At 52.6% G+C, this 57,671-nt stretch carries 48 protein-coding genes, 1 rRNA gene and 1 pseudogene (1 of these 50 running past the window's edge); 28 read left to right on the forward strand and 22 right to left on the reverse strand.

What is annotated here, in order from left to right:
- The 4 genes from rrf to R3196_RS05745 all read left to right on the forward strand — a co-directional run.
- Positions 1–93, forward strand: a 5S ribosomal RNA gene (gene rrf / locus R3196_RS05730); the annotation flags it as partial.
- 103 nt (positions 94–196) lie between these two features.
- Complete coding sequence (gene murB, locus R3196_RS05735; RefSeq protein WP_318935725.1) at positions 197–1,201, forward strand: UDP-N-acetylmuramate dehydrogenase; 1,005 nt, start codon at positions 197–199, stop codon at positions 1,199–1,201.
- Entirely contained in the window at positions 1,198–2,190 is a 993-nt protein-coding gene (gene birA, locus R3196_RS05740; protein ID WP_318935727.1) for a bifunctional biotin--[acetyl-CoA-carboxylase] ligase/biotin operon repressor BirA, read from the forward strand. The genes murB and birA overlap by 4 nt, the downstream gene beginning before the upstream one ends.
- Positions 2,183–2,926 carry a type III pantothenate kinase gene (locus R3196_RS05745; protein ID WP_318935728.1) on the forward strand — a complete coding sequence of 248 codons (744 nt, stop codon included), beginning with the start codon at positions 2,183–2,185 and terminating at the stop codon, positions 2,924–2,926. The genes birA and R3196_RS05745 overlap by 8 nt, the downstream gene beginning before the upstream one ends.
- Positions 2,927–2,983: 57 nt before the next feature.
- On the opposite strand, the gene nspC is transcribed toward R3196_RS05745, so the two are convergent.
- From nspC to R3196_RS05765, 4 genes are all read right to left on the reverse strand, one after another.
- The gene (gene nspC, locus R3196_RS05750) at positions 2,984–4,120 is read right to left on the reverse strand and encodes a carboxynorspermidine decarboxylase (protein ID WP_318935729.1); all 1,137 of its coding nucleotides are present in this window, start codon (positions 4,118–4,120) and stop codon (positions 2,984–2,986) included.
- Between the two features lie 3 nt (positions 4,121–4,123).
- On the reverse strand, positions 4,124–5,323 hold the full coding sequence (locus tag R3196_RS05755) for a saccharopine dehydrogenase family protein (RefSeq protein WP_318935730.1): 1,200 nt from the start codon (positions 5,321–5,323) through the stop codon (positions 4,124–4,126).
- Between the two features lie 103 nt (positions 5,324–5,426).
- Positions 5,427–7,328, reverse strand: a complete 1,902-nt coding sequence (locus R3196_RS05760) for a GNAT family N-acetyltransferase (RefSeq protein ID WP_318935731.1) — start codon at positions 7,326–7,328, stop codon at positions 5,427–5,429.
- Between the two features lie 11 nt (positions 7,329–7,339).
- Positions 7,340–8,758: a sodium-dependent transporter gene (locus R3196_RS05765; protein ID WP_318935732.1), complete on the reverse strand. Its 1,419-nt coding sequence runs from the start codon at positions 8,756–8,758 to the stop codon at positions 7,340–7,342.
- Between the two features lie 152 nt (positions 8,759–8,910).
- Between R3196_RS05765 and R3196_RS05770 the strand changes: the two genes are divergently transcribed.
- Positions 8,911–10,248 carry a flavin-containing monooxygenase gene (locus R3196_RS05770; protein WP_318935733.1) on the forward strand — a complete coding sequence of 446 codons (1,338 nt, stop codon included), beginning with the start codon at positions 8,911–8,913 and terminating at the stop codon, positions 10,246–10,248.
- On the forward strand, positions 10,245–11,255 hold the full coding sequence (locus R3196_RS05775) for a glycosyltransferase (RefSeq protein WP_318935735.1): 1,011 nt from the start codon (positions 10,245–10,247) through the stop codon (positions 11,253–11,255). The genes R3196_RS05770 and R3196_RS05775 overlap by 4 nt, the downstream gene beginning before the upstream one ends.
- Here R3196_RS05775 and trxA read toward each other — a convergent pair.
- The 3 genes from trxA to R3196_RS05790 are packed head-to-tail and all read right to left on the reverse strand — an operon-like array spanning position 11,252 to position 14,977.
- Positions 11,252–12,103, reverse strand: a complete 852-nt coding sequence (gene trxA, locus R3196_RS05780; RefSeq protein ID WP_318935736.1) for a thioredoxin — start codon at positions 12,101–12,103, stop codon at positions 11,252–11,254. The genes R3196_RS05775 and trxA overlap by 4 nt on opposite strands.
- A gap of 58 nt (positions 12,104–12,161) precedes the next feature.
- On the reverse strand, positions 12,162–13,523 hold the full coding sequence (locus R3196_RS05785; protein WP_318935737.1) for an aldehyde dehydrogenase family protein: 1,362 nt from the start codon (positions 13,521–13,523) through the stop codon (positions 12,162–12,164).
- Positions 13,520–14,977, reverse strand: a complete 1,458-nt coding sequence (locus tag R3196_RS05790; RefSeq protein WP_318935739.1) for an NAD-dependent succinate-semialdehyde dehydrogenase — start codon at positions 14,975–14,977, stop codon at positions 13,520–13,522. Before R3196_RS05790 ends, R3196_RS05785 begins: the two co-directional genes overlap by 4 nt.
- A gap of 261 nt (positions 14,978–15,238) precedes the next feature.
- Between R3196_RS05790 and R3196_RS05795 the strand changes: the two genes are divergently transcribed.
- The 3 genes from R3196_RS05795 (at position 15,239) to waaA (ending at position 19,979) form a co-directional block, all read left to right on the forward strand.
- Positions 15,239–17,062, forward strand: coding sequence for a DEAD/DEAH box helicase (locus tag R3196_RS05795; RefSeq protein ID WP_318935740.1), 1,824 nt, complete (start codon positions 15,239–15,241; stop codon positions 17,060–17,062).
- 139 nt (positions 17,063–17,201) lie between these two features.
- Positions 17,202–17,942, forward strand: coding sequence for a glycosyltransferase (locus R3196_RS05800; RefSeq protein WP_318935742.1), 741 nt, complete (start codon positions 17,202–17,204; stop codon positions 17,940–17,942).
- 6 nt (positions 17,943–17,948) lie between these two features.
- Positions 17,949–19,979: a lipid IV(A) 3-deoxy-D-manno-octulosonic acid transferase gene (gene waaA, locus R3196_RS05805; protein WP_318935743.1), complete on the forward strand. Its 2,031-nt coding sequence runs from the start codon at positions 17,949–17,951 to the stop codon at positions 19,977–19,979.
- Here the strand turns inward: waaA and R3196_RS05810 are convergent.
- The 4 genes from R3196_RS05810 to mutY form a co-directional block, all read right to left on the reverse strand.
- Positions 19,976–21,226, reverse strand: coding sequence for a glutamate-5-semialdehyde dehydrogenase (locus tag R3196_RS05810; RefSeq protein WP_318935745.1), 1,251 nt, complete (start codon positions 21,224–21,226; stop codon positions 19,976–19,978). The two genes, waaA and R3196_RS05810, sit on opposite strands and share 4 nt — an antisense overlap.
- Positions 21,223–22,335 (reverse strand): glutamate 5-kinase, encoded by a 1,113-nt coding sequence (gene proB / locus R3196_RS05815; RefSeq protein ID WP_318935748.1) that lies wholly within the window; start codon positions 22,333–22,335, stop codon positions 21,223–21,225. Before proB ends, R3196_RS05810 begins: the two co-directional genes overlap by 4 nt.
- Positions 22,336–22,457: 122 nt before the next feature.
- Positions 22,458–22,730 (reverse strand): oxidative damage protection protein, encoded by a 273-nt coding sequence (locus R3196_RS05820; protein WP_318935749.1) that lies wholly within the window; start codon positions 22,728–22,730, stop codon positions 22,458–22,460.
- Between the two features lie 32 nt (positions 22,731–22,762).
- Complete coding sequence (mutY, locus tag R3196_RS05825) at positions 22,763–23,836, reverse strand: A/G-specific adenine glycosylase (RefSeq protein ID WP_318935750.1); 1,074 nt, start codon at positions 23,834–23,836, stop codon at positions 22,763–22,765.
- Positions 23,837–24,011: 175 nt separating this feature from the next.
- On the opposite strand from mutY, the gene R3196_RS05830 reads away from it, so the two are divergent.
- Positions 24,012–25,076 (forward strand): OmpA family protein, encoded by a 1,065-nt coding sequence (locus tag R3196_RS05830; protein WP_318935751.1) that lies wholly within the window; start codon positions 24,012–24,014, stop codon positions 25,074–25,076.
- 147 nt (positions 25,077–25,223) lie between these two features.
- A complete protein-coding gene (gene trmB / locus R3196_RS05835; protein ID WP_318935752.1) occupies positions 25,224–25,970 on the forward strand; it encodes a tRNA (guanosine(46)-N7)-methyltransferase TrmB in 747 nt (248 codons plus the stop codon).
- Here the strand turns inward: trmB and hemW are convergent.
- Positions 25,967–27,103 (reverse strand): radical SAM family heme chaperone HemW, encoded by a 1,137-nt coding sequence (hemW, locus tag R3196_RS05840; RefSeq protein ID WP_318935754.1) that lies wholly within the window; start codon positions 27,101–27,103, stop codon positions 25,967–25,969. The genes trmB and hemW overlap by 4 nt on opposite strands.
- Positions 27,103–27,696 carry an RdgB/HAM1 family non-canonical purine NTP pyrophosphatase gene (rdgB, locus tag R3196_RS05845; protein ID WP_318935756.1) on the reverse strand — a complete coding sequence of 198 codons (594 nt, stop codon included), beginning with the start codon at positions 27,694–27,696 and terminating at the stop codon, positions 27,103–27,105. The genes hemW and rdgB overlap by 1 nt, the downstream gene beginning before the upstream one ends.
- A 74-nt stretch (positions 27,697–27,770) precedes the next feature.
- Here rdgB and R3196_RS05850 point away from each other — a divergent pair, with 74 nt between their 5' ends.
- Positions 27,771–29,498, forward strand: coding sequence for a potassium/proton antiporter (locus tag R3196_RS05850; protein ID WP_318935757.1), 1,728 nt, complete (start codon positions 27,771–27,773; stop codon positions 29,496–29,498).
- 22 nt (positions 29,499–29,520) lie between these two features.
- On the opposite strand, the gene R3196_RS05855 is transcribed toward R3196_RS05850, so the two are convergent.
- Genes R3196_RS05855 through R3196_RS05870 form a run of 4 tightly spaced genes read right to left on the reverse strand, consistent with a single transcriptional unit; the run spans position 29,521 to position 32,128 of the window.
- Positions 29,521–29,982: a DUF4426 domain-containing protein gene (locus R3196_RS05855; protein ID WP_318935758.1), complete on the reverse strand. Its 462-nt coding sequence runs from the start codon at positions 29,980–29,982 to the stop codon at positions 29,521–29,523.
- 16 nt (positions 29,983–29,998) lie between these two features.
- Positions 29,999–30,553: a YggT family protein gene (locus tag R3196_RS05860; protein ID WP_318935759.1), complete on the reverse strand. Its 555-nt coding sequence runs from the start codon at positions 30,551–30,553 to the stop codon at positions 29,999–30,001.
- Between the two features lie 35 nt (positions 30,554–30,588).
- Positions 30,589–31,416, reverse strand: a complete 828-nt coding sequence (gene proC / locus R3196_RS05865) for a pyrroline-5-carboxylate reductase (RefSeq protein ID WP_318935761.1) — start codon at positions 31,414–31,416, stop codon at positions 30,589–30,591.
- A gap of 10 nt (positions 31,417–31,426) precedes the next feature.
- Positions 31,427–32,128, reverse strand: coding sequence for a YggS family pyridoxal phosphate-dependent enzyme (locus R3196_RS05870; RefSeq protein WP_413242904.1), 702 nt, complete (start codon positions 32,126–32,128; stop codon positions 31,427–31,429).
- Positions 32,129–32,179: 51 nt separating this feature from the next.
- On the opposite strand from R3196_RS05870, the gene R3196_RS05875 reads away from it, so the two are divergent.
- From R3196_RS05875 to tsaD, 3 genes are read left to right on the forward strand one after another with little or no spacing between them, the layout of a single operon-like run.
- Positions 32,180–33,220 carry a type IV pilus twitching motility protein PilT gene (locus R3196_RS05875; protein ID WP_318935764.1) on the forward strand — a complete coding sequence of 347 codons (1,041 nt, stop codon included), beginning with the start codon at positions 32,180–32,182 and terminating at the stop codon, positions 33,218–33,220.
- 19 nt (positions 33,221–33,239) lie between these two features.
- A complete protein-coding gene (locus R3196_RS05880) occupies positions 33,240–34,352 on the forward strand; it encodes a PilT/PilU family type 4a pilus ATPase (protein ID WP_413242905.1) in 1,113 nt (370 codons plus the stop codon).
- A gap of 51 nt (positions 34,353–34,403) precedes the next feature.
- Positions 34,404–35,417 carry a tRNA (adenosine(37)-N6)-threonylcarbamoyltransferase complex transferase subunit TsaD gene (gene tsaD, locus R3196_RS05885; protein WP_318935766.1) on the forward strand — a complete coding sequence of 338 codons (1,014 nt, stop codon included), beginning with the start codon at positions 34,404–34,406 and terminating at the stop codon, positions 35,415–35,417.
- Here tsaD and plsY read toward each other — a convergent pair.
- The gene (plsY, locus tag R3196_RS05890) at positions 35,404–35,991 is read right to left on the reverse strand and encodes a glycerol-3-phosphate 1-O-acyltransferase PlsY (RefSeq protein WP_318935767.1); all 588 of its coding nucleotides are present in this window, start codon (positions 35,989–35,991) and stop codon (positions 35,404–35,406) included. The two genes, tsaD and plsY, sit on opposite strands and share 14 nt — an antisense overlap.
- A gap of 98 nt (positions 35,992–36,089) precedes the next feature.
- Here plsY and folB point away from each other — a divergent pair, with 98 nt between their 5' ends.
- Genes folB through R3196_RS05905 form a run of 3 tightly spaced genes read left to right on the forward strand, consistent with a single transcriptional unit; the run spans position 36,090 to position 37,798 of the window.
- Complete coding sequence (gene folB / locus R3196_RS05895; RefSeq protein WP_318935768.1) at positions 36,090–36,449, forward strand: dihydroneopterin aldolase; 360 nt, start codon at positions 36,090–36,092, stop codon at positions 36,447–36,449.
- A 3-nt stretch (positions 36,450–36,452) separates the two neighbouring features.
- Positions 36,453–36,998 carry a 2-amino-4-hydroxy-6-hydroxymethyldihydropteridine diphosphokinase gene (gene folK, locus R3196_RS05900; protein ID WP_318935769.1) on the forward strand — a complete coding sequence of 182 codons (546 nt, stop codon included), beginning with the start codon at positions 36,453–36,455 and terminating at the stop codon, positions 36,996–36,998.
- Between the two features lie 2 nt (positions 36,999–37,000).
- Positions 37,001–37,798, forward strand: coding sequence for an undecaprenyl-diphosphate phosphatase (locus tag R3196_RS05905; RefSeq protein WP_318935770.1), 798 nt, complete (start codon positions 37,001–37,003; stop codon positions 37,796–37,798).
- A 3-nt stretch (positions 37,799–37,801) separates the two neighbouring features.
- Here the strand turns inward: R3196_RS05905 and R3196_RS05910 are convergent, their stop codons facing one another.
- Positions 37,802–38,911 carry a CCA tRNA nucleotidyltransferase gene (locus tag R3196_RS05910; protein WP_318935771.1) on the reverse strand — a complete coding sequence of 370 codons (1,110 nt, stop codon included), beginning with the start codon at positions 38,909–38,911 and terminating at the stop codon, positions 37,802–37,804.
- Between the two features lie 173 nt (positions 38,912–39,084).
- On the opposite strand from R3196_RS05910, the gene R3196_RS05915 reads away from it, so the two are divergent.
- From R3196_RS05915 to R3196_RS05925, 3 genes are read left to right on the forward strand one after another with little or no spacing between them, the layout of a single operon-like run.
- Complete coding sequence (locus tag R3196_RS05915) at positions 39,085–40,467, forward strand: ExeA family protein (RefSeq protein WP_413242903.1); 1,383 nt, start codon at positions 39,085–39,087, stop codon at positions 40,465–40,467.
- Entirely contained in the window at positions 40,467–41,150 is a 684-nt protein-coding gene (locus R3196_RS05920; protein WP_318935775.1) for a general secretion pathway protein GspB, read from the forward strand. Before R3196_RS05915 ends, R3196_RS05920 begins: the two co-directional genes overlap by 1 nt.
- A gap of 60 nt (positions 41,151–41,210) precedes the next feature.
- Positions 41,211–42,986, forward strand: coding sequence for an acyl-CoA dehydrogenase C-terminal domain-containing protein (locus tag R3196_RS05925; protein ID WP_318935776.1), 1,776 nt, complete (start codon positions 41,211–41,213; stop codon positions 42,984–42,986).
- 28 nt (positions 42,987–43,014) lie between these two features.
- Here R3196_RS05925 and putA read toward each other — a convergent pair whose 3' ends face one another.
- Entirely contained in the window at positions 43,015–46,182 is a 3,168-nt protein-coding gene (gene putA / locus R3196_RS05930; protein WP_318935778.1) for a bifunctional proline dehydrogenase/L-glutamate gamma-semialdehyde dehydrogenase PutA, read from the reverse strand.
- A 227-nt stretch (positions 46,183–46,409) separates the two neighbouring features.
- Between putA and R3196_RS05935 the strand changes: the two genes are divergently transcribed.
- Positions 46,410–47,900 carry an inorganic triphosphatase gene (locus R3196_RS05935; protein WP_318935779.1) on the forward strand — a complete coding sequence of 497 codons (1,491 nt, stop codon included), beginning with the start codon at positions 46,410–46,412 and terminating at the stop codon, positions 47,898–47,900.
- A 27-nt stretch (positions 47,901–47,927) separates the two neighbouring features.
- A pseudogene (glnE, locus tag R3196_RS05940) lies at positions 47,928–50,693 on the forward strand (bifunctional [glutamate--ammonia ligase]-adenylyl-L-tyrosine phosphorylase/[glutamate--ammonia-ligase] adenylyltransferase); the annotation flags it as partial.
- Here the strand turns inward: glnE and lpxL are convergent.
- Together lpxL and tolC are read right to left on the reverse strand one after the other, a co-directional pair.
- Positions 50,647–51,582 (reverse strand): LpxL/LpxP family Kdo(2)-lipid IV(A) lauroyl/palmitoleoyl acyltransferase, encoded by a 936-nt coding sequence (gene lpxL / locus R3196_RS05945; RefSeq protein ID WP_318935782.1) that lies wholly within the window; start codon positions 51,580–51,582, stop codon positions 50,647–50,649. The pseudogene glnE and the gene lpxL sit on opposite strands and share 47 nt — an antisense overlap.
- Positions 51,569–52,924, reverse strand: a complete 1,356-nt coding sequence (tolC, locus tag R3196_RS05950) for an outer membrane channel protein TolC (protein ID WP_318935784.1) — start codon at positions 52,922–52,924, stop codon at positions 51,569–51,571. The genes lpxL and tolC overlap by 14 nt, the downstream gene beginning before the upstream one ends.
- Positions 52,925–53,173: 249 nt before the next feature.
- Here tolC and R3196_RS05955 point away from each other — a divergent pair, with 249 nt between their 5' ends.
- The 5 genes in view from R3196_RS05955 to parC are tightly spaced (at most 46 nt apart) and all read left to right on the forward strand, a layout consistent with a single transcriptional unit that may run on beyond the window.
- Entirely contained in the window at positions 53,174–53,782 is a 609-nt protein-coding gene (locus R3196_RS05955; protein ID WP_318935785.1) for an NUDIX domain-containing protein, read from the forward strand.
- Complete coding sequence (locus R3196_RS05960) at positions 53,779–54,219, forward strand: DUF1249 domain-containing protein (protein ID WP_318935786.1); 441 nt, start codon at positions 53,779–53,781, stop codon at positions 54,217–54,219. Before R3196_RS05955 ends, R3196_RS05960 begins: the two co-directional genes overlap by 4 nt.
- A gap of 3 nt (positions 54,220–54,222) precedes the next feature.
- Positions 54,223–54,798: a YqiA/YcfP family alpha/beta fold hydrolase gene (locus tag R3196_RS05965; protein WP_318935787.1), complete on the forward strand. Its 576-nt coding sequence runs from the start codon at positions 54,223–54,225 to the stop codon at positions 54,796–54,798.
- A 46-nt stretch (positions 54,799–54,844) separates the two neighbouring features.
- Positions 54,845–56,737: a DNA topoisomerase IV subunit B gene (parE, locus tag R3196_RS05970; protein ID WP_318935789.1), complete on the forward strand. Its 1,893-nt coding sequence runs from the start codon at positions 54,845–54,847 to the stop codon at positions 56,735–56,737.
- Positions 56,738–56,751: 14 nt separating this feature from the next.
- A protein-coding gene (gene parC, locus R3196_RS05975) for a DNA topoisomerase IV subunit A (protein ID WP_318935791.1) crosses the window boundary here: on the forward strand, positions 56,752–57,671 show its beginning. 1,321 nt of this gene lie beyond the right edge of the window; the window shows 920 of its 2,241 coding nt (coding positions 1–920); it begins with the start codon at positions 56,752–56,754; its stop codon lies beyond the right edge, outside the window.

Genomic DNA, 57,671 nt, shown 5'->3' on the forward strand with positions numbered 1-57,671 from the left:
AACCACCTGATCCATTCCGAACTCAGTAGTGAAACGCTTCAGCGCCGATGGTAGTGTGGGGTCTCCCCATGTGAGAGTAGGACACCGCCAGGCTTCAAATAACGAAAGCCCCTGTCAGATGACAGGGGCTTTTTTTATGTCCAACCGTCCGGCAGAGCCGTAGCAGAGCCAGTCAATTCAGTTTACAATCATCGCTATGCTAAATATCCAAACTAATATTCCTCTGGCTCCTTTGCACACCTTTCGTCTGCCAGCTTGTGCTGATTCCTTGCTGTGTCTTAGAAGTGCTGATGATTGCCAGCAACTACCCGACACTGATTACCATGTACTCGGTGGCGGCAGCAATACAATTTTTACCACGGATTTTAAGCTGCCACTGGTGAAGGTGGAAATTAAGGGAATCGTCTACCAGGAAACGGATAGCAGCTGGGAAGTAACCGCCGGTGCCGGTGAAAACTGGCACCAGCTGGTGTGCAGCTTGCTGGATAAGGGCATCTTCGGATTTGAAAACCTCGCCTTGATTCCCGGTACTGTCGGCGCCGCCCCGGTACAAAATATTGGGGCTTATGGCGTCGAGATATCTGACTTTGTTGCTTCTGTTCAGGCCTGGGATCGGCAAGACAAGAACCACTGCACACTATCCGGGGATAGCTGCAATTTTGCCTATCGGGATAGCACCTTTAAAAGACATCCGGGGCGCTGGTTGATTACGTCGGTGACTTTCAGGCTGCCTAAACAGTGGCAGCCGGTCACCAGCTATGGCGAGTTACAAGAGCTTGGTTCTGAAGCAACAGCGCTTCAGGTATTCCAGCGTGTTATTGAGGTGCGTCAGGGTAAGCTACCTGATCCTGCGGTACAACCAAATGCGGGCAGTTTCTTTAAGAACCCGGTAGTATCAGTAGATGTGCTTAATGAACTTCAGCAAAAATACGCTGGCATACCGTTTTACCCGGTCAGCCAGCAAAGTGTAAAGTTAGCCGCCGGCTGGCTGATTGAACAGGCCGGGTGGAAAGGAAAAGCGCTGGACGGAGTCGCTGTGCATAGCAGACAGGCCCTTGTTTTAGTTAATCAGGACGCTGTAGATGGAAAGGCAGTTATCCTACTGGCACGTTCGATTAAGGCAAGTATAGCGGAGCTTTTCGGCGTCGAGCTGGAAGCAGAAGTACGTATTCTTGGCAAAAGGAATTTGATCCAATTATGAAGCAACGTGAGCTTAATATTAATCGAATAATTGAATTACTCGCTGATGGGCAATTCCATTCTGGCTCTGATGTGGGCGAGCTGTTAGGCGTTAGCCGCACCTCCATCGGCCAATATATTGATGCCATAGAAAAGTTGGGGATCGACGTATTCCGGGTCTCTGGTAAAGGGTATCGCTTAGCCGAGCCTTTGCAATTACTGAAAGAAGATCTTGTGGTTGCAGCGCTTGCTCAAGTCGCCGATAGTGACGGCAAAGCAGCTGATGTGGTACTGGAACGTGTCGTTGGCTCCAGCAATGATCATCTGCGCCAGTTACGTGATCGCTCCACGCCGGCCGGTTTTGCCGTATTAGCAGAAGCGCAAACCCACGGCAGGGGGCGCCGCGGAAAAGTCTGGCATTCGCCCTTTGGCAGTAACCTCTATATGAGCATGCACTGGCCTCTTACGCAGGGAATGGCTGGGGCCATGGGGCTGAGTATCGCGGTTGGCACCGTTATCGCTGAGATGTTGCATAACCTCGGCGTATTTGGTGTTGAACTTAAATGGCCGAACGACGTATTAATTGACGGGCGCAAGATCGCCGGCATTCTGGTCGAGCTTGAAGGCCAGGCGAGTGGGGCTGCGAACGCGGTCATTGGGGTAGGTATCAATCTGGCGATGCCATTGTCGGTAGAGCAAAGCATTGACCAGCCATGGACCGATTTGCGTCAGGTTTTGCAGGCCGGGTTTGATCGTAACCTGTTGGCGGCGGACTTAATCCACCGATGCCGTAAGGGTTTGCACACCTTTGAACAAGAAGGGCTCAAACCTTTTATTAAAAGCTGGTTACACTATGATCGACTGGCTATGCAGCCAGTAAAGATAATGATGGGCGATCAGGTTATTCACGGCATCGCCGAAGGCATTGATGAGCAGGGAGCATTGCTCCTGAGCAGAAACGGCAAGATCGAACGCTATCACGCAGGGGAAGTCAGTTTACGTTATGAATAAAAAACTATTAATTGATGCTGGCAATACGCGGGTAAAGACCGCCGTAATGGATGCTGAGGGCCATCTTGAGCCACTGTTTAATGTGGCCTATCACGAACTTAGCCAAACCGGGCTGCCGGCTGAACTCACCTCGGTATGGCTTGCTAGCGTGAGCAATTCGCAAAAACGGCAGCAGTTGCTTGACTGGTTACAGGACGCTAACGCCGAAATCCATGACATACATAGTCAGGCCAACGCTTTTGGTGTGACAAATGCCTATAGCACACCCGGTGATCTTGGTGTTGATCGCTGGTTGGCCATTATCGGAGCCTTTAATGAGCAACCTAAACCAACCCTTATCATTGATGCTGGCACCGCCATTACTGTGGACTGGGTCGATGGGGAAGGTAATCATTTAGGTGGTTGGATTAGCCCGGGCGTCGATTTGATGCAGGATTCTGTGGTGCAACGCGCGCCACGGGTATTCTCGGACCCACAGTCTGGCTGGGGTAAACCCAACCAACTTGGCCGCAATACCCCCGATGGCCTAGCCAATGGTTGCGTTAATGCGTTCGCGGGTTTAGTTCGACAGGCACTTATGGTGACTGAAACTGAACTAGACTGGTTCCAGTTCCGGCTGTTATTCAGCGGCGGCTCAGTGCCCTTGCTGCCGCCTGAGATAAAGCGGCGCGGCGAACTTCGCAGTGAACTGGTATTACAGGGGCTTGCTCATTATGCGCGGGCGCAAACGGCCTGACGAGTAGATCCAACAACAGCGCTCTGAAGGCGCTGTTGTTGGTTTAGCAGGTCAGCTTCAGGATAACCGATCGCGAAAATCCTCATAAACGAATTTTCGAACCAGTTCAAATTCGCCATCTTCTCGCAAGATACCTATTGAGGGATGCTCGACACCATTAAAGAAGCTGGTTTTCACCATGGTGTAGTGCATCATATCCTCAAATATAATCCGGCTACCCGGCTGCAAAGGTTCGTTGAAACTATAAAGCCCGATAACGTCTCCTGCCAGGCAGGAGTTACCACCGAGTTTATAGGTATGAGTCAGCACGCCAGGTTTATCGGCACCGGTGACAGTTGGGCGATAAGGCATTTCCAGCACGTCGGGCATATGCGCGGTAGCGGAAATGTCCAGAATGGCGATCTGTCCGTCATTATCAACGATATCAACGACCTCAGCGACCAGCGGTCCGGTTTGCCAGGCCACTGCCGAGCCCGGCTCGAGGATAACCTCAAGGTCGTAGGTTTCACGTAATCGTTTAAGCTGTTTGATTAAGTGGTCCACATCGTAACCAGTGCGCGTCATCAGATGCCCGCCGCCGAGGTTCAGCCATTTGAGCTTGTGCAGGTACTGGCCAAACTTGCTTTCCACAGCGTTTAGGGTTCGTTCCAGGGCAAAGGAATCGCATTCGCACAGGTTATGTACATGGAAGCCTTCAATGCCGTTTAAATCGGCACCCTCAAGTTCGGCCAGGCGTACGCCCAGCCGCGAACCCGGGGCACTGGGATCATAAAGCTCAGTTTCAGCTTCCTGATGTTCAGGATTAATACGCAGCCCGGCGGAAACACCACTGGCCAGGGTTTGGTCGCGATATCGACGCCACTGGCTCATACTATTGAATGAGATGTGCTGCACGATGGGCAACAACACCTCAAGCTCTTCAGCTTTATAGCCTGGGGCGTAGGCATGAACCTCACGGCCGAACTTATCTTGCGCCAGCCGCGCTTCCCAAACCGAGCTGGCGGTACAGCCAACCAGATACTTACGGATCAGAGGAAAGGTGCTCCACATAGAGAAACCTTTCAACGCCAGAATAATCTGCGCGCCGCTTTCGTCCTGTACCCGCTGCATGAGTTCCAGGTTGCGCTTGAGCAAACGCTCGTTGCATACGTAAGAAGGCGACGGAATCGCCTTATTCAAATAAGGATTTGTCATGTGTTAGCGCTTAAAAGGTGAATCGCATTCAATAACCTGCCATGGCAGGCCATATTTATTCAGGCGCTCCATGAATTCATCGGGATCAAACTGCTCCATGTTCCATACACCAGGTTTTTTCCATTTATCCTGCAGCATCATAGATGCTGCAATCATAGCCGGAACGCCAGTGGTATAGGATACAGCCTGGGCCCCGACTTCTTCGTTGCACTTGGCGTGATCGCAGTTGTTGAAGATGAAGATGGTTTTTTCTTCGCCGTCCTTGATACCTGTTACATAGGTACCGATACAAGTCAGGCCGGTATAACCTTCAGCCAGTGAGCCAGGGTTTGGCAGTACGGCTTTAAGGAATTCGAGAGGGATTATTTTCTGGCCCTGGAAATCAATTGGCGCGATGGCGGTCATGCCGACATTCTCCAGTACCCGCAGGTGAGTGAGATAGGCATCGCCAAAAGTCATCCAGAAACGCGCGCGCTTCAGGGTAGGGAAATGCTTAACCAGCGACTCCAGCTCTTCGTGGAACAGCAGATAAGATGGCCGTACACCAACGTTCGGATAGTCCAGGTCTTCCCGCACGCTAATAGGATCAGTCTCGTGCCATTCACCGTTTTCCCAGTATTTACCGCGTTGCGTAATCTCGCGGATATTGATTTCCGGGTTGAAGTTGGTGGCAAAGGCCTGACCGTGGTCGCCACCGTTACAATCGACGATATCCAGGTAGTGGATTTCATCAAAGTAATGTTTCGCAGCATAGGCGGTAAAGACATTAGTAACGCCCGGGTCAAAGCCCGCGCCCAGCAATGCCATGATGCCTTTCTCTTTAAATTTATCGTGATATGCCCACTGCCAGGAGTACTCAAATTTCGCTTCGTCTTTAGGCTCGTAGTTAGCCGTATCAAGATAATCAACGCCGGTCTCCAGACAAGCATCCATAATGGGCAGATCCTGATAAGGCAGGGCAACGTTAATGACCAGTGCCGGGTCGACTTTGCGGATCAGCTCTGCAACTTCAGAAGCTTGATCGGCATCAACTTTATACACACCAACTACGCGGTCTTTGCCCGCTTCCTGCTGGAGCTTTTCGCACTTGGAAAGCGTGCGGCTGGCCAGATGGATTTCAGAAAAATACTCCGGCAGCATGGCACATTTTTTTACGACTACGCCAGCGACACCGCCGGCACCAATAATTAATACTCGAGACATGAAGACTACCCTTTTTATCAATCAGTAGAGGGGCGAACATTAAGGTTGAAAGATAGCATATTTTTGTACAAACAGCATGAATCACAGCAGAAATTCAGAGACTCTAGCGGTATAACTGCTCTAAATAATGGCGGGCCATCTGTCGAAGTTGTTGCTGCATAGAAAGTTGGTCACTGTAACCGAACTGCTGGGCAAGTTCGGCAGAGGTTGCTGCTTTATCCAGAATTTGCGCGGGTAAACTGACACCCAGCTGTTGAGCGGAATGCATGCGATTACAGACAAACCAGGCAAACTGGGCTTCGGTAAAGGGTAAATTGCCATAGGCGAAACCGCGCAGCACTGCTTCGGCTATCCCCCACAGCGAGCGGGGCAATACATCCAGACGTTGCTGTTGCCAGGCAACCTCCATCTGGCAGTAACGCTGCCATTGCTGAATGTGCAATTTTGCTTCCGCACTCAGTCCTTTACCCATGAGGGCATTTGGGAAGCCGCTAGCCATATTCAGGCGCCGGCCCATACGGACTAACTGATAATCATTGCTAAGCCAGAACTTAACCACGTCAGTGCTGGCACCGAAGCTGGAACCTAGTGCGTCGACGCCAGCTTTGACAGCCGCCTGCATCAACTGACTTAACAGTAGCGAACCAACACCTGCTCGCCGTATGTCAGCAGCCACGGCGATGCGGGTTATGCGCCACCAACGCCAACCAAGTGCTGCGGGCTGCTGTAAATAAAAGCTGAGCGCTTGCGGTAAAATTTGTCCGGGTAAACGCCGCTGTCCCTGCAAAATTTCATTATGGAGACTAGTATCAACCGGGCCTTCAATAACATACCAGATCACTCCGAGTAGCTGGCCTTGTTGCTGGCACAGCAGCAATCGCTGATCGCTGCCGTCCAGCAGCAGCCGCAAATCGTTCGGGCTGCTTTGGTAATGTGCCTCAAGCAATAAGCTCATCACCTCGGCTAATTGTTGCTCGGCCAGCTCACTGGCATGACAACCCTCAAATACGGGCTTGTCGGGCTCCGGGCTAGGCTTCTGGATTGTACTTGACTTCATTAGTAAGGCCTGGTTGAGCCAGGCTTCACAGGTATCCTCAGACGACCAGCGCACCGGTTTGATCAGTTGTTGCGCTTTGCAGGTTTTGTGCTCACTCAGCCATTCGACAAAACGTACCGCGAAGCCCCGCCCGCAGCCTTCGTAGCCATCAACAGTGGTAGCCACTGCCCATACTGAAAAGGTGCTCGTAAGTTGTTTCAGGACATGCATTGGCAATGCCGCAGCTTCATCAATTATCAGTCTGACGGTGCTGGGGTCGTAGTGGCTTAGCAGTCGGTCCCAAGCCACGAATTGTACCGATTCGCCGGCGTGTTCAAGTAACGTAGCTACGGCCGCGGGCCGCGGTCCGGTAACGATTAATTTGCGACCTTTGTAAGCCTGCGCAAACGCCTGGCAGGCGAGCCCGAGCGCAGTACTCTTGCCCCGGCCCCGATCAGCAAGCAGCAAATGGCAGGTGCCGGGCAGTTTGACCATGCTGTTAATAACGGCAGTCTGGTCGGCGTTCGGCAATCCTGACACTGGCGCTGGCTGGAATTCGTTTTGCAACAGCTTTGCCACGGCTTGTTCAAGCGAAAATCCGGGGGTAACGGTTTTGATAAAACCAAAGGCGGTGCTGGTGCGAAGTAGTCTCTGGCGAAACGGACTGTCGCGCCAAGGCAGCATGATAAAGAGCACACCGCCGCCGACTATAGTGCCGGCTAATGCAGCTATTGCATCGGCATGTAACTGACCGGAGCAGTCGAGTAGCACGGCTGACTGGGAGGTCCCCAGGTAGTCGCGGTAGCGATTCAGGTTAGTATGGTCATCGTGCTGGCCAGACAGATGCAATAAACGCGGGAACTGATCTGAGATTAACTGCTGCTGTGTGGTAAGCCACTCACCCGGGCCATCAAACAAAAAGACAGCACGAAATTGTGCTGTCTTCAGTTTAGCCAGGAGTTCCTGCATTCAGTCCGCCGCTACAGGAACGAATAACCAAAGAACTTGGTTAGTACGGTATTGGCAAAAACAATGGCAAGGATTACCGGAATAAAGGTTCCGATAGAGAAGCTGACATATTTTGCTAACCACGAAGTCGGGTAGGCTGCATTGCCCTCTGCCAGCTCTGCGGTTAGTTGTGAGCGTTTCCAGCGATAGCGCACAAACAAACAAATCAGTAAGCCGTTAAGTGGCAAAATGGTGTCGTAAAACACATCATAAATAACATCGAATACGGATTTGTCCAGGTTCGCATAGACGACAAACTTTGTGAACCAGGGCACCATGCCGAAAGACGTGGCGGCTATTAAAGTCAGCACGGTAATCGCACCGCCCATTATCAGCAGCGCCTTTTTGCGGCTGACATTACGCTGTTCCATAAACGAAGATGTCGGAACCTCGATGATAGATACCAGCGAGGTAATGGCGGCAACAAAAGCCAGTAAAAAGAATATGGTCGCGGCGATACTTGCAGCTACATATCCAACACTGTCAGACAGCGCCAGAAATATATTAGGGAAAAACGAAAAAATCATGCTTACTGACGAATCGCTGAGAGTTTCAGGGTCAGTGTTCGGGTAGATTGCGAAAATCGCCGGTAAGGTCATCAGGCCTGCAATGAAAGCAACAGAAGTATCCGTTATGGCAACCAGTTTGCCCGAGGTGACTATATCGTCATTGCGGCGGAAATAGGAGCCATAAGTAATCAGGATACCCATACCCAGTGACAGCGAAAAAAATGCCTGGGCCAGGGCGCCATTAATAACAGTGCCAGTTATCTGGCTGAAATCAGGTATCAGATAGAATCTGACACCGGCCATAGCGTTATCCAGGGTCAGAACAAAGATAACCAACAGGATAAGCATCAGAAACAAGGTTGGCATCAGTATTTTTGAAGCGCGCTCAATACCCTTGCGGACACCGCCGATCAGGATGACATTAACAATAATAGTGACCGCGATCAGGTAGCCAACAAAGTGGTAGCTGTTCACGAATTGGCGGAAGTAGCCTTCGCTGGCAAGTAGATCCAGATTACCGAGTATCGACTGGTACAGATAACCAAAAATCCAGACCGTAATGACCATGTAAAAAACGGCAATCATAAAAGGGGTAATAGTGGCCAGCCAACCAGCTAAACGCCAGATACCTTTGCCTTCGCCGATCTCATTGTAGGCTGAGTAAGGGCTGTGCTGAGACTTTCTTCCGAGCCCCATTTCTGCCAGCATGACGGGCAGACAGATAAAGGCAACAAAGAGTGCATACAAAATTAAGAAGGCACCGCCACCATTTTTGGTTGCAGCAACGGGAAAGCCAACCAGGTTGCCGATACCAACGGCGGAACCAGCAGCTGCCAGTATAAAACCTATTTTGGAACTAAAATGCTCGCGAGGTGCGCTCATAAGAAATCCTGCTTTTCGTTATTATTGTGGAAGGACCAAATTGCCCCAATCCTAGCGCATGCGCATGGTGGCGGCAAGCTGGCCGTGGTTATTGTTTTGCATCGCACTTCATGCGATCGTTATCTGCGCAAAAAAAACAAGGATAAAGAACTATGGCTGCTGCCATCCACGTTGCTGTTATTGGCGCCGGGCCCTCAGGGCTGGCCGCAGCAAAGAATTGCATTCAGCAGGGGCTGAAAGTCACGCTGTTTGAAAAAAATGATCAGGTTGGCGGTAACTGGGTTTTTAACAGTAAAACCGGGCACTCAAGCGTATATAATAATACGCATATTATCAGTTCGCGATATTGGTCTGAATACGAAGATTTCCCGATGCCGGAGGACTATCCGGATTACCCGAACCATCGCCAGTTGCAAGCTTATTTTCACCGGTATGCTGAGCATTTTTCGGTACTACCTGTTATTCAGTTTAATAGCGACGTACTGCGCGCCACTCCGGGACCAGATGGGCACTGGAAGTTAACTGTAAAGAACGAGCAGGGCGATGAGGAGCAACAGGTTTTTACTCATTTGATGGTGGCGAACGGCCATCACTGGAATCCTAAATACCCCGAATACCCCGGTGAATTTAACGGCCGAATCATGCACTCCCATGACTTTAAAGGAGTAGACGATAGCTGGCGTGATAAGCGGGTGCTGGTTATCGGCGCTGGCAACTCGGCCTGTGATGTTGCGGTCGAATCCGCACGGGTGGCAGGAACAGTCGCGCTGAGCATGCGCAGTCCACAGTGGTTTTTGCCAAAGTTCATGTTTGGAGTACCAACCGACGAGCTGGGTTCGCGCATGCCCCTTTGGGTACCGGTCTGGTTACGCCAACGCTTGCTAACCTGGCTGGTCCGGTTGCTACAGGGCGATTATAAAAAGCGCTATAACCTACCTAGGCCCGAAAAACCGCTACTGAGCCAGCATCCGACAGTTAATTCGGATTTATTGGATTACATCCGCCATGGGCGGATAACGCCGCGACCGGCAATTTCCCGTTACCACGCGAGCGGAGTCGAGTTTGTGGACGGAACAAAAGCCGATTTTGATATCATAGTGGCTTGCACGGGCTTTCGTATCAGCTTTCCGTTTTTTGACGCAGACTTGATTGATTTTGAACAACACCAGCGCACCCCGCTATACTTAAAAATGATACCGCAGAAATTTGATAACCTTTATTTTATTGGTTTGTTTCAACCGCTTGGTTGTATCTGGCCGTTAGCCGACCACCAGGCCCGGCTGGCAGTTGCGGAAATTCAGCAGCAATACCGACGGCCGCAGGATCTCGCTGCCGCTATTAAGTATGAAATGGAGCATCCGCATCTGCCTTTCGAGGCAGGTGGACGCCATTCAACTGAAGTCGATTATCAGTGCTTCCGCCGTGATCTGGCGACGCAACTGCAATCTGCAGGTATAGATATTGGTCCGCCCCCAAAGGCTTTTAAATGAAGATAGTTCACTTAGTCCTTACGCATAGTTTCGCTGGTAGTGAGCGCTATGCCGCAGAACTGGCCAACTTGCATGCTCAGCATCACGAGGTCGCCATGATTCTGCACCGGCGTGGCGCGGAAGAGCGCGCCAACGCTATTGTTCAGCATCTGGATCCTAAAGTCCGTATCCATCTGGTCAGCGGTCCCAAATGGCTGGCGAGTTGGCGCGCCCGGCGGCTCATACGGCAATTAGAGCCCGATGTAGCCCACGCGCATCTGAGCGCAGCCTGCAAAGCTCTTAAAGGGATAGGCAAGCATATTTTATGTGTCGCCTCTTTGCATCTTCGCTACAAACCCGGGCAGCATGCTCATATGGATGCGCTGGTGGCCGTAGCTCCCTGGCAGCTCGCCGAGATCCCGCCGCTGCTGCGTCAGCGCAGCCGGCAGATAGATAACTGGACCATCGCAGCGGCGCCTGCTGTTGACGCCAGAGCTAAATTACGGGAGCAATGGGGTGTGAGCGACGCCGACTTCGTCGTCGGAACCCTGGGCCGCGTAGAAGCCAATAAAGGCCATGAGGTTTTAATTGAAGCCTTTCGGGCAGCCGCGATCCCAGACACACGGCTGGTCATTGTCGGTAAGGGAAAAGCGCTGGAACAGTTGCAGCAAAGTGCCGCTGCCGATGTGGTTCTGGCGGGCTTCAGTTCCCGCCCCCAGGATTGCTATGCGGCATTCGATGGTTTTGCCAGTTCGGCCCGGGCTGAGTCTTTTGGTCTGGTATTTCTCGAAGCCATGAACGCGGGCTTACCCATGGTTGCAACGGCGACCGAAGGCGCTTGTTATCTGCGGGAATACTTTGTCGAACCACCGGTGCCGGTTGACGACGTGGACGCGCTGGCTGCGGCCATAAAGACACTGGTTGCCCAGGGCAAGCAGCGCATTGATTATCCGATGCAGCGTTTTTCTCCAGCGGATCGAGCGCAGGAAATCATCGACTTTTACCGGCAACAGCTCAGCGGCAATTAATAGAGCATACTGTACAGAATACGCCGGTACCTGGCGGCCAGTGGATCGCCTTTAGGCAAACCATTCAGCATGTCCAGTGCCTGTTTACGGGCGTCGGCGAATGACAGATCGCGGCGTAATACAAAGAATACATGTTCCAAAGCCTCTTCGGTCCGTTGGGCCTGATAGAGCTTAGCCGCTAACTCCAGCCGTTTCTCCAAATCCTCAGGAGCTTCCTCGACCGCGGCCAGCAGGGCCCGCAGTTCGGGGGAGTCTGCTGCTTGTTCAGCCAGGTTTAACTTGCTGAGAACATGCTGATAGTAGCTATCCCGGTCTGCCATCTTAATGCTTTCGAGCAATTCCTTGCCGTGTTCAAGCCGGGCGACACTGCAGGCAGCGTCGGCAAGGGTTAAGCGAACGGTGGCATCCGTGGGGTTGATGTCGTAAGCCTGTTTGGCTTTGGTATAGGCGTCCTGATACTGCTCTTGTTGCAACAGATCTTGTGCTTCTTTGAGCAAGTCATCGGCGGGACCGGGAATATATTGCTCAATACGGGAACGAATGGCGGCTTCTGATTCAACCCCGGCAAAACCATCGACTGGCTGGCCATCTTTAAAGAAGGCGACGGTCGGCAGGCTGCGAACGCCAAACTGAGCGGCCAGTTCTTGCTGCGCGTCACAATCGATTTTAGCAAGGATTACGCGGTCACTGTAGTCGCGTGCGAGTTTCTCCAATACCGGCATGAGTTGCTTACAGGGCTCGCACCAGTCAGCCCAAAAGTCGACCAGCACCAGTTTTTCCTGGGAACCCTGCAGGATCACCTGCTGAAAGTTTTCAATGGTTACATTAATGATGTTATCGGTTTGCACGAGTTGCCCCATCTAATCGTTACTGATGGATTTAAACATGGGGCTTAATTAAGCTGGTTCAAGTGAACCAGCGCATCAATTTCTGTTTGAAAGAAGTGTAGGGAGGGTAGCGAAAAGAAGGATCCAGCCAGAACGGCCGGCTCATCACTGCTTTTTGATGGCTGAAGGTATCAAACCCATAGCGTCCGTGATAGCGCCCCATGCCGCTGGGACCGACTCCACCAAAAGGTAGTTCCGGATTTAGCATAAACATCAGGGTGTCATTATTACACTGGTTACCGGCATGGGTTTGCTCTGTAAGCTGTTTTAAAGCGCGATCCGAGCGGCTGAAGCCGTATAGAGCCAGCGGCTTGTCACGCTCACGGATAAACTGAATTGCCTCGGTAAGATTACGCACCGGCAGCACCGGCAGCAGGGGGCCGAAAATTTCTTCCTGCATTACCGGGCTATCTGCATCGACGTTGGTGAGGATGGTGGGTTCAATGTAGAGCAATGCAGCATCATAATTACCGCCATGAGCGATGGTGCCCTGATCGAGGTATTTGATCAGGCGCTGGCAATGGTCCTCATTGACAATGCGGCCATAATCGTCGGCCAGTTCGGCATCCTCGCCAAAAAAGCTCTCGATCGCTTTTTTGAGTTCACCGATAAATTCATCCTGCACCCGCTCATCAACCAATACATAATCCGGCGCGATACAGGTTTGTCCGGCATTTAACCATTTGCCCCAGGCTATGCGGCGCGCGCTCACTGTAAGATCGGCGTCGCTTAATACGACGGCCGGGCTTTTCCCGCCCAGTTCCAGGGTTACCGGGGTCAAGTGTTCGGCGGCGGCTTTCATTACGATGCGACCCACACGCCCGCCACCCGTATACAGAATGTGGTCAAACCGCTGCTGCAGTAACTGCTCGGCGACATCGGCGCCGCCGGTGACAACAGTGACCGCTTCCGGAGATAAATAGTCGGGGATCAGTCGGGCCAGCACGTCGGCTGTCGCCGGCGCATGCTCGGACGGCTTAAGGACTGCACAGTTACCCGCGGCCAGGGCGGCGACCAGCGGACTAAGCAGCAACTGTACGGGATAGTTCCAGGCGCCAATAATTAGTACCACGCCGAGGGGCTCCGGGTAGACCTGACTGCGGCCCGGCCAGGCCAGTAACGGCTGTGAAACGGTTCGCGGTCGCATCCACTTTTTCAGCTGCTTACTGGTGTAGCCAATATCTGATTTCAGAAAGCCCAGCTCGGTAAGCCAGCCTTCAGCGGCTGACTTACCTAAATCGCTTTCAAGGGCTTCCAGTAGTTCAGACTCATGCTTTTCGAGCATCAGGGCTAACTGTTGCAGTTGCTGCAGCCGCCACTCGCGCGGGCGGGTCATACCGCTCGCGTAAGTTACCCGTAAGTCCGTTATGACTGAGTTCATTCAATGTCGCCTAAGGTAATGTTTTTTGTTTCCTGGTATTCAGCCAGCCCGTAACGTGAGCCTTCGCGGCCAATACCGGACTGTTTTACTCCGCCGAAGGCATTGTAGGCATGCGATATAGCACCAGCATTTACACCTAGCATACCGCATTCGAGTTGTTCGCTAACGCGATAAATACGTTTTATATTCGTCGCACAAAAATAACCAGCCAGCCCAAATGGCGTATCGTTAGCATGCCGGATACCTTCAGCTTCGTCACTGAACGTTTGTACGGCAACCACAGGACCAAAGATCTCTTCTTTGCTGATATCCATTTCCGGCGTGACTCCGGTGATCAGAGTAGGCGCATAGAAAAGCGGGCCGAGTTCATCGAGCACCTTACCGCCGGATACCAGTTCAGCGCCATTATCCAGTGCCGACTGCTGTAAGCGCTGCACTTTATCAATGGCATCCTGGTCAATCAGGGGACCATAATCGACTTCATCCGCATCACCCCGGTCTACCTTGAGCTTATTGATGGCAGCTTTTAACTTGTCGATAAATTCGTCGTGCACGGCCTCCTGAACCAGCACCCGGTTAGCGGCGATACAGGTTTGTCCGGCATTACGGAACTTAGCTGCCAGTAGCTGCTCAACAGCGATATCCAGATCCGCATCATCAAACACGATAAAAGGAGCGTTACCGCCAAGTTCAAGTGACAGCTTCAGCACCGAGTCGGCGCACTGCTTCATCAACTGCTTACCGACTTCAGTTGAACCGGTGAACGAAAATTTGCGCAGACGAGGGTGGGTGGTCAGAATCTCACCTACACCTTTAGAGTCAGTAGTCGGCACAATATTGAGCACGCCGTCGGGGATGCCGACTTCATTGGCGAGTTGCGCAATTGCCAGGGCTGACAATGGCGTCAGTTGTGGTGGTTTAACTACTATGGTGCAGCCTGCCGCTAATGCCGGGGCAACTTTTCGCGTGATCATGGCATTGGGGAAGTTCCATGGCGTAATAGCGCTGCAGACTCCCACCGGTTGCTTGATAATCCAGCTACGCTTGTCACTGTCCGTCAGCGGCAGAATATCGCCGTAGGCGCGCTCGGCCTCACCGGCAAACCATTCGACAAAGCTGGCGCCATATTCAATTTCGCCGGCTGCTTCGGCAATCGGCTTGCCTTGTTCGGCGCTCATAATCTCGGCCAGCGCTTGTTTATTCTCTAACATTGCGTGATGCCATTTACGCAAAAGGTCGGCACGGTATTTCGCCGGTTTGCTGCGCCAGCCTTCCAGCGCATTGTAAGCTGCCTCAACAGCCCGCTCGGCAAGGACGGTATCGCCGTCGGTAACTTCGGCAATGACGTCTCCCGTTGCCGGGTTAGTAACTTCAAAGCGCCGATCAGCGGGCACCCAGTGACCATCGATGAAAGCATTCGTTTTGGTCAGAGACTTCATACTATGTGCAGACATCCGATACTCCTTTTGCATAAATAGATGACCCTAAGTATTGAGCCTAACTCATGATAGTTCAACGTTAGTTTTGCTTGAGTTTTGGTGGGGTTTCAGGTATATTGCGCGTCCTCAGGGTCATTACCGCTATTGATGGGAGCGGACTTACCCCTGAATCGCTGGGGTAAACAGCGCCGAAATCCTGCCAGAGTGTTCATCGTGTTCTGTCGTCAGGCGTACGAATTCCCCCCTTATGATGTACAGAACTGATGTGAGAAAAATATGACTGAAGTAATAACTGGCCAATCGTTCGCCGATTTGGGCCTGCCTCCTGTTGTGCTTAAACAACTGGAAAAAATGAATTTCACCATTCCGACCCCTATTCAGAAACAAGCTATTCCGGCCCTCATGGCTGGTAAGAATGTGCTCGGTGAAGCGCAGACTGGTACCGGTAAAACCGCCGCCTTTGGCTTGCCAGGTTTAAGCTTGCTTGATCCAAAGCTGCGTAAAACGCAGATGCTGGTGGTTGCTCCGACTCGTGAATTGGCTATGCAGGTTGCTGAAGCAATCGCTGAGTTTGGTCAGCAGGCGCGTGGTGTAGAAGTGGCTACCGTTTATGGTGGTTCACCTTTCCCGCCACAGATTAAAGCCCTGCGTGGCGGCGCCCAGATCGTAGTCGGTACCCCGGGTCGTTTACTCGACCTACTGAAGAAAGGTGTCTTGGATTTATCTGCTTTGCGTCTGGCCGTGCTTGATGAAGCTGATGAAATGCTCAACATGGGCTTCATTGAAGACATCGAAACCATCATGAGTTCAGTGCCTGCGTCTTCCATGCGCGCACTGTTTTCAGCGACTATGCCGCCGGCAATCCGCAAGTTGGCTAAAACCTTCCTGGTTAATGAAGCGGGTGAGCAACCCGTGAATATCCAGATTGCAGCACAACCGCAGACGAAAGCAAGTATTCGCCAGCGAGCCTGGCAGGTACGTGGGCTGAGCAAATTAGCTGCCTTAACCCGGTTACTGGAAACGATGGAGTATCAGCGTGTGCTGATTTTCGTCCGCACCCGTTCAGATACCATGGAAGTGACTGAACAACTGCAAGCGGCTGGTTTTAAAGCATCGCCGTTAAGTGGCGATTTGAATCAGACTCAGCGCGAGCAAACGGTCAGCCAGTTGCGTAGCGGTAAAATTGAGATCCTGGTGGCAACTGACGTGGTTGCCCGTGGCCTTGACGTGCCTGAGATCACCCACGTGGTGAACTATGATCTGCCGAGTGACACTGAGTCATACGTTCACCGTATCGGTCGGACAGGTCGTGCTGGTCGTAGCGGCGAGGCAATTTTGTTCTATCGCGCCAAAGAAAAACATTTGCTGCGTCATTATGAGCGTTTAACCAGTGGCTCTATCGAGTTTTTTGAAGTGCCCAATGCCCGCGAGTTAAGTATTCATCGTCAGACCAAGCTGCAGGAGCAGATCCAGCAGTATGTTGCTGACCAGGACCTGACCACGCTGACGTCAATCATTGAACGTATTCAGACGCAAACCGAATTGAGTCCGTTGCAAATCGCCGCCGCTTTACTGGCTCAACAAAACAGTGTGCGGCCGTTGATTGTCAGTGACGATCCGGTACCACGTAAGTTCGCTGAGCGTGCCGAGCGCCCTGAGCGTAACGATCGTTCAGCTCGTGCTAACCGTACCGAGCGGGCGCCGCGTGACAGCCGCGACGCCAAGGTCGACTTTGATACTTACCGTATCCAGGTTGGTCGTGAGCACGGTGCCCGGCCACAGGATATCGTTGGCGCAATTGCTAACGAAGGTGAAATTGACAGCCGCTATATCGGTCAGATTCAGTTGTTCGACAGCCATAGCCTGGTCGAATTGCCGAAAGGTCTGCCAACCGCGGTGCTGAAAATTTTACAGCGCGCCCGGGTTCGTCAGACCCAGATGGAAATTACTCTGGCTGATGAAGCGATCACCCGTCGTCCGCGCGGCGACAAGCCTGCTCGGGGTGAGCGTCCTGCTTTTAAAGGCGCACCGCGCTCTGCTGGTGGCCCGCGTAGCAAAGAAGGCCGCCCTGACAAAGGTCGTAGCCGTCGCTTTCAGTAACTGACAGATAGTTCCTGATTGATTAGCCCGCCCTGTGGTCTTCGCAGCGGCGGGCTAACTTTTTGTATAGCCGCAACCGGCAAAATTTGGCATCATGCGCAGCATAGTAGGTTTTCCGGATAACAAGGCGGGGATCATCATGCAACCAGTAAATGTCATTTGTATCAAATGGGGAACCAAGTATGGTTCCGACTACGTCAATACACTCTATTCAATGGTCAGCCGTAACTTATCCCGGCCGTTTCGCTTTGTCTGTCTTAGCGACGATCCTGAAGGCATTCGTGAAGAAGTCGAAGTTAAACCGATTCCTGAGGTTGGCTTTGAAGACTTTGATAAGCGTAAGGCCTGGACCTTCGCCCACGGCTGGCTTAAGCTAACTTGTTTCGCCAAGCCCCTATATGATCTGGAAGGGCAGACGCTGTTTCTTGATTTGGACATTGTGATTGTCGATAGCCTGGACGAGTTTTTCGAACCAGAAGGCGATTTCATGGTGATCAAAGAGTGGGATAAATCCGATGCGACCGGCAATACGTCGGTTTTTCGTTATGAAATCGGGGCCCATGTGGACGCCCTTGAGCATCTGAAGAACGATCCTGTCGGCGCCCGTAAAGACGTTCGTAATGAACAGGAATATATTACTCAGTTTGTTGCCCGTCAGGGCAAGCTGAAGTATTGGCCGGCGCAGTGGTGTCGCAGCTTTAAACGGCATTGTCTGCGGCCGTTCCCGCTGAGCTTTTTTCAGCAGCCGCGCATCCCTGAAGGCGCTAAGGTTATCATCTTTCATGGCCGGCCCCACCCGGATGACGCCGTCGCCGGACGCAGCGGTAAGTGGTACCGCAAAGTTCTGCCAACGACCTGGATTAAAGAATACTGGCGTTAAGCCGTTATGACTTTTAGCTACCGTCTGCTTATCCGGTTCGCGTTGCCACTGGTCTTTATTTACCTGTGGCTGCGCGGCCGTAAAGCACCGGCCTACCGGAAGCGCTGGCGCGAGCGGCTGGCATTGCAGAACGTAACACCTACAGCGCGGGATGGCCTGCTCGTTCACTGCGTGTCAGTAGGCGAAACGGTTGCTGCACGCGGTTTTATTGAGGGCCTGCTCGAAACATATCCGCAATTGCCGATAACCCTCACTTCAATGACTCCGACAGCTGCGGAGCTGGCTTACAAATTATTTGCTGATCGGGTCCATCACTATTATCTGCCGCTGGATACCCCGGGAGCCATGCGACGTTTCTTTGCAAAACTGGCGCCGCGGGCGGTGTTGATTCTGGAAACGGAGCTCTGGCCTTGTCTGCTCAAAGAGGCTGAATCCCGCAATATTCCTGTCGTTGTTTTAAATGCCCGTATGTCTGAGCGTTCAGCTCGTTCTTACCGTAAATACGCCTGGTTGATCGGTCCAATCTGGCCGGCAATCAACTGGATTGCAGCGCAAACTCAGGCCAGCGCTCAGCGTTTTCTCGATCTAGGAATGCAGCCAGCGCAGGTAGCAGTGCGGGGCAACCTGAAATTCGACTTTCAGTTACCTGACCAGTTGCTTTATGAAGCACAGTTGTGGCGCGAGCAGCATCAAAGACAAGTAGTAGTGGCAGCCAGCACCCACCAGGGCGAAGATGAACAGATTATCAGCGCATTCAGGCAGCTACAGAAGAGTCACCCGGATACTTTACTGATTTTGGTGCCACGGCATCCGGAGCGCTTTACTGCAGTTGGCCGTCTGCTCGAGAGCAGCGGGTTACGATGTGTCAACAGGAGTTCCGGCTTACCCGTTACTCGCACTACCGAGGTATTGCTTGGCGATACTATGGGTGAATTATTGTTCTGGTACGCGGTCGCAGACGCGGCATTCGTCGGCGGTAGTCTGATTGAACGGGGCGGGCATAATCCACTGGAGCCGATCGCAACCAACACGCCGGTCATTGCGGGGCCGGCGATTTTCAATTTCCAGGAAATTTACGACCGGCTGAGTAATTGTGAGGCGATGCTCTGGGCCGATAGCCCGGACGAGTTAGCGAATCAGTGGCAGCGGCTGCTGGATAATCAGCAATTGCAGGCACAACTATGCGCCACAGCGCGGGCTGAGTTTGCGACTGACCAGGGCGCCACGCAGCAAATGCTGGCAGATGTTAAACACCTTATTCCGCCACCACCCGCCGAGGTAAGGACGCTGAAAATGATAACGGTTAAAAATCCTGATAAAAACAGTGAGATCTGGTTCGACGCGAAGCAGGCACCTGATCTTACCGATGCGTTTTTCTCGCCGGCGTACTGGCGTGCGGCGAACAAAATAAAGGGCTCAGCAACAGGTAGAAGTACTGCCTGGTTTATTGCTGAAGGGCAGCAGGGGCTATTACTGAGACATTATTACCGCGGCGGCCTGGTTGGTAAATTCAATAAAGACCGGTTTAAGCGTGAAGCTGTGGCGCGTAGCCGGGCTATGGCTGAGTTTAGCCTGTTACTACAATTGCGGGAATTAGGCTTAGCGGTGCCACGGGCAGTGGCGGCAAGATATCAGCGAGCCCCGCTATGGGGATATCGCGCTGATATTCTGGTTGAAACCATTCCAGCTGCTAAAGATATTTTCCATTTACTGCAAGTGCGGCAACTGAGCAATGACGAGTGGCGTGTGGTAGGGCAGGAGATCCGCAAAATGCACGAACTCGGCGTCTATCACTCCGATCTCAACTGTCACAATCTGATGCTGGATACAGATGGTAAGGCGTGGTTGGTTGATTTTGATAAGTGTGGCTTCAAAAATCCCGGCGACTGGCGTCAGGCCAACCTGGACCGCCTGCTGCGCTCGTTTACTAAAGAAGCGAATAAAGCAAAAGAGGCCAGTACGCAATTCTTCTGGATGGAAGAACGCGACTGGCCTCTGTTACTGGCAGGATACCAGCAGACCGGTTCCGCCGGTTAGCGGATGTGGCCGGTGCCGGTAACGACAAACTTCTCGGTAGTCAGTGCTTCTAAGCCCATCGGGCCATAAGCATGGAGTTTGCTGGTTGAGATCCCAATTTCGGCACCTAAGCCAAGCTGGCCGCCGTCACTAAAACGCGATGACGCATTCGCCATAGTCACTGCTGAGTCCACTTCACGGATAAAACGTGTTGCGGTCAGTTTGTTCTCGGTAACAATAACTTCAGTATGACCACTGCCGAAACGGTTTATGTGATCCAGGGCTGCGTCAAAATCGTCAACGGTGCGCACGGCAATCTCAAGCGCCAGGTACTCTTCGCCAAATTCGTCATCACCAATGACATCGCCGTTTTCAAAATACTTGGCAGAGCGGTTGTCGCTATGAACCACAACATCTTTGGCGGCAAGTTTGGCGGCTGCTTTGGGTAGGAAGTCGTCAGCGATATCCTTATGTACCAGCAGGCCTTCAAGGGCGTTACAAACGCCTGTGCGTTGGGTTTTACCGTTGATCAGGATGTCTAATGCTTTGTCCTGATCGGCTTCTTTGTCAACGTACAGATGGCAAACGCCTTTATAATGCTGAATAACAGGAATTTTGCTGTTGTCGCTAACAAAGTGAATCAGGCCTTCGCCGCCACGCGGGATAACTAAATCAATATATTTATCCTGCTTCAGCAACTCCAGCATGAGGTCACGATCCGGATCAGGAACCACGGTAATGACATCTTCCGGCAGGTTGCTGTCGCGCAATGCCTGATGCAGAGCAGCGGCAATGGCTTTACTGGTTTCAATGGCTTCGCGGCCGCAACGAAGAATTACCGCGTTACCGGATTTAAAGCACAAAGCGCCGGCATCGGCAGTCACGTTCGGGCGGGCCTCATAAATCATGCAGATCACACCCAGCGGAATACGCATTTTTTCAACTACCAGGCCATTTGGGCGAACATTGAAAGGCTTGCGCTGGCCAACCGGGTCGTCCAGTTCAATAATTTCTTCGATTGCAGTGGCCATGCCTTCAATACGCTCAGGATCCAGCTGCAGGCGATCCAGCATAGCTTCTGACAAGCCTTTTTCTTTACCGGCATCGACGTCTTTTTTGTTTACTTGCAGAATATCGTCCTGCGCTTTGCGAATGGCATCAGCCATGAGCTGCAGAACGGCATTTTTTTCTTTCTCATCAAGCTTGGCAACAGCACGTGCTGCTGCTGCAGCACGCTTGGAAATTTCAGTTGCTACGGAGTTACTCATACTTCCTCCAGAATCGTTAAATCGTTACTGTGGATGACTTCAGTTATCGGGCTATAACCATACTGCTCAGCAATATGACTGACTTCCTGGCCCTTTAAATGCATTAACTCATGTGAGCTGTACTGACATATTCCTTTGGCGATGGCTTCGGCATCGTCACCACTGCGGATGACCACTGCGTCACCGCGATTAAAATCACCCTGGATATCAATAATACCCGTGGTAACCAGAGGCTCGCCGTTCGCCAGCGAATTGGCGGTGGCTGCGTCAACAACAATTTCGCCCTGTGAAATCAGAGTGTGTCGCAACCAGTGCTTCTTGTTGCTCATCGGATCTTGCTGACGCTTAAACAGCGTTCCCGGATTTTCACCGCGCAACAGCAGTTCAAAAGTATTGCCCTTACGGCCATTGACAATATAAGTATCAACACCGTGCGAGGTAGCTTTTTCCGCGGCTTCAATTTTTGTCCGCATACCACCGGTGGCGATCTTGTTAGTGGTGCCGCCTGCTAAGGCATAAATTTCTTCGGTAATGGTTTCAACCACCGGAATTTTCTTAGCATCAGGCTTAACCCGTGGGTCGGCGTCAAACAGGCCGTCAATGTCGGAGCATATAAACAACGCATCAGCGTCAACCAGAGTCGCTACCATAGCGGCCAGGTTGTCATTGTCACCGACTTTCATTTCGTCAGTCGCCAATGCATCGTTCTCATTTACTATAGGTAAAATGTCATGCTCTAACAAAGTACGCAGGGTGTTGCGGATACTGACGTAACGGGCCCGATCACGGAGATCGCCGTGGGTCATAAGTACCTGCGCACAGGGGAAATCGAAGAAGCGGGTCCAGCTGGCCATCATTTCATTCTGGCCGACAGCTGCCATCGCTTTTTTGACAGTAACCGGAATAGTGTCACTGTCATATTTGATATATTTACGGCCTGCCGCTGCGCTGCCGGAGGAAACTAAAACAATCTCCTGACCGCGCTCATGGCATTCGATAATAAATCGGGCAATTGCCAGTAAGTATTTACTGCTCGTTCCTGTCTCGTCTGGCGCTATTAACGCGCTGCCTACTTTAATCACAGCACGCTGCCAGGAAGGCATATTCATAGGGGTTCCCTCTTGAAAAAACGAGCACGTAGTTTAACAGATTTGGGGGGGTATCTCTAGCCGCACAGGCAAGAACTGGCTGGGGCGACAAGCTCCGCAGTTTTACGGAGCTTGCACAGGCGTTATTCAGACGGAGGCTTATAGCCTTCGATGTCGATATCTTTACCTTCAAATAAGAAGGCGCGCATATGCCCCTCAAGCAGTTCTCTGGACTTAGGATCCATAAGGTTGAGGCGTTTTTCGTTAATCAGCATGGTTTGTTTTTTCTGCCATTCTGCCCAAGCTTCTTTGGAGATGTTTGCGAATATTTTTTCGCCGAGTTCACCGGGGTAGAGCTGAAAATCCAAGCCTTCAGCTTCTTTTTTTAAGCGTTGGCAATACACGGTACGACTCATAGCAACCTCTGGTTTTTAAGTTTGAATTAATTTTAAGTCTCGTTGCCTGCGTTTTGCAAATGGGTTGGCAGACAGGTTTGTAAATAAGCGGCGATCGGCGCTGGAAGGCCGTAGTTAACGAGCTCCTCAAGTGCAATACGCCGGCTATCCACCGTCGGGTAATCAGACCCGGTTTCAATGTCGCTGACAGACCAGACGCGGGCGAGCAATTTATAATGTGAAAATGTATGTTTGAATTCACCATGCAGCATAGCACTATTGGCCGGGTTGCCGATGATTTCCGGCAGACAATATAAGCGCGGCCAGATACCTTTTGCGGGCCGTTGTTCCAAAAGTATGCCGCGATCAGTAATACTCAGTAAAAAGTCGGCCTCGCGATTTGGTAGCGTGGCGCGTGGTTTTTTCAGGGGCAAATCTGTTGTGCGGTTGGTCTGGTAGGCAACACACTGTGGCTGTAACGGACAGATCTGACAGTCAGGGGTTCTGGGTTTACAGACAGTAGCTCCAAGATCAAGCAATCCCTGTGCATAAATCCGGTTGTCGCTTTCCGGCGTATAATAGTCCGCCAGAGCCCAGAGTAAGTTCTTGGTTGCGGCGGCTGTTAAGGGTTCGGCAATGCCGAACAGGCGGCAGAATAAGCGTGCCACATTACCGTCTACTATTGCTGCAGGTTTATCAAAAGCGAACGCGGTAATAGCTCCTGCTGTATAAGGACCAATACCGGGAATCGCTCTGAGCTCGGCAGGGGTGTCTGGTATTTTACCGTTGTAACTGGCGCATACTTCGCGGGCCGCGCGGTGTAGATTGCGGGCACGGGAATAATATCCCAGCCCCTGCCAGAGCGCCATTACCTCGTCCTCGCTGGCGTCGGCTAAGTCCGAAACCTTCGGTAGCTTAGAAAGCCAGCGTTCGAAGTAGGGGATAACAGTGGCGACCTGAGTTTGTTGCAACATGATTTCGCTGACCAGCACATGGTACGGGTCTTGCTGCAACTGCCATGGCAGGTTATGACGCCCGTGCTGCTGATGCCAGCCAATAACTATCGCACTTAGCTGAGTACGGTTGATTATTTCTTCTGCGTGGTTAAGCGAATCAGCGGGTGTCATATAAACTCAAGTTACTCTTGGTTGGGGTAATAGTTGGGCTTGGTGATTGGTTGGGACTTTGCAAAGTTAAGGTAAAGTCAGGGTGAAATCTAGTGCGACCATGAAATCTTTACAATTATGGTGTATATTAGAAGCAATAATTTTGGGAAAAATGAGAACTAAAAAGGAGCATCTCATGAAACAGTTAACAGCTTTATCCGTTGCAGTATTAGCAGCATGTTCTGCCGTTCCTGCAATGGCACAGGACAATGCCAGCGAAGTCGGCCAGGTTTTTGTCGGTCCACGCATTGGTTTGTTTGGTACTGACTCTGACCGTCTGACCCTAAAAGACGGCCAGATTTATAAATTTGAAGGCGGCTTTGATTCTGTCTATGGCGGCATCGAAGCAGGTTTCCTCTTTACTCCTAAGTGGGGCTACCGGATTTATTATGATTACCTGCGCGGTAGTATGGAAGGCGGTGATACTGCCAGCGGCGATGCGTTTGGTGTTGACGTGCTTTATAATTTTACAGAAAACTTTTACGGTGGCCTGGGTATTAGTTCGACCGAGCTGGGCAGCCAGACTAACCGCTTCCTTCGTGTGACCGGTGGTTATAAGCAGTATGTAACTAATAATATGGCCCTTACTATTGAAGGTGGTCTCCAGCAAAGCGATGAAGATCTGACCGAGTTCTTACTTCAGACCGGTGTGCGCTGGTACTTTGATACCCCGGCAAAATATACTCCGGCGCCAGCGCCAGTTGAGCCGCAGCAGCAGCCTGTTCAGCCTCCGGTCGATAGCGACGGTGACGGCGTTTTGGATAGCAACGACAAGTGTCCTGATACCCAGGCTGGTTACAAAGTCGATGCTGATGGTTGCGTAATGTTTCGTGATGAAACTATCACTAAGACACTGATGGTTACCTTTGGCTTTGATTCAGCTCAGATCCCTGCCGGACAGGATTCTGATATTCGCTCAACTGCGAACTTCCTGAAAGATTATCCACAGTTGAATGTGGTGATTGAAGGTCATACTGATGACCTGGGTCCAGAGAGCTACAACCTGAAGCTGTCTCAGGAACGTGCCAAAGCAGTTGGCGACAGTCTGGTAGATTTTGGTATTGATAAGTCGCGGGTAAGCACCGTAGGTTATGGTGAAACGCAGCCACTGGTACCAAATACGACTAAAGCTAACCGCGCAGAGAACCGTCGCGTTGAAGCGAAAATGTCAGTCACTAAGAAAACAGCAATTAAAGACTAATAAAGGCTTTAACTGACTGTTGCTGAGAAAACAGCAAAAACAAAGGCGTGCCGGAACTTGCGTTCGGCGCGCCTTTTTGCATAATGAGCGCGGCAAACTGTGCCGCCACAGTATTTTCCCTTTTCGCAACGGACCAAAGTGATCGCCATGTCTGACAAATCTCAGGATCAAACTCATACCACACATCAGAATCTGGAACAGGCTGAAGCTGAGGGTAAATATATCCGGCGCATCCGCAGTTTTGTAAAGCGCGAGGGGCGTCTGACCAAAGGACAAGCCGGAGCGCTGGAGCGTAACTGGCCGACTATGGGACTCGAATATTCTGAGCAACAACTGGATTTAGCGGCGGAGTTCGGGCGCGACGCGGCCCGGGTGCTGGAAATTGGTTTTGGCATGGGCAAGTCTTTGGTAGCAATGGCAGCAGCGGCGCCGGAAAAAGACTTCATCGGTATAGAAGTACACCGGCCTGGAGTAGGTGCCTGCTTATTAGAGGCCGAAGCAGCCGGCGTGACCAACTTGCGGGTATATGAACATGATGCGGTCGAAATTCTGCGAGATTGTATCGCCCCTGATACGCTGGATACTGTACAGGTCTTTTTTCCTGATCCCTGGCATAAAAAGCGTCACCACAAGCGTCGTCTTATCCAGCCGGAACTGGTCGAGCTTATTCGTAGCCGTTTAGCTGTGGGCGGGGTACTGCACCTGGCCACCGACTGGCAGAATTATGCGGAGCATATGCTTGACGTTATGCAGGACGCACCGGGCTGGCGCAACCTGGCAACCGATAACGGCTACATACCACGACCTGAAGATCGTCCGCTGACGAAATTCGAGCAACGCGGCGAACGCCTGGGTCATGGCGTCTGGGATCTGAAGTTTGAACGGATAAGCTAAACCATCTCATCCAGAATGCTATTCAGGTAGCGCCGCCCCAGTGCGGTGGTCAGCCAGTGGTCCTGCCGGCTCTCAAGCAGCTTGCGGCGAACCGCAGGCGCCAGAGCCTGTTCGGCTATATTGTCGGGTAAGCCGGTGCGTTCGGCAAAAAGCTGCCGGGGAACGGGCTCCATCAGGCGTAAGTAATTCATAAAAAACTCAAAAGGCCGTTCATCCGCTGAGACCTGCCATTCCTTGTAGCGCAGTGGCCGGGTAAGGTCGAGATAACCCTGAGGATGCTTTATTTTCTCACAGCGGACGATTTGGTTCTGTTGAGGCAGGGTGATCTTGCTGTGGGCGCCACAACCTATCCCCAGATAATCACCGAAAGTCCAGTAATTACGATTGTGTCGGCTCTGGTGGCCAGGCCGGGCATAGGCGCTCACTTCATATTGTTCGTAGCCTGCCGCCAGCAGCCGGGCGTGGCCCTGTTCCTGAATATCCCAGAGTTCTTCGTCTTCCGGCAGCCGCGGCGGACGGCTGGCAAAAGCGGTATTGGGCTCAATTGTCAGCTGATACCAGGAGATGTGTGGTGGTTGCAGGGCGATTATGCCGTCCAGATCGGCCATAGCGGCCTCCCGGCTCTGGCCCGGCAATCCATGCATAAGATCCAGATTAAAACTCCGTAGTGGCAGGCTGGCTGCGTGCCTAGCTGCTTCCTCTGCCTGTTGTGGGTCGTGAATCCGGCCCAGAGCTTTTAATTGCTCTTGATGTAAAGTTTGCACGCCTATGGATAATCGGTTTACGCCAGCCTCAAGGTAACCACTGAAGCGCTCTTTTTCGAAAGTGCCCGGATTAGCTTCGAGGGTGACTTCACAGTCAGGAGTAAGCGGTACCAGAGAGCGCACACCATTGAGCAGGCGAGCTATACCTGCGGCCGAAAACAGGCTTGGGGTGCCGCCGCCGATAAAAATACTCGTCAGTGGTCGCTGCTGCACCCAGCCGAGGTCCGCTCGCAGGTCGTCAAGCAGGCGGCTGATATATTCCGACTCAGGCATTTCCTGCTTTACTGCGTGGGAATTAAAATCGCAGTAGGGACATTTCTGAATACACCAGGGAATGTGGATGTAAAGTGATAACGGCGGAAGCTGCATCAGCGCTGCTCAAGTTGTTGAATAAGCTGCCGTAGGGCCTGACCGCGGTGGCTTAACTGGTGTTTTTTGGTGCGGCTAAGCTCAGCCGAGGTACAGCCCTCTGCCGGCACCCAGAATACCGGATCATAGCCAAAGCCCTCCGAGCCCTGTGGCTGCTCGGCGATCATGCCGTCCCAGCGGCCATGACAAATAACCGGGGTGGGATCTTCAGCATGCTCGAGCAACACCAGTACACAGTGAAAGCTTGCCTGGCGCTGTGCTGGCGGGACCTCAGCAAGAGCCTGCAAGAGTTTATCGATGTTATCGCTGTCAGTGGCGTTAGCGCCGGCGTAGCGCGCTGAATAAATACCCGGCGCGCCGCGCAGGGCATCTACCGCCAGCCCGGAATCGTCAGCAAGTGCAGGCAGCCCCGTATGCGCTGCGGCATGTCGCGCTTTAATCAGGGCATTCTCGACAAAAGTCAGTCCGGTTTCTTCGGCTTCAGCAAAAGACCATTTTGATTGCGGAAACACCTGCCACTGCAATGGCGTAAGAAGATCCTGCAACTCCTTTACTTTGCCCTGATTGCCGGTAGCCAGCACAATTTCCCGCATAATGAATTCCCCGATACGCTAATTTGGCTGTTATTATACGGGTTAAGGGGCGTCATCACCAAGGGAGATAGCGAGTGACCGAGATTACCGGAATCATGCTGTTGATAGGGTCATTATTGCTGGTCAGTATATTGGCGGCGGTAGTGTCTAACCGGCTGGGCGCGCCACTATTGTTGACATTTCTGGTGGTCGGCATGCTCGCTGGCGAAGAAGGCTTGCTGGGAATTGAGTTCGATAATCCGCAGCTGGCATTTTTTATTGGTTCGCTGGCGCTGGTGATCATTCTTTTCGACGGCGGTATGCGCACCCATAAAGAGCGTTTCCGGGTGGCGTTATGGCCAGCCATCAGCCTCGCAACTGTCGGGGTAGCGCTCACTTGCTCAATAACTGCTGCAGCAGTGGTCTGGTTATTCAATTTGCCCTGGGCCACCGCTTTGCTCATTGGCGCAATTCTAAGTTCTACCGACGCCGCGGCGGTATTCAGCATTTTCCAGTCGAAAAACCTGCGTATTAAACAGCGGGTAGCCGCAACCCTAGAAATTGAGTCAGGTACCAATGATCCTATGGCGGTCATCCTGACCATGACCATGACGACAGTTATTGTCTCCAGTCAGGCATTCTCGTACACCGCTATGGCACTGGATGTATTGCAACAGCTGGTATTAGGTTATGCGGTCGGTTGGCTTGGCGGACGCTTGTTCGTGATTATGGCGCGGCGGATAACGGTTCAGTTTACTTTCTTTCCGCTGCTGGCTGCGGCCTCGGCGGTGGTCATTTTCGCGGTCACCTCCGGTATCGGCGGTAGCGGATTCCTCGCAGTCTACCTGATGGGGTATCTCATCGGTGGAGCCCGGCTGCCACAGTTAATGCATATTCTGCAAGTGCAGGATGGGCTGGCCTGGCTCAGCCAGATCATGATGTTTTTGATTCTCGGTCTGCTGGTTACGCCGTCGCATCTGCTCGAATACCTGCCGCTGTCGCTCAGCGTTGCCATGCTGATGATTTTTATTGCCCGGCCGCTGGCTGTGGTTATCAGCTTGTTACCTTTTTCGTTTCCCTGGCGCGAACAAATGTTTGTCAGTTGGGTCGGGTTACGGGGCGCGGTGCCGATTATTCTGGCTCTTTATCCCTGGTTAAGCGGCGTAGAAGACCAGCAGTTATTCTTCGATATCGCCTTCGTGGTGGTATTGGTATCGCTGGTGCTGCAGGGTTGGACTTTAGTGCCGATGGCGCGCTGGTTAGGCCTGGAGGTACCCGCTGAGGCGGCGCCGGATCGGCGTATGCCGCTGGATAGCGTGGGCAGTAAGGATCCCATGGAACTTTGGGCTTATCTGGTCAGTGATCGCTCACCAGCCTGTGATCATTACTGGGATGAACTGCGCTGGTCGGTGCCGGTGGAATTTGTCGGCGTTATTCGTGATGGCGAATGGTTATTGCCGGTGCAGGAGCCGCAATTTGAAGAAGGTGATATCGCCCTGGTGGTGGCAAAAGTTCAGCATAAAGATGAGATCAGCAGGGTGCTGGCCGCCGGTGGTAAAGCGCGTGAGCTCAGCAGCAGTGATTTCTTCGGTGACTTCAGCCTGCGCGGTGATCTGACTCTGGCTGATGTAGCCGGGTTCTATCCGCTGGGCGATTTGCCTGACGGTATAGCGGGTAAAACGCTGAATGATTATTTCGCAGAAAAGTTTCACCGACGGGTGGTGGTTGGTGACCAGTTGCGTTTGGGTCAGGTGCAGCTTACGGTACGTGAATTGCGGGATGATGGTGAAATTGCCAGCGTGGGCGTTAAGTTACTGACCTAACGCCCAGTGCCGGTAAATCGAATTAATGCCGCATAAAGGTTTCGCTGAAGGTCAGCTGCTCTTGTATGCCGTCTTGTTCAATAGTGATAAAAAAGCGCAGGGTTTCGGCATTAGTAAAGCGCGTCTGGGCCAGATAATAGACTGCTTCCCCTTCAATAACTTCCTGAAAATTCAAGGGTTGTTGCTGACTTAGCGGGTTCATTGCATAACCGCTGATGTCAACCTGCTGGGCCGGCTTACCCGGCTTATTGGCAGCGAATATGACTATGTTCAGGGTGGCGAGATACTCGCTACGCTGCAGGTTATACTGGGAGGCCATCTCCGGCCGCAGCAGAGTCGAGTTAAATGCGTTGTAACGTACTTCCCACGGCCCTAACCGGGTAACCCCTTCAGCCACCACTGGGGCGCTAACCATAAGGACCAGGAGCAATCCAGTTAAAATGGTCGCGAAGTATTTCATAGAACTCGTCATAGAACTCGTCATAGAATTCTCCCTGATATCAAAAACCAAGAATTGCGCGGCGTAACATTCCGAGCAGAATTTGCACTGCCTGAATACCGATGATGGCAACCAGCACCGATAAATCCAGTCCACCAATGGGCGGAATGATACGCCGGATAGGGCTGAGAATAGGTTCAGTTAGCTGAATCAGTAACACTTCCATAGGGTTGCGGCCTGGCCCCTGACTGAACCAGCTCAGTAAAGCCCGGATAATCACCACCCAAAACAGCAGTTCAAGGAACTGATGAAGGACGTTAAATGACCCGACCACGATAGACTCAAACCATAACACGCCAATTCCGGCGATTGCGATAAGCACCATTGATTTGGCGATACTGATAATCAGTGCCAATACTATGGTCGCGATATCCCAGTTTCCGGCCATCGGAAACAGGTGTCGCAACGGCAAAACCAGCGGATTGGTTACTTTTACCACAAACTGGCTGAGGGGATTATAAAAGTCAGCCCGGACGACCTGCAGCCATATTCGCAAAATCACCACCGTCAGATATAAATCAAACGCAATAGTGATAAGAAAAGTCATCAAATCCATAAGTATCCTGTCAGTTCAATCGAACCTGCGGTAAATTAAAATAAATCAGCCATTTCCTGATTACGCTTCACTGCGGCTTTTACTGCTTGCTCAGAAATATCGTTAATATCAGCGCCTTGATAGACTTCGACACCTTTAGCGGTCGAGCCACCTTTGCTGGTTACCTGCTTACGTAAATCTTCCAGCTCAAGCTCACTGTTAATAGCCATCTCCGCGGCGCCTAAGGCGGTTTGCTGAACCATCTGTCGGGCTTTATCGCGGTCGAAACCTAAAATCACAGCGGCCTTTTGCAGGCTCGCCATAAATTCGAAGAAATAAGCCGGCCCGCTTCCGGCGACAGCGCCAAGTATGTCCAGTTCATCCTCGTTATTAACCCAAAGTGTAGCACCTACGCCGTCAAATGCAGAGGTGATAAATTCACGATCGCTCTCGTCGGCGCGGTCATCAGCGACTAAACCAGACATGCCTTTACCCACCAGCGACGGCGTATTAGGCATGACCCGTATAATACGGATGTCATCGCCCAGATAGGTGCGGTATTTCGGCATCCGGATGCCGGCAGCTATTGTTACTATCAGCTTTTCGCTGATCTCTGGCACCGCCTCACGAAGGGCTGCACAGACGTCCGCCATTAACTGGGGCTTTACTGCCAGCACCACAACATCGGCGGCGCTTGCTACTTCAGCGTTATCCTGACTGGTATGCACGCCGAGTTGGTCGGCAATAGTTTCTAATTTTCCAGGGCTTGGATTACTGACGTAAATAAGATCTCTCGGATAACCGCTGCGCACCATTCCACCGACGATACTCTGGGTCATATTGCCCGCCCCGATAAAAGCTATTTTGCGTGGCTCGGCTGTCATGAAATACTCCTTAGTTGTTTTTATCAGAGGGGCGGCTGCCAAATATGGCGGTGCCGACGCGAACGGTAGTCGCGCCATATTTAATGGCGGCGAAGAGATCGTCGCTCATGCCCATAGAAAGTGTATCAATATGATCATATTGGGCTTGTAACTCTAAATACAAGCTTTGCATGCTGGCGAAGCTACGCTCCCGTTCGGTGTCATCAGCTGTAGCGGCCGGAATTGCCATCAGTCCGCGCAGCCGCAGCCGCGGTAGCGAACTGATTTGTTCAGCAAGTGACCTGATTTCGGCCGGCAGTACCCCAGCTTTCGTTTCTTCCTGATCAATATTAACCTGAATTAACACGTTAATTGGTGGCAGTGAGTCATCGCGCTGTTCACTCAGCCGCCGGGCGATTTTGCTGCGATCGATACTATGAACCCACGCGAATGAACCGGCGATATCGCGAGTTTTGTTTGACTGAATAGGGCCAATGAAATGCCAGACAAGTTCTTTGTGCTCGGCTAAATCGGTAATCTTGCTGATGCCTTCCTGTACATAGTTTTCGCCGAACTCGGTCTGGCCGGCCTGGCGGGCCTCGAGAATTTCCGCCACCGGTCGGGTCTTACTGACCGCCAGTAACTGCACGTCAGCAGGGTCACGGCTGGCCTCTTTGCAAGCCGCAGCGATTTGATTGCGGACTTCTTTTAAGCGTTGAGCTATGGTATTCATCATGTTCACGTTTTAGTTAAATGATCTTCAGACCAAACAAGAGGCCGTCGCATGGACATTACTGAGTTACTCAGCTTCGCCGTGAAGCACAATGCATCGGATTTGCACTTATCGGCAGACTCACCCCCTATGATACGGGTTGATGGCGATGTTCGTAAAATTAATATTCCGGCTCTTAACCATAAACAGGTTCAGGAATTGGTCTATGACATCATGAATGACCGCCAGCGCAAAGAGTATGAACAGAATCTGGAGGCCGACTTTTCTTTCGAGGTGCCGGATCTGGCGCGGTTCCGGGTTAATATATTCGTTCAGAATCGTGGCGCGGCCGCAGTGCTGCGTACGATTCCCAGCGAAGTGCTTACGCTGGATCAGCTGGGTTGTCCCGAAATTTTCCGCTCAATAGCTGACGCTCCACGTGGGCTGGTACTGGTTACCGGACCGACTGGCTCGGGTAAGTCGACAACCCTGGCGGCGATGGTCGACTATATTAATGAGAAAAAACATCACCACATTCTGACTATTGAAGACCCGATTGAGTTTGTCCATAAGAATAAACTAAGCTTGGTGAACCAGCGGGAAGTGCATCGTGATACCCATAATTTTGCCGCTGCGCTGCGTTCAGCTTTACGGGAAGATCCAGATGTTATCCTGGTTGGTGAAATGCGTGATCTGGAAACCATCAGGCTGGCAATGACGGCGGCCGAAACCGGCCATTTGGTATTTGGGACCTTACACACCACTTCAGCACCAAAAACCATTGACCGTATTGTTGATGTCTTTCCGGGTGATGAAAAACCTATGGTGCGTTCGATGCTTTCAGAGTCACTGCGCGCGGTTATTTCGCAGGTGCTACTCAAGAAAGTCGGTGGCGGCAGGGTAGCGGCGCATGAAATTATGATTGCGACGTCCGCGATTAAGAACCTGATTCGGGAAGACAAAGTCGCGCAGATGTATTCCTCAATTCAGACTGGCGCGGCGCATGGCATGCAGACGCTGGATCAATGTCTCGTTAACCTGGTGAATGACGGGCTCATTTCGCGCGCGGATGCTAAAGCAAAAGCGAGCAGTAAAGATGCGTTTAATAACTAGCAGAATATGAGAGGCCATGATGGTACTGGATAAACTACTTAATGCCATGATCGAGCGCGATGGGTCAGATCTCTTTATTTCTGCCGGGTTACCGCCAAGCGCTAAAATAAATGGCGAGCTGACCCCGCTCACCGAGAAAAGTCTGGGAAATAATGGCGCTCTGGCGTTGGTGAAAGAAGCTCTGGGTGAGCAACACCTGCAGGAATATATGGAGCAAAAAGAGGCTAATTTCGCGATTTTCCGCGAAGGTATCGGCCGGTTCCGCGTCAGTGCGTTCTGGCAGCGCCAGCAAGCGGGTATGGTGATCCGCCGGATTGTCACTGAAATACCGAGCGCGGAAGATCTGAAGCTACCTGAAATTCTAACCAAGCTGATCATGAGCAAGCGTGGTCTGATGTTGGTTGTCGGGGGCACAGGTACGGGTAAGTCAACCACCCTGGCGGCTTTGATTGGACACCGGAATCAAAATTCGCGCGGGCATATCCTCACTATTGAAGACCCTGTTGAGTTTGTTCATGACCATGCCAAGTCGATGATTACGCAACGCGAAGTTGGAACCGATACGGAATCGTTCGAAGCGGCGTTAAAAAGCTCACTGCGGCAAGCTCCCGACGTCATTCTGGTTGGTGAGATCCGCTCTCAGGAAACCATGGAGTACGCGCTGACTTTTGCCGAAACGGGGCACCTCTGTGTCGCAACATTGCATGCGAATAACGCTAATCAGGCGATTGAGCGGATCATGCATATGGTGCCAAAAGAAAAAATCGGCAAGCTGATGTTTGATTTATCACTGAATCTGCGAGGTATTGTTGCTCAACAGCTGATTCCAACCATTGAAGGCGGCCGCGTGGCAGCTATTGAGATCTTGTTGAACAGCCCTATAGTGGCTGAAAAAATTGCTTCAAACGATATGGGCGAGATTAAAGAGATTATGGCCAAATCAAGAGAGCTGGGAATGCAGACCTTCGACCAGGCGCTTTACGATCTCTATAAGGCCAAGCGGATATCCTACGAGGATGCGCTCCGTCATGCCGATGCACCGAATGACCTGCGACTGAAAATTAAGCTAAGCGGCGACGACAAAGGGGACGGCGAAAGTGCCTTGTCCGGAGCAACTGTTGATTTGGAGTAATTTCTATTAGAATAGCCGCCCTGGTGATAAGTCGCTGAATGAGGTGAGTGCATGCGGGTTTTGGGTATTGAAACATCCTGTGATGAAACAGGTATTGCTATTTATGACACCGATAATGGCCTGCTTGCTCATAAACTGTACTCGCAGGTCAAGCTGCATGCTGACTACGGTGGCGTGGTGCCCGAATTGGCTTCCCGGGATCATGTCCGTAAAACCCTTCCGCTGATAGAAGCTGCACTGCAAGAAGCCGGGCTAACCGCTGCCGACCTTGATGGTGTGGCTTACACCGCCGGCCCTGGCCTTATCGGCGCTTTGCTGGTCGGTGCCAGTATTGGCAGAAGTCTGGCTTATGGCTGGCAAATTCCCGCGGTGGCTGTTCATCATATGGAAGGCCACTTGCTGGCGCCGATGCTGGAAGATGATGTGCCTGCTTTTCCGTTCATTGCGTTGCTGGTGTCCGGCGGCCATACGCAATTAGTGCGTGTTAATGGAATTGGCCAATATCAACTGCTGGGTGAATCGGTGGATGATGCGGCCGGAGAAGCTTTTGACAAAACGGCTAAGTTACTGGGGCTGGATTACCCGGGCGGGCCACGGCTGGCGGCACTGGCAGAGCAGGGACGGGCTGATTGTTATAAGTTCCCGCGGCCCATGACTGACCGGCCGGGACTGGACTTTTCCTTTAGCGGACTGAAAACTCATGCGGCAAATACCATAGCTGCTGCCGACGATTTACCGCAGACCCATGCAGATATTGCCCGCGCGTTTCAGGATGCGGTCGTTGATACCCTGGTTATTAAATGCCGTCGGGCACTGGAAGAAACGGGGCTGAAGCGACTGGTCGTAGCCGGAGGTGTTAGTGCCAATAAGCATTTGCGTGAGAAGCTGCAGCAGTTTGCCGGTAAAATCGGTGGCCAGGTATTTTTTCCCCGTAATGAATTCTGCACCGACAACGGCGCTATGATTGCTTTTGCTGGTGCGCAACGCTTGCTGGCTGGTGAGCAGGAAAGTCTGGCAATCAAAACCCGGCCGCGCTGGCCGCTGACGGAACTTACTTCCGTTTGATGCGGTGCTCGTCGCCGCTGCGCAGGCGCATGATGTTGGACTGATGCCGCCAGAGAATAAGTAGCGAAATCATAATAGTAGGCACTGTGTACTGGGGCTTAATCCAGAACGCGTAGAAGGGGGCCAGTGAGACCGTGATAATAGCGGCCAGCGAAGACACTTTGCTGATCCGGAATACCAGCACCCAGGTTGCTATCAGCAACAGCGCCATTTCCCAGGCTACCGGAAACATGGCCCCAAGCGCCGTAGCTACAGCTTTACCGCCACGAAAACGAAAGTACAGCGGGAAAATATGCCCCAGGCAGGCAGCCACAGCGATAATGCCCAGATAAAACGGCTCGATACCAAGAAAATATGATCCCCATACCGGGATCATGCCTTTTAAGACATCAAAAAAGAGCGTAAGGGCAGCTGGTATTTTGCCGCCCAGCCGATAAACATTGGTCGCACCGGGATTGCCTGAGCCAGCCCCGCGGGGATCAGGCAGCCCGAAAAGCCGGCAAATAACGACCGCGCTGCTGATTGACCCGAATAAATACGAGGTCAGTACGGCTAGTATAATCAAGGCACCCATAGGATTTTGCTTCCGGCTAGCTTTCCGTTACTATGCAAAGCCCATAGCATAAGCGGTTTATCGCAGAATTTCTATTGTTAACCAAGTGAGCGTAGCGAATGGACAAGGTATTAGTAGAAGGGTTGCAGGTTAACGCCTTCATTGGCGTGCATGACTGGGAGCACGAACGCGAACAGCCCCTGGTTATTGACCTTGAAATGGACTGGGACAACGCCCGCGCAGCCAGGACTAATGACTTAGCCGATGCCCTGGATTACAGCACCTTGAGTGAGGCCGTGGTTAAACTGGTACAGTCGCAGCCATGGCAGCTGATTGAAACGCTGGCAGAAGCTATTGCAGAGCGTATTTTGCAGGACTTTAACTTGCCGCGGCTGCAAGTCAAAATTGGCAAGCCCCAGGCCATTGTCGCTGCGCGTCAGGCTGCGGTCGTCATCGTCCGACAGCAAACTACGGCCTGACTTATGGCTCGGGTTTTTGTTGGGATTGGCAGCAACCGGCAGCGGAATTATCATATTCACGCAGGCATTAAAGCCCTGCACACTGCTTTCGCCAGCGCCGACAATCCACTACGTTTATCGCGGGTATTTGAAAGCGCCGCAGTTGGATTTGCCGGCAAACCGTTTTACAACCTGGTAGCGGAACTACATACATCGTTGTCACCGGTCGAACTAAATGCGCACTGTAAACAGATTGAACAGCAGTTTGGTCATTCGCAACCCAGCCCCAAATTCAGCCCGCGCACGCTTGATATCGATATATTGCTGTATGACGAGGTAGTGAGCCGGAGCCCGGTGCAGTTGCCACGGGATGAGATCCTCGCCAATGCTTTTGTGCTCTGGCCGCTAGCCGAACTGGCACCGGATCTGCGGCATCCGGTCACCGCCCAGACTTTTGCGGAAATCTGGCAGGATTATCATAGCGCGCAGCAATTAGAGCCTATATCATTTGCTTTTGAGGATTTGCCTCATCTGCGTCATTCTATTCAACAATTACCAGGGACGATTTAAGCGTGAGCACATTTGAAGCTATTATTCTGGCATTAATTCAGGGGATTACCGAATTTCTTCCGATTTCAAGTTCCGCCCATCTGATTTTGCCTTCGCAGGTATTGGGCTGGGAAGATCAAGGCTTAGCTTTTGATGTCGCGGTACACGTGGGTACCTTGCTGGCGGTCATTACCTATTACCGTAAGGATGTCGGCGAACTGATTGCCGGCTGGTTTGGATCATGGTGTGGTCAGCATAGTGAATATAGCCGGCTGGCCTGGCTACTTATCTGGGCAACAGTGCCCGCCGGGCTTGCAGGTCTGTTCGGCGCCGGCTTAATTGAAGATTATGCGCGCTCGGCATTGGTCATTGCGATAACAACTATCGTTTTTGGTTTGGTGCTCTGGTATGCGGATGTGCGCGCCAGTGATCGGGCCGGAATCCACTCGTTGACGCTGACTCAGGCGATACTGGTGGGGCTGGCTCAGGCGGTGGCATTGATTCCGGGGGTGTCGCGCTCAGGTATCACCATGACCGCCGGGCTGTTAATAGGTCTGAAGCGGGTTGATGCCGCACGTTTTTCTTTTTTATTATCGATTCCGGTTATTATTATGGCCGGCGGCTATCAGGGCGTGAAACTTGCCCAGCAGCCTGAGCCGGTAGCCTGGCTCGCTGTTATTTCCGGAATGGTTGTATCTTTTGTGGCGGCGTACCTGTGCATTCACTATTTTTTAAAGGTAATTGCGCGGATGGGTATGCTGCCATTTGTGATTTATCGCCTGATTCTGGGCGTTGCTCTACTCTGGCTGGTCTTCGGATAAGGCTCAGGAACCCTCCAGTACGTCCTGGATCCGCTGCAGTCTGGCTTGTTCGACGGCTTCGCCAACGGCCGGGCCGCGTAAAGCTTCTCCGCGACTCTCCGCCGCAGCCAATAAGGGGCCTGCTTCAACTTTCGCTGCCGCCTCCCACGCTTTATTAATGGTCTCCAGTCGATCAGTGGCGACTCCCCGGGCGTGCCAGATTGCAGTTAGCTGGCTGTGACGGTCGGGTCGACGCCAGCTATCGCTCTGGTTAAACAGCGCAAGGAGTTCGGTAGCAGTGGCTTCGGCCACCTGCTCAGGCGTGATGCGCTGTGCCAGGATGGCCAGAAACCGATATTCATTAGGTACTTTAAGCCGGTTGCATAAGGTTTCCACATTAACCGCGCTTAACGCGCTCGCCATCGCAGCGAACCGCAGCAAGCTTTCGTCACGCTCAAGCGCTGCCAGATAATCCAGTGCGCGGGCGCGCTGCTGCGCGTCCGTCAGTTCCACAAACCAGGGTTCGAGCGCATCGACAGCAGCCAGCACGTCGAAATAGATGTGGGGTGCTGTGGTTGATAATGCCAGTTGTGTTTCCCGCCAGACCCGTTCGCAACTGAGCGTGGCCAGTTCGCCGGTAGCGGCGGTTTCAGCCATTAACTGCATGGTTTCATTGGCAATACTAAAGCCGTCTTTATGGAATCGGGCCGCGAACCGGGCAACCCGTAGCACCCGCAATGGATCTTCTACAAAAGCCGGAGAAACATGGCGTAATACTCTGGCCTTCAGATCATCAAGACCGTGATAAGGATCGATCAGTTCGCCCTCTTCACTCTCGGCAATAGCGTTGATGGTCAGATCCCGGCGTCGCAGATCATCTTCAAGCGTCACTGACGGATCCGCATCTACGGTAAAGCCGGTATAACCCGCCGCGGATTTTCGTTCGGTGCGGGCCAATGCGTATTCCTCACCGGTCTTGGGATGTAAAAATACCGGGAAATCTTTGCCGACCTGACGAAAACCAAAACTCTGCAATTGGGAAGGGGTACTGCCAATGACCACATAGTCTCGTTCTGTTACTGGCTTATCCAGTAATTTGTCCCGTACGGCGCCGCCAACCAGGTATATTTGCACACCAATCTCCTCAGGTTTAACTTGATGATCGCGAATCACTAGCTCTGACGCAAGTCAGTCGTTACACTGGTGAAAAGCGCATAACAACATGTAGCGATATAACAATGTACCTCAATTACTTTGGTTTACATACAGCACCCTTCTCGATAGCGCCTGATCCGCAGTTCTTATATATGAGCGAAAGGCATCAGGAAGCCTTAGCACACCTGAGTTATGGATTGCAGGGAAGCGGTGGTTTTATTTTACTCACTGGCGAGGTCGGTACCGGTAAAACCACGGTATCGCGAGCCTTGCTGGAGCAATTACCTGAGCAAACGCGCACCGCCTTCATCCTCAACCCGATGTTAAACGAGCATGAATTGCTGGCGACACTCTGTGATGAGTTCGGTATTCGCTACGCAAAACGTTCAGTTACCGATAAAAAGCTGACCGATAAGCTCAGTAGTTTTCTGCTTGCCGCCCACGCCGAGGGTGAACAATGTGTGGTGTTAATTGATGAAGCTCAGCACCTGCAGCCGCAGGTGCTGGAACAACTGCGGTTACTCACGAATCTGGAAACTAATCAGCACAAATTACTGCGCGTCATTCTGATTGGTCAGCCGGAACTGCAGGATCTGCTGCGGCGTCGTGAATTACGACAGCTGGCGCAGCGCATAACCGCCCGCTATCATCTGCTGCCACTGCAGGGCGCAGATACCGAACGCTATATTAACTATCGCTTGCAGGTGGCGGGGGCGAATCGCGGCCTTTTTGATAGCCGCGCTATTACCCTGGTTCATAAGCTGAGCGAAGGGATACCACGGCGGCTTAATTTACTCTGTGACCGGGCCTTACTTGCGGCCTATAACGACCAGTCGCAACTAGTCAACAGCAAACATATCCGCGAAGCAGCCCTTGAGCTTGATGGCCACCGATCTTCTGATAACCCCCGGGCAAGCCGGTGGGTTGCCGCTTCGGTGGCGGTGGTGTTCGCACTGCTGGCGGGTTTTGCCGGTAGTTACTGGTTCAATCAGCCGCAGCCCACAGCCAGCGAGAGTACCGCTCAGTCTTCGGTAGCAAACGAGGATCCGCTGCTGGCCCTCACACGCAGCTGGCAATTGCCCCGGCCGGCCGTGGAGCAACCCCTTTGCGAATGGGTTGAGCGCTATGATCTGAGTTGTCTGCAGGGCGTTTTGCGCTTTGATCAGCTGATTAAAATTAACTATCCGGTGCTGCTTGAGCTCAGTGACGGCAATTATCAGTTTGTCAGTGCATCTGATATGGTGCCGGACCCTGACTGGACCGGAACTTTTGTGCTGTTATGGCAGCATCCGCCGGGGTATCAGGATACTGACAGCGAAATTTACCAGCAGTGGCTGGCAGACGCTTTGGCCGGGCAGGGCGCAGCTGCCAACATCCCGGTCAGGCAACAGATACAGAACGTGCAGCTTGCTGCCGGGATCCCGGTAACCGGCGAGCTGGACGGCGTAACGCTAAGCTGGCTGAGCTCGCGCAGCCAGCGGGGCGGTCCACGGCTCAATACCACTGCTGACCCCTCCACGGGAGAACTTAAATAATGTCTTCCGTACTTAAAGCACTGCGCAATCAATCGTCACCGCTGCTGCAGGAACGCCAGCCGATATGGCTCACGGCGGCTGAGAGTGGCCGCCGTCGACACTGGCACTGGCTGGCGATAATATTAGCGGTGATTGCGGCGGGCGGCATAGGCTGGCTGATCGCAGCGCAACAGTCGGCACAGGTTGTTGACCCGATCGTGGCACCGCAACCAACAGGCTCTCGTTATACCCTCGGCGCTATCCCCGAGATTCGGCAGCCGGTGTTACCTGAGCCTGTCGCAGAGGCCATTGCTGTGCCGGCCGCTGCGCAACCAGCTGAAAGTGAAGCAACAGCGCAGCCGCAGGCGATCGATCTGAATGAAGTATCGCCCGAGTTACTTAAAGCTTTTGAAGACGCGGTTGCGGCCACCGGCGGTGCCGGCTCCCCTGGTGATTCGGTAGTACCGGATTTACAGCAGCTTAGCCTGGATTTTCAGCGCACTGTTCCGCCCTTCACTTATGACGGTCATCAGTATTCATCGCGGGAGTCGTCGCGCTGGGTCGTGCTGGGCGGCAGAAGGCTTTATGAAGGCGACAGCTGGCAGGGGATCACGGTGGTCCGTATAGCTCCTGCTCATTTGGTGCTGTCAAAAAATTATCAGGCATTTCAACATCCCGCGCTTGAGGACTGGACAAGCCCCTGATTAATTGATATTAAAACACCTGTTTAAATCTACTGTTTAATAAAAAGAAGAGGTGTTGGCATGGCAGACTACCGGGCTCCGCGCGAAGACATGCAGTTTGTACTGCAGGACGTATTTCAGGTTGATAACGACTGGGCGAGATTTTCGCAGCTAGCCGATCTGGATATGGATACGGCAGCGGCCATTATCGATGAGGGCGCCAAACTGGCAGAAACGCTGATAGCCCCGAACTGCCGTGCTGCCGATGAGCAAGGTGTACAGTTTAACGAGGGCAGTGTTACTACGCCGGACGGCTATAAAGAAAACTTTAAGCAATTGGCTGCCGGCGGCTGGGTAGGGGTAACCGCAAACCCTGACTTCGGGGGCATGGGTCTGCCCAAGTCGATCTCGGCTCAGTATGAAGAAATTCTCTGCTCTGCTGATATTTCATTTTCGCTTTATTCCGGTCTCACTGCCGGCGCTATTATGACTATTGATCAGCATGGCAGCGACAGCCTCAAAGAAACCTATTTACCCAAGATGATTGCCGGCGAATGGACAGGTTCAATGTGTCTGACTGAGGCCCATGCCGGCACCGATCTCGGCATGATTCGAACCAAAGCGGTTCCCGCTGATGACGGTAGTTATCAGATCACCGGCACGAAAATATTTATCACCGGTGGTGAGCATGATTTAGTCGACAATATTGTGCATCTGGTGCTGGCTAAATTACCCGATGCGCCGACTGGCAGCAAAGGCATAAGTTTGTTTCTGGTACCCAAATTTTTGGTTAACGAAGACGGCTCGCTGGGGGAACGTAATCCGGTCTTTTGTGGTGCCGTCGAACACAAAATGGGGATCCATGCGTCGGCAACCTGCGTGATGAATTTTGATGGCGCCACAGGTTGGCTGGTGGGTGAACCTCATCGCGGGTTACCAGCTATGTTCACCATGATGAACTATGAGCGCCTTGGGGTAGGTATCCAGGGGCTTGGTGCAGCAGCACGCTCATACCAAACGGCACTAGACTACGCCCAGGATCGGATCCAGGGGCGCGGCGCCAAAGCTACCCGGCAGAGCGACAAAGAAGCAGATCCATTGATTGTTCACGGTGATGTGCGGCGGATGCTGTTAACAATGAAGGCTTTTGTCGAAGGTGGCCGGGCCTTTTCAACCTACGTTGGCCAGCAGCTTGATATTGCCAAATACAGTAACGATCAGAATGAGCGACTGCGGGCCCAGGCCCTGGTTGACTTGCTGACGCCGGTAGCAAAAGCTTTTCTTACGGATACCGGGCTTGAAGCCACTGTGCTTGGTCAGCAAATATTGGGCGGCCATGGTTACGTGCGGGAGTGGGGTCAGGAGCAACTGGTGCGGGACTGTCGTATCGCGCAGATATATGAAGGCACCAACGGCATCCAGGCACTGGATCTATTAGGTCGTAAGGTGGGTGGCTCGCGTGGCCAGCTGTTACAACCGCTGCTGGAGGATATCGCGAAGCTGACCGCGCAACCAGTTGCTGGCTTTGAAAGCGAGTTGGCGGGCCTTGAAGAAGCGACTAAATTATTGGAGCAGGTAACTGGCCGGGTACTGCGCCAGGCAGCAGAAGATGACAACCTGATTAACAGTGTGGCGGTGGAATATCTGCATTTGGTTGGCTACGTCTGTTTCGCCTACATGTGGTTACGTATGGCGATAGCGGCCGAAGATAAGATAACTGAGCGGCCATATCTGGCCAGTAAAGTTAAGACAGCACGCTTCTATATGGCGCGCCTGTTACCGCGGGTGCAGAGCCTGGCAGCCGCCATTGAAGACGGCAGCCAGTCACTCTATCAGCATGATCCGGACGAATTCTGATCGCCCGGCTCATTATGCGACAGCCCTGTTAGTCGCCCAGCGACAGCAGGGTTGCGTTACCACCTACCGCAGTGATGTTATTGCTGCGGGTTTTCTCAGTGATAAAGCGTGTCAGGTAGTGCGGACCACCAGCTTTCGGACCGGTACCTGAGCGGCCGCGACCGCCGAACGGCTGCACACCTACCACCGCACCGATCTGGTTGCGGTTAATATATACGTTACCTACATCAATCCGGCGCGCGACATCGTAAGCGAAAGTTTCATTACGGCTGTGAATACCGAAGGTAAGACCAAAACCGGTATTGTTAATGCTCTTAATGACCTCATCCAGCTCACTGGTTTTATAGCGAATCACGTGCAGAATAGGGCCAAAGTTCTCTTTCACCAACTGATTGATGTTATCAATTTCAATCGCTGTCGGCGCCACGAACAGACCATCCTGAGTGTATTCCGGTAACTGGGCACGGCCAATCAGCCGGCCGGTCTGGGAGATATCACTGATATGGCGTTCCAGGTTGGTTTTTGACACCCCGTCGATTACCGGGCCGACATCGGTTTCGTGCAGCATCGGGTCACCAACTTTAAGCTCGGCCATAGCTCCTTTAAGCAGCTCAATCACCCGATCAGCGATATCATCCTGCACATAGAGTACCCGCAGCGCTGAACAGCGTTGTCCGGCACTCTTGAAGGCGCTGGCTACGATGTCGGTAACGGATTGTTCCGGCAGGGCGGTAGAGTCGATTAGCATCGCGTTCTGGCCGCCGGTTTCAGCAATTAATGGCACTATGGCACCGGTACGGGCTGCCAGGGCACGGTTAATCGCCTGGGCGGTGTAGGTTGAACCGGTGAAGCAGACGCCACCAATATCTTCCTGGGATACCAGGAAGGAGCCAATTTCAGCGCCGCTGCCAGGCATGAAGTGCAACACATCGCCCGGGATACCGGCTTCGAGTGCCAGTTGTACCGTGCGGAATGCGACCAGACCCGTTTGCTCAGCAGGCTTGGCGATAACACAGTTACCGGTAACCAGAGCGGCGACAATCTGTCCGACAAAGATCGCTATCGGGAAGTTCCAGGGGCTGATACAGATGAACGTGCCCCGGCCTTGCAAAAAGAGTTCATTATCTTCACCGGTTGGTCCTGGTAGCTCAGTGGGTTCACCCATCAGCTCGCGGGCCTGAACGGCGTAGTAGCGACAAAAATCAACCGCTTCCCGAATCTCATCAATGCCGTCCTGCAGGCTCTTTCCGCCCTCGAGACTACAAAGTGCGATAAGCTCCTCACGGTTCGCTTCCATCAAGTCAGCGAATTTCTCCAGCGCCTTAGCACGTACTTCGACGTCAGTATCACGCCACCGGCGGTAAGCTGCATTGGCGCTTTCGAGGGCCTTTTCGGCCAGGGCTTTATCGCCCCAGTTGATGGTACCAATAGTACGGCTCATTTCCTGCGGGCTGGAAATCGATACCCGGTGATGGGCGTCAACCACATCGCCATTTACAATCGGGCCGCCTTGCCACTGTTTGTCGCGGTATTGCTGCACCGCAGCGATAAAGTCATCTGCTTGAGAGTGAACGTTCATATTCAGTCCTAAAGAGTTTTTGCGATCGCTGAAAATCTGCGTCGGCATAGGAATTTTGCTGTTAGAGTAAGTCTCATACTGCGCCAGCGTGCTTACCGGGTGCTTACTAAGCTGATCAACCGGAACTGATGGATCCAGTAGCTTGTGCACAAAAGAGGTATTTGCGCCGTTTTCTAACAGGCGTCGAACCAGGTATGGCAATAAATCTTTATGGGCACCAACCGGCGCGTAAATCCGTACCGTGGTGTCTGGATCTTCTTCCAGCAGGGTGTCATAAAGGTCAGCACCCATTCCGTGTAGTCGTTGGAACTCAATGCGACGCTTATATTTTTCGTTCAGATGGCGTATCGCCATAACGCTCTGGGCGTTATGGGTAGCAAACTGTGGATACAAAGCGCCATCTGCAGCATCGCTGAGCATGTAATGGGCACAGGCCAGATAAGAAACATCGGTATTGGCTTTGCGGGTAAATACCGGGTAAGCCGTCAGACCGTTCATCTGCGACAGTTTAATTTCTGTGTCCCAGTAGGCACCCTTGACCAGTCGCACAGGAATTTCGTCGCCGCCTTCACGGGCCAGCGCGGTAAGCCAGCATAGCGTCGGCAACGCCCGCTTGGAATACGCCTGCACCACCAGACCGAAGCGCGGCCAGTCTTTACAGACACCACTGCGGTAGACTTTTTCAAACAGCGCAAGCGAGAGCTCATGACGATCAGCTTCTTCAGCATCAATAGTCACGCCGACATCGGCTTCCTTCGCTAGCTTAACCAAGTCACTGAGACCTTGTGCGAGCTCGGTTAATACGCGCTCACGATTGGCCATTTCATAGCGTGGATGCAATGCCGAAAGCTTGATTGAGATCGTTGGCCGCGGGGCTTTCGGGTTGTTGAAGTCTTCTTTGGCAACAACTTTAATAGAGTTCACATACTCGGCATGATAGCGACGGGCATCTGCAGCTGTTAACGCGGCTTCGCCAAGCATGTCATAGGCATGGGTGTAGCCTTTACTGCGATTATCCCGGCTATTTTTCAGGGCCTCTTCAATCGAACGCCCAAGCACAAATTGTTTACCCATAATACGCATGGCAGTGTAGGTCGCTTTGCGCACGATTGGCATACCAAGCCGGCGGGTCAGCCGACGGAATACGCCGCGCGGCGTCTCCATAGGTTCGCCGGTGGGATTGATGACTGCGTTCGTTAATGCCAGCGACCAGGTGCCGGAATTCACCAACCATGAGGCACTCTGGCCCATATGTTTTTGCCAGTCGCCACCAGAGAGGCGATCCTGGATCAGAGCATCAGCGGTCGCGGCGTCGGGAATCCGCAACAGAGCTTCGGCCAGACACATCAGAATAATACCTTCTTTGGTATCCAGGCTGTATTCTTGTAAAAAGGCATCGACCCCGCCACCATCGGCGCGTTCACGAACAGTCTTAACCAGTTTCGAGGTGCGCTCAGTCACTTTTGCCACGCTGTCATCATCGCTGGGTACCAGCGCCATCAGCTCTTTTAAATAGGCGTTTTCATCTACCAGATAATTATCAGTAATGGCTTGCTGAAGTCGACCGAGGTCAGCATCAGAGTATTGAGCCGCAAGTACTTCACTTGCTTTGAACATAGCGTCTCCTATAGCACTCAGCCAAAAGCGTGGCTGGACGGATTTTGCGCGCAAGTATAGGCCTTTTTGTGCGCACGTAAAGCCTATCAGAACATAATATTTTTATCCATGTCATGCACCTGATGTGGGGGGCATTCAGCTGCTATTCAAGGGGCATTTAGGTTGACCGCCTGCACTGGTGCGAGTACCGTATTATTAATTAAAAACAATTGTTAATGAGAGCTTCTGTGAGTCAGGAAACGGAACTGAAACTTTATATTGAACCAGCGCGGCGGGAAGCCGCACTGCGTTTATGCCAGCAGTTGGCCGGCGAGCAACAGCCGGTGGAGATGCAGCTGACTAATCGCTATTTCGACACCCCGGATTTGCGTTTACGTGAATACAATATGGGGCTGCGCATCCGTCAGCGCGGTGATGAGCGTGAGCAAACCGTAAAACTTAGCGGTGACGTGGTGGGGGGAATGCATCAACGGCCTGAATATAATGCTGCAACCAGTTCGGATAAGCCTGATTTAACCTTGTTTGATGAAGATATCTGGCCGGATGACTTCCCGTTGTTTGATATTCAGCGTGAGCTTGACGAGATCTTCCGAACCAATTTTACCCGGCAGCGCTGGCGCCTGACCAGCGGTGAAGGAGTTATTGAACTGGTCTTTGATGAAGGAATCATCATTGCCGATGCGAATCAGCGTTCGATATGCGAAATTGAGCTTGAGCTGCAGGGTGGCGACCTAACCGAGCTCTATAAGATGGCCAGGCGTTTTATTACGCGGGTTGATGCACGGGTTGGAAGCCTGAGCAAAGCCGCACGCGGCTATTTGTTGGCAAACAAAAGTACGCTTGAACCATCAACCCAGGCCGATTTTGTGCATCAGGAGACTCAGGATGACGTTGGCACGGGCCTGTACCGGGCCCTGACCTATGCCGTACAGTACTGGCAGCACAATGATGCCTGTTTGCTTGAGCATCCCACAGTGCGGGCGGTCGCCGGTATAACTGACGGAATTCGTCTGGCTAAGGTGGTGTTGCAACAACTGATGATGCTGGAAGTTGATGTCAGCGATCATATTGTCCGGCTGGAACAAATGTTAGGACATTTGGGTTGGTTGAGTCGTTATGATGGCCTGGCTGAATTGACTGCCGAGGATGGCGCCTATCACCGCGCCCTGAAGCAACAACCAAAGCTGCAGGAACATATTATGGAGCAGCAGGAGCATGCGGTGCAGATGGAGCTGGTGCTTAACCTGGTAAGGCGTGATGACTACCAACTGACGCTGCTGGAATTGGGTGAACTCTGTAATCGTCAACCGCGGCACGAGCAACTGATGCAAGTGGCATTGCGCGCCTGGGCGTCGCAACGGCTGCGGGAAGACTGGCAACAGGTTGCTGAAGCCTTCACCCGCGAGCGTGAGTTGCGGCCCGAACATTACCTGAAGCAGTTGCCATTATTGCTGGGCTCGTTACAACTGGGGTATTGCGTTGGTTACCTGTTTGATGAAGGCGACCGCGAACGGTTCCGGGCTCCCTGGTTAGATATGGTGCGCGGTATCCGCGAGATCATGGCGCTGAAATTATTGCGTGAGGCGATAAAAGATACTGACGACGTAAACACTGAGCGGCTGCTGAACTGGCAGGAAGTTCAGCTTGAATCCCTGCTTTATGCGCTGGAGCATTCCCGGCGCTCGGCGCTTAAGCAAGAACCCTACTGGGTTATCTAGCCCATGCTAAAGCAACAGCGCGCTTTTCTGACCGAAGTCAGCCCTTTCATTGCCCGGGTGCTGCAGCAGCAGCCTGAGGCAATCCGGGCGGATGCGGATGGCACCATTAGCTTATGCGCTCCGGAGGAATATCAGCGGCTGATTACGCAACGGCTGGCAGAGGTTGATGATGAGAGTCGGGCACAGCAGGAATTGCGATTGCAACGCAATGCCTGGTTCGCTGGGCTCGCCGCGGCCGACTTATTGGGTCAGCTCAGCTTGCAACAAATGCTGACACACTTAACGGCCGCTGCGGATGCTTTTATCAGTGCTTCGTTGAGCTGGTTACACCCGCGTTTTGCAGCCCGCTACGGTACCCCCGTCGATCAGTCCGGTAATGCCCAGCAACTGCTGGTTATCGGCATGGGCAAGCTCGGCGGGGGGGAACTGAATTTCTCTTCTGATATCGATCTGATCTTTTGCTACCCCGAGCAGGGCGAGACTGACCATTCCCGCAAGCCAATTGAGAATGGGGTGTTTTTTACTCGCCTGGGGCAAGCCCTGGTCGGCTTGCTGGATGCACCCACAGGTGATGGCCGGGTATTTCGGGTTGATTTAAGGCTGCGACCTTTCGGCCAGTCTGGCCCGTTGGTGGCCAGTATGGCGGCACTGGAGTATTACTATCAGGAGCAGGGTCGCGACTGGGAGCGATATGCCATGGTCAAGGCGCGGATGATCGGTGCCGATGCAGTTTGGCAGGAGGAGCTCAGAAGCCTGTTGCGACCTTTTGTCTATCGCCGTTATATCGATTTCTCAGCAATAGATGCGCTGCGCAAAATGAAGAGCCTGATAACTCAGGAAACTCGCCGCCAGGGTGTTCGCAACAACATCAAACTGGGCCCTGGCGGGATCCGGGAAATTGAATTCATTGCCCAGGCTTTCCAGCTCATCCGCGGTGGGCAGGAGCGGCAGTTGCAGAGCCAATCCTTGTATAAGGCTTATGCGGCAATTCGCGAGCTTAATTTACTTACTCCTGAAGCGGTGGCTGAGCTGCTTAGCTGTTACGAGCACCTGCGTAAAGTCGAACATGTATTGCAACAGATCAATGACGAGCAAACTCAGACTTTGCCGGATGATGAACAAAGCCAGCAGCGCATCAGTCGGATATTTGATCAGCCGTGGGATAAGATTACCGCCGATATCAGTGAGAGCATGAACAAAGTTCATGGCCACTTTAAAATGGTTATCGGCGATCCCGAGCAGGATGATGAAGACGCTGGTCCGCTGCAATTGTTGTGGCAAGACATGGTGGAAGATGAAACGGCACTGAGTGTGCTGCAGGATACCGGAGTCGGGAAAAACACGGCGAATATGATCTGGCAACAGGTCAATCAGTTGCGTCAGGAAGTACGCAAGCGCGGTAGTGGACCGCGCGGACGTAAAGCCATGGGGCGATTGGTTCCCTTGCTGCTCGGCCGGATCATTCAGTTCGAGGATGCCGAATTTGTTCTGGAACGGGTCCTCAGTGTGCTGCGAAAAATAATGAGTCGGACCGCATACGTTGAACTTCTGGTTGAAAACCAGGGGGCTCGTGAGCAATTGCTAAAACTGTGCCGGGCGAGTTCATGGTTAACAGATCAGCTGGCAAACTACCCCTTGCTGCTCGATGAACTGATCGATCCTGCACATCTGTATCAGTTGCCGGAGTTTGCTGAATATCCGCGCTTGCTGGAAGAATACCTGCTGCGGATCCCTGAGCAGGAAGTTGATCTAGAAGCACAGATGAATGCGCTACGGCAGGCCCGCCAGGCACTTCAGTTGAAGGTGGCGGCAGCGGATATCAGTGGGGCCTTACCGCTGATGAAAGTCAGCGATCATTTAAGTTATCTGGCTGAAGCGATGATCGGACATGTGGTCAGACTGGCCTGGCATCAGCTGGCAGAAAAGCATGGCACGCCACCGGGCTGTTCACTGGACAATACCGGCTTTGCAGTAATGGCTTATGGCAAGCTGGGCGGACTGGAACTGGGGTATGGCTCCGATCTTGACCTGGTGTTTCTGACTGCTACCCCTTATCAGGGTGAAACCGACGGACAAAAACCTATCGAGATCCAGCAGTTTTACCTGCGTCTGGCGCAGCGCATTCTGCATATATTTACCACCCGTACCATGATCGGCGTGCTCTATGAAGTTGATATGCGGTTGCGGCCTTCAGGTAAGTCAGGGTTACTGGTCACGCAGGTTAGCACCTTCGATCAATACCTGCAGGACGATGCCTGGACCTGGGAATTGCAGGCTCTGGTGCGAGCCAGACCTGTATATGGTAACAAGGAACTGCAGCAGCAACTGATTCAGTTGCGACAGCAACACCTGCAGCGGTCGCGCGACGAGCACGAGTTGCAGGAGCAAGTTATCAGCATGCGGGCGAAAATGCGGGAGCATCTGTCAAGCACTGTGCGAGAGCAGGAGTTTGATACCAAGCAGGGCACTGGTGGTATTACCGATATCGAGTTTTTAGTTCAGTACCTGGTGCTTGGTTATAGCTCTGAGTATCCGGAACTCACGCGCTATACCGATAACATCAGGATTCTCGAGGCGGCCGGGAGTCACGGCTTGCTTAGTGATGAACAGGTTCAGGGTCTGATCCGTGCATACATTGAACAGCGCGGCGTATTACACCAGTTGGCATTAGATAAGAAAGGGTCGGTAACCCGACAGGATTTAAGCCAGGCGCGGACAGCTGTTATCAGCGCCTGGAAACACTGCTTTAACCTTGATATAAGTCAGGATCTTCGGGGTTCGGACGCGTCTTAAACCGGCGGTGCACCCACAAATACTGTTCAGGTGCCTGTTGCACCGCGAACTCCACCATCTTATTAACCCGGCTTGCGTCGGCTCGTTCATCGCCAGTCGGGAAATTATCGAACTGGGGATAAAAACTTAGATCATATCCGCTGCCATCAGCTCGACGAAAACAAGTTGATGGTACCACCACACAGTTGGCATTTCCGGCAAACAGCGTGGTTCCGGTTGTGGTACTGGTTTCAGCTACCTCGAAGAAAGGTACGAAAACCGTCCGCTTGCGGCCATAGTCCTGATCCGGCAGATAGCCGGCGATTTCGCCCTGATTCAATGCTTGCAGCATACTGCGGACATCCGTTCTGGGGATCAGATATTTATTTGAGCGTCCGCGGCCGCGCGTTTGCAGAAATTCCATCACTGCATTGTTATGAGGTCGATAGAGCCCGACCGCAGGCTGCACGAAACCGTGCAACCGCGCCTGAACTTCGAGGCTGAGAAAGTGGAACAGCAGCATTAGCACGCCCTTTCCCTCTGCCAGTGGCGCCTTAATATGCTCAGCACCATGTACGTGCAGCTTGCGCCGAATACGCCAGTCTGGCCACCACCAGGCCATGCCGGTTTCAAAAAATGCGATGCCGGTATTCTCCATATTACGCCGCACCAGCTCTTCTATTTCATCGGCAGATTTTGCCGGGAAGCAGAGCTCTATGTTGCGTCGGGCAATAGCAGCCCGCTTGGGAACAAATCTATAGAATAGGCGACCAAGGCCCCGGCCCATTGCCAGCTGTAAGCGGTAGGGTAGCCAGGAAATCGTGTAAAGGATCCCAACTCCAAGCCAGGTCAGCCAGTATTTCGGCAATAAGAACCTGGCCTGGAATTTAGGGGGTTCAATTACTTTCATAAGCCAGGCTAGAGTTGATCGCTGATATATCTTGCTCGGTGATCTGTCCGGAAGCCTGTTGGAGCGTCAGATACTGGCGAATATAACCATAGCGCGCAGTAGATAGGTTGCGGCGGGCATTAAACAAGTTCTGCGTGCTGTTCAGTACATCTACGATGGTCCGGGTACCCACTTCAAAGCCTGTCTGTGTCGCTTTCAACGCACTCTCGGCTGAGACCACAGCTTGTTTGAGCGCGCGAATGCTGGCTAATGAAGCCTCAACATCGTAATAGGCGGTACGCACTTCGCGCTCGACATTGCGGCGAACAAACTCCAGTTGCTGACTGCTGGCGACATAGCTTTCACGGGCCTGATCGGCCTGAGAAGAGGTGCGGAAGCCAGTAAAAATTGGGACCCGCAAGTTGAGCCCAACCGAACGGGAATCCATCCGCGGCATGTCAATGGTATTACCCTGGGTTTCAGTGGTGTTGTCATTGGTTGAATAGCTGCCGGTCAGTGAGACAGTGGGATAATGACCGCTCTGCGCCAGCTCAATGCGTTGCTCAGCAACTTCGACGGCTACGCGTTGTACCAGCAAGGATAAGTTTTTATCTTCGGCGATTTTTACCCAGCTCTGGGCATCAGCAGGGGAGGGCTGATCCGGGTCGAACGCAGAGGTGTCGAGTTTTGCCAGGCGCTCATGATAACGCCCGGTAATTTCACGTAAGCTTTCGCGAGCGATAGCAACTGCATTTTCAGCCTGGATTTCGCGCGCGACCACATTATCGAACTGTGCCTGTGCTTCATGGACATCAGTAATAGCGGTCAGACCTACCGAGAACCGTTGTTTGGTTTGTTCCAGCTGGCGCTCAATAGCACGCTTTTCAGCTTGCACAAACTCCAGGTCGTCCTGGCGCTCAAGTACGCTGAAGTAAGAGTTTACTACGCGCAGCATCAGCTCCTGACGGGTGTTGCGATAGGTCACTTCTGCCTGATACGCTTGTTTTTCCGAAATTTGTGTTTGTTCCCAGATGCTCATATCGAACAGGCTCTGGCTCAGGTTCACGCCGGCATTCCAACCGCGACTCTCGGAATCCAGGGTAAAGAAACCGGTGCTGTCGAACTGGGCGCGCTCAGCAGTTGAACGGCTGTAGCCGGCTTCGAAGCCGACTTGTGGCCACCAGTCGGCATGGGTTACATTAACGCCTTCCTGGGCAGCCCGGCGCTCTGCATCCACGCGTTGTAAAGTCGGATCATTTTGCAGCGCAAGCTGGAATACTTGTTCTAAATTATCCGCGTAAGCGGCACTATGTGCTGCTGAGAGCGTTAAGCCAATGAGAGTGGTCAATACGAGCTTTTTCATGTTATCGGATGTCCTGAATTATCTGAAAAGCAGCAGATTGCTTTAGGTTAATGGCAGTTATTTTACATACACTGTTGAATGCATACCAGCTTACTCTTTAATACACTGAAATTCTGTCAGGAAGTTGCAACAGTTTGAGTTCAAGTGTAACGAATTATGTGATGTTTTCGGCTATTTTTTCAATCAGCATGAAACCACTATAAGCTGAATCGAGTAGTTAAGACGTCAAATAACTTCAAAAGGTTTACTGTGCAAAAATTTAATCGAAAAGATGTTGAGATAATTAAGCGAAAATCAGTACGGGAAGGCTTCCTGAGCATTTTTGTGTATAAGTTGCGGCATCGCCTGTTTGGTGGCGGCTGGTCAGCGGAGTTTGACCGGGAAGTGATGGATCGTGGCCACGCTGTGGTAGTACTGCCATATGATCCGCAACGCGATACCATCGTGGTATTGGAACAGTTCCGTATCGGGGCTATGGATATTATTGATGACAGCCCCTGGCTGCTCGAATTCGTGGCGGGAATGCTTGACCACGAAGATGAACCGGCCGAGCAGGTAGCCCACCGCGAGCTGGCCGAAGAAGCAGGGTTGACGACGGAGCAGCTGCACTACGCTATGACCTATTTGTCGACCCCGGGTGGATGTACCGAGAAAATTTCGGTTTATATCGCATTGGTGGATAGCAGTGAAGCGTCGCGCCAGGGAGGTTTAGCATCTGAAAACGAAGATATTCTTGTGCATGTGCTACCGCGGACCGAGGTGGTCGAGCTATTAGAGCAAGGTAAAATTAACAACGCAGCTAGTGTGATTGCGCTACAATGGCTGCAATTACACCGACAACGTTTAATACACCCATGACTACAGATGTCCGTACCCGTCGTTATCAGTTTGACCTCGCCGCGCTGCAGCGCCTGGCGGCGGTAAACTACGCAGCGCTGGCTAAGCTGGTCAGCGGCATATCGGCAGAACAGATCCGGACGGTAAAGGCGGGACGCAATTTACGCTTCAGCCTGGAAGTGACCGACGCGGCCCCTTACACTACGGAAATCCGCATTCAGCAGCAGGCGCTTAGCCAGCAATTGCCGGGCCTGAAAGAAGCCCGGATGGATGTGCGGCTATATCACGATGCACAGCTCGCTGAGGTCATCCGCAGTCAGGGGATCGCACGGTTGCGACCCTATTATCCGCAACCCAACCGCGACATGTACCAGGCTGACGAAAAGCATCAGGTTAATTATTTTTTGCAGGAATGGCTGCAGCTTCTCAGCCGTACCGGAATGGCTCAGGAGAGTTAATCAGTGCTGCTGTACCTGCATGGCTTTGAAAGCTCGCCGGCCTCACCCAAAATCACTGAACTAAAAAATTTCTTAGCGAGCCGGGCTCAGGCTTCTGAGCTTTTAGCGGAACAGTTGCCGGCCAGCATGGCAGCCACCCGCGATTATATTGATGGCGTGCTAAGCCGATGTCAGCCCCGTGCGGTGATGGGCAGTTCGCTTGGCGGTTTCTGGACCCATTATGCGGTCAGTTGCCTGCGCGCCCGTGGCCAGCCAGCCCGTGGGGTACTAATAAATCCGGCAGTTCAGCCCGCCCAGTGGCTGGCCGACGAGATGCCGCTGCGCGAACATCCCTACACCGGCGAGCGCTATCAGTTGGGTAATGATGATAAGCAGACGCTTATAGCGGCTGCGGGTCAGCTTGATCCCGGAGCGGAACTGCTGGTATTACTGCAAACCGGTGATGAGCAGCTGGATTATCGGGCCGCACGTGATTATTACCGGAATCAGCGCATGATCGTTGAACAGGGAGGCGATCACAGCTTTGCCGGATTTGCACGATACCTCCCGTCGGCGCTTGAGTTTCTCAACGTCCTGTAACAGTATATGGGCATCATTTCCGGTGCCAAAATTATAAGAAGAGCGCATGTCAGATTACAAAGCAGATTCGATAGAGGTCCTCAACGGCCTCGAGCCGGTTCGCCGTCGACCCGGCATGTATACAGATACCTCTCGTCCTAACCATCTCGGCCAGGAAGTCATCGATAACAGTGTTGATGAAGCGCTGGCGGGTCATGCCCGTGAGATGGTTGTCATCCTCTACCCGGATCAGTCGATGGAAGTTCAGGATGACGGTCGGGGGATGCCGGTAGATGTGCACGCTGAAGAGGGGATCCCGGGTGTTGAGCTAATTATGACCAAGCTCCACGCCGGCGGGAAGTTTTCGAATAAAAATTATCAGTTCTCCGGCGGTTTACACGGGGTGGGTATTTCCGTTGTAAACGCGCTGTCTACCCGGGTCGAAGTTACCGTGAAGCGGGATGGCCAGGTTTATGAAATGGCTTTCGAGAACGGCGATAAAGTCAGCGAACTGACTGTGACCGGCACTGTGGGTAAACGCAATACGGGTACCAGCCTGCGGTTCTGGCCCGATCCTAAATACTTTGACTCGCCGCGCTTCTCGGCGCTGAAGATGAGCCATTTATTACGCGCTAAAGCAGTTTTGTGTCCGGGGCTGAAAATTACCTTCCGCAACCTGGCAGATGAGACTGAGCAGTCCTGGTATTACGAAGATGGCCTGCGCGATTATCTGGTGGAATCGGTTCAGGAGCTGCCAACCTTGCCCGAAGAGCCGTTCACTGGTGCCTTTACCAGTAACGAAGAAGCCGTTGAGTGGGCCGTGACCTGGCTGCCGGAAGGCGGCGAGGGCGTTATGGAAGGTTATGTGAACCTGATCCCGACGCCACAGGGCGGTACCCATGTTAACGGTCTACGGCAGGGCCTGCTGGAAGCCATGCGAGACTTCTGTGACTTCCGTAATTTATTGCCGCGCGGCGTCAGGCTGACACCCGAAGATATCTGGGAACGCTGTAGCTATATCCTCTCAGTGAAAATGCAGGATCCGCAGTTCGCCGGCCAAACCAAAGAACGGCTATCGTCACGCCAGTGCGCGGCGTTTGTTTCTGGTGTGGTCAAAGATGCGTTCAGTTTGTGGTTGAATGAACACACTGAACAAGCGGAACAGCTGGCTGATCTATGTATCAATAATGCGCAGCGCCGCATGCGCGCCAGTAAAAAAGTGGTGCGTAAAAAAGTCACGCAGGGGCCACCACTGCCGGGTAAGTTAACCGATTGTGCTACCCAGGATACCAATCGTAGTGAACTCTTTCTGGTCGAAGGGGATTCTGCCGGTGGCTCAGCCAAACAGGCGCGGGATCGCGATTTTCAGGCGGTCATGCCGTTGCGCGGAAAAATTCTCAATACCTGGGAAGTGGAGTCTGATCAGATCCTTGGCTCACAGGAAATTCACGACATTTCCGTGGCGCTGGGAGTCGACCCCGACTCAACCGATCTGGACAAGCTGCGCTATGGGAAAATCTGTATCCTTGCCGATGCGGACTCCGACGGACTGCACATCGCTACCTTGCTGTGCGCGCTCTTCATGAAGCACTTCCGCACCCTGGTCGATCATGGCCATGTATATGTCGCCATGCCGCCGCTCTATCGGGTGGATGTTGGCAAGGAGGTGTTCTATGCCCTGGACGAAGATGAAAAGCAGGGCATTCTGGATCGCATTGAAGCCGAGAAGCGCAAAGGCAAAGTGAACGTGCAGCGTTTTAAAGGTCTGGGTGAAATGAACCCATTACAATTGCGCGAAACGACCATGGATCCGAATACCCGCCGGCTGGTTCAGCTGACGGTAGATGATATTGCTGCAACCGATGAGTTGATGGACATGCTACTGGCGAAAAAACGATCCGGTGATCGCCGCGAATGGCTGGAAAGTAAAGGCAACCTGGTCGATCTGGCTGAGCTGTAAGGAGAATACCGCGAATGACGATGGAAAATATAGAACAGGTTCCGCTACGCCGGTTTACTGAAGACGCTTATTTAAATTATTCCATGTATGTGATCATGGATCGGGCGCTGCCGCATATTGGCGACGGCCTGAAGCCGGTCCAGCGGCGTATCATCTATGCGATGTCTGAACTGGGCCTGACGGCGCTGGCAAAATATAAAAAGTCGGCGCGTACCGTCGGTGACGTACTCGGTAAATTCCACCCCCACGGCGATAGTGCCTGCTACGAAGCTATGGTACTGATGGCGCAGCCATTCTCTTACCGCTATCCGCTGGTAGACGGGCAGGGCAACTGGGGTTCGTCGGACGATCCGAAATCCTTTGCTGCCATGCGTTATACCGAAGCCAAGCTGTCGCGCTTCAGTGAAGTGTTACTGTCAGAGCTTGGTCAGGGCACAGTTGACTGGAGCCCGAACTTCGATGGCACTATGAAAGAGCCGCGTATGCTGCCGGCCCGGTTGCCGCATATTCTGTTAAATGGCGTTACCGGTATAGCTGTTGGGATGGCAACGGATATTCCGCCGCACAATGCCCGCGAAGTTGCGCATGCCTGCGCTATGTTACTGGAAAAACCCAGCTCGACCCTGGCCGACGTGATGGAGCATATGCACGGGCCGGATTATCCGACTGATGCTGAAATTATCACGCCGCACGATGAAATCGTAAAAATTTACGAAAGTGGCCGCGGTACGATTCGTATGCGCGCAAAATATGTGATGGAAGACGGTGAGGTGGTGATTACCGCGTTACCGCACCAGGCTTCAGGCTCTAAGGTTCTGGAGCAGATCGCGGCGCAGATGCAGGCGAAAAAGCTGCCTATGGTCACTGACCTGCGCGACGAGTCTGACCACGAGAATCCAACCCGGCTGGTGGTTGTGCCGCGTTCTAACCGAGT

This window comes from Pseudidiomarina sp., assembly GCF_033722695.1.
Lineage (GTDB): Bacteria > Pseudomonadota > Gammaproteobacteria > Enterobacterales > Alteromonadaceae > Pseudidiomarina.

Bases quoted from the DNA above. Each gene is read 5' to 3' on its own strand.
- murB (WP_318935725.1), top strand. From the start codon at position 197: ATGCTAAATATCCAAACTAATATTCCTCTGGCTCCTTTGCACACCTTT.
- birA (WP_318935727.1), top strand. From the start codon at position 1,198: ATGAAGCAACGTGAGCTTAATATTAATCGAATAATTGAATTACTCGCT.
- R3196_RS05745 (WP_318935728.1), top strand. From the start codon at position 2,183: ATGAATAAAAAACTATTAATTGATGCTGGCAATACGCGGGTAAAGACC.
- nspC (WP_318935729.1), bottom strand. From the start codon at position 4,120: ATGACAAATCCTTATTTGAATAAGGCGATTCCGTCGCCTTCTTACGTA.
- R3196_RS05755 (WP_318935730.1), bottom strand. From the start codon at position 5,323: ATGTCTCGAGTATTAATTATTGGTGCCGGCGGTGTCGCTGGCGTAGTC.
- R3196_RS05760 (WP_318935731.1), bottom strand. From the start codon at position 7,328: ATGCAGGAACTCCTGGCTAAACTGAAGACAGCACAATTTCGTGCTGTC.
- R3196_RS05765 (WP_318935732.1), bottom strand. From the start codon at position 8,758: ATGAGCGCACCTCGCGAGCATTTTAGTTCCAAAATAGGTTTTATACTG.
- R3196_RS05770 (WP_318935733.1), top strand. From the start codon at position 8,911: ATGGCTGCTGCCATCCACGTTGCTGTTATTGGCGCCGGGCCCTCAGGG.
- R3196_RS05775 (WP_318935735.1), top strand. From the start codon at position 10,245: ATGAAGATAGTTCACTTAGTCCTTACGCATAGTTTCGCTGGTAGTGAG.
- R3196_RS05785 (WP_318935737.1), bottom strand. From the start codon at position 13,523: ATGAACTCAGTCATAACGGACTTACGGGTAACTTACGCGAGCGGTATG.
- R3196_RS05790 (WP_318935739.1), bottom strand. From the start codon at position 14,977: ATGTCTGCACATAGTATGAAGTCTCTGACCAAAACGAATGCTTTCATC.
- R3196_RS05795 (WP_318935740.1), top strand. From the start codon at position 15,239: ATGACTGAAGTAATAACTGGCCAATCGTTCGCCGATTTGGGCCTGCCT.
- R3196_RS05800 (WP_318935742.1), top strand. From the start codon at position 17,202: ATGCAACCAGTAAATGTCATTTGTATCAAATGGGGAACCAAGTATGGT.
- waaA (WP_318935743.1), top strand. From the start codon at position 17,949: ATGACTTTTAGCTACCGTCTGCTTATCCGGTTCGCGTTGCCACTGGTC.
- R3196_RS05810 (WP_318935745.1), bottom strand. From the start codon at position 21,226: ATGAGTAACTCCGTAGCAACTGAAATTTCCAAGCGTGCTGCAGCAGCA.
- proB (WP_318935748.1), bottom strand. From the start codon at position 22,335: ATGAATATGCCTTCCTGGCAGCGTGCTGTGATTAAAGTAGGCAGCGCG.
- R3196_RS05820 (WP_318935749.1), bottom strand. From the start codon at position 22,730: ATGAGTCGTACCGTGTATTGCCAACGCTTAAAAAAAGAAGCTGAAGGC.
- mutY (WP_318935750.1), bottom strand. From the start codon at position 23,836: ATGACACCCGCTGATTCGCTTAACCACGCAGAAGAAATAATCAACCGT.
- R3196_RS05830 (WP_318935751.1), top strand. From the start codon at position 24,012: ATGAAACAGTTAACAGCTTTATCCGTTGCAGTATTAGCAGCATGTTCT.
- trmB (WP_318935752.1), top strand. From the start codon at position 25,224: ATGTCTGACAAATCTCAGGATCAAACTCATACCACACATCAGAATCTG.
- hemW (WP_318935754.1), bottom strand. From the start codon at position 27,103: ATGCAGCTTCCGCCGTTATCACTTTACATCCACATTCCCTGGTGTATT.
- rdgB (WP_318935756.1), bottom strand. From the start codon at position 27,696: ATGCGGGAAATTGTGCTGGCTACCGGCAATCAGGGCAAAGTAAAGGAG.
- R3196_RS05855 (WP_318935758.1), bottom strand. From the start codon at position 29,982: ATGACGAGTTCTATGACGAGTTCTATGAAATACTTCGCGACCATTTTA.
- R3196_RS05860 (WP_318935759.1), bottom strand. From the start codon at position 30,553: ATGGATTTGATGACTTTTCTTATCACTATTGCGTTTGATTTATATCTG.
- proC (WP_318935761.1), bottom strand. From the start codon at position 31,416: ATGACAGCCGAGCCACGCAAAATAGCTTTTATCGGGGCGGGCAATATG.
- R3196_RS05870 (WP_413242904.1), bottom strand. From the start codon at position 32,128: ATGAATACCATAGCTCAACGCTTAAAAGAAGTCCGCAATCAAATCGCT.
- R3196_RS05875 (WP_318935764.1), top strand. From the start codon at position 32,180: ATGGACATTACTGAGTTACTCAGCTTCGCCGTGAAGCACAATGCATCG.
- R3196_RS05880 (WP_413242905.1), top strand. From the start codon at position 33,240: ATGGTACTGGATAAACTACTTAATGCCATGATCGAGCGCGATGGGTCA.
- tsaD (WP_318935766.1), top strand. From the start codon at position 34,404: ATGCGGGTTTTGGGTATTGAAACATCCTGTGATGAAACAGGTATTGCT.
- plsY (WP_318935767.1), bottom strand. From the start codon at position 35,991: ATGGGTGCCTTGATTATACTAGCCGTACTGACCTCGTATTTATTCGGG.
- folB (WP_318935768.1), top strand. From the start codon at position 36,090: ATGGACAAGGTATTAGTAGAAGGGTTGCAGGTTAACGCCTTCATTGGC.
- folK (WP_318935769.1), top strand. From the start codon at position 36,453: ATGGCTCGGGTTTTTGTTGGGATTGGCAGCAACCGGCAGCGGAATTAT.
- R3196_RS05915 (WP_413242903.1), top strand. From the start codon at position 39,085: ATGAGCGAAAGGCATCAGGAAGCCTTAGCACACCTGAGTTATGGATTG.
- R3196_RS05920 (WP_318935775.1), top strand. From the start codon at position 40,467: ATGTCTTCCGTACTTAAAGCACTGCGCAATCAATCGTCACCGCTGCTG.
- R3196_RS05925 (WP_318935776.1), top strand. From the start codon at position 41,211: ATGGCAGACTACCGGGCTCCGCGCGAAGACATGCAGTTTGTACTGCAG.
- putA (WP_318935778.1), bottom strand. From the start codon at position 46,182: ATGTTCAAAGCAAGTGAAGTACTTGCGGCTCAATACTCTGATGCTGAC.
- lpxL (WP_318935782.1), bottom strand. From the start codon at position 51,582: ATGAAAGTAATTGAACCCCCTAAATTCCAGGCCAGGTTCTTATTGCCG.
- tolC (WP_318935784.1), bottom strand. From the start codon at position 52,924: ATGAAAAAGCTCGTATTGACCACTCTCATTGGCTTAACGCTCTCAGCA.
- R3196_RS05960 (WP_318935786.1), top strand. From the start codon at position 53,779: ATGACTACAGATGTCCGTACCCGTCGTTATCAGTTTGACCTCGCCGCG.
- parE (WP_318935789.1), top strand. From the start codon at position 54,845: ATGTCAGATTACAAAGCAGATTCGATAGAGGTCCTCAACGGCCTCGAG.